The sequence below is a fragment of the Micromonospora sp. BQ11 genome, assembly GCF_052068135.1.
Lineage (GTDB): Bacteria > Actinomycetota > Actinomycetes > Mycobacteriales > Micromonosporaceae > Micromonospora.
The window spans coordinates 1-57116 of sequence record NZ_JBQHDB010000003.1 but is presented as its reverse complement, the minus strand read 5'-3'; the positions used below and the strand labels follow the sequence as shown (position 1 = coordinate 57116).

Below are 57116 nucleotides of genomic sequence, written 5' to 3'. Positions count from 1 at the left end.
CGGAGCAGTTCGTACGCCGCCGTCAGCCCGGCCGGCCCCGCACCGATCACCACGGTGCCTTGTTCGTCAGCCATGTTCGCCCGCTCCCTGCGTCCGGTGTGAGGCGGCGCGCTTACCCGCCATCCGCGCGGTCTCACCCCCACCGCCGGTTTCTTCCGGCCGGGTGACGTGTCGGGCGACGCGAAACGGGGATGTGGCACCGCCGGAAACGGACGGATCGGAGTTGGCGTGGGGGACGGACGGCCGCGCAGCGCGGTGGGGCCGCGGGAACGGCTCGGCGCGCGGGTCGACGCGGCGCGCGGCGCGGTGGGTCGGGCCGTCACCCGGGTGCCGGCGCCGTGGCCGTTCGTGGTGGTGGTCTTCCTCGGCACGAAGATCGTGCTCAGCCTCGTCGGCGTGCTCGCGTTGAGCGCGTTCGACGAGGTGCCGTGGGCGCCGCCGCCGCACGAGGCGATGATGCGCCAGCAGCAGCGCGAAGTCTCGGAGCACCGGTGGCTGTCGCTCTGGTTCGCCTGGGACTCGTTTCTGTACGACCATCTGGTGCAACAGCCGCTGGACGAGCCCTGGCGCGGCTTCGCCTTCCCGCTGCTCTACCCGTTCCTGGCGAAACCGCTGGCCCTGCTGCTGGGTGGGCGGACCGCGCTGGCGCTGCTGCTGGTCGCCAACGTCGCGTTCCTGCTGATGCTCTACTACGCCTACCGGCTGGCCGAGCGGCTGCTCGGCGACGACGCCGGCGCGCGGCGGTTCGTCCGCTACCTGGTGCTGCTTCCGGCCGCGTTCCTGTTCCAGGCGGCGCTGACCGAGTCGCTGTTCCTCTGCCTCGCCCTGGCCACCTTCCACTACGCCGAGGAGCGTCGCTGGCTGCTCGCCGGTGTCGTCGGGTACTTCCTCGGCCTGAGCCGCTCGGTGGGCTTCGTGGTCGTGGTCCCGTTGGCCCTGGTCCTGCTGCGCCAGCACGGTTACCGGTGGCGACCGCGGGACCTGGCGCGGTACGTGCGCGTCGGCTGGCCGCTGGTGCTGGTGCCGGCCGGCTGGCTGACGTTCATGGCGTTCTGCCGCTGGCAGGGCGGGGACTGGTTCGCCTACAAGCACGCCCAGGAGAAGGGCTGGGGGATCTCCGTGCAGAACCCGCTCGGCGTGCTCTGGCACGGCCTGACCGGGACCGGCCCCCGGGACGCCCTGCGGGTGTGGCTCGCCGTCCTGGTGCTGGCCGTCCTGGTCGCGGGCGCCCGCCGCCTGGGGCTGCCCTACCTGGTCTACGGGGTGCTGATGGTCATGGTGCCGTTGTCCATGGGACCGCCGGTGTACAAGAGCCTGCTGCGCTACCTGCTGGCGGTCTTCCCGGTCGCCCTGGTGCTGGCCGGGTGGGCCCGGCGCGCCACTGCCGACGTGTGGCTCTCCGCCGCGCTCGCCCTGCTCCAGGGCGCTCTGTTCGTCGTCTGGCTGGCGTACTGGACGCACTTCATCATCTGACCCGGGGTGGCGACGCCCGGGCCGACCGGCGTCACCGGACCGGGTCGGCCTTGCGCACGCGTCGACCCGACGCCGCCCGGCTCGTCGGCCGTGCCCGCGTCGTGCCCGCGTCCGGGGCCGGGCCGGCGCTGTCCCGCCGGACGACCTCGGCGGCGAGCACCTCGGTCCGGGGTGCCCCGGCACCCGGGTCCAGGGCCAGCGCCATGGCCCGCGCACCCATCTCCACCAGGGGCAGCCGGACGGTGGTCAGCGGCGGAGTCACGTCCCGGGCGATCGGCATGTCGTCGAAGCCGGTGACCGACACCTGCTGCGGCACCGCGACCGACCGGGACCGCAGCAGCGCGAGGGCGCCGATGGCCATCGAGTCGTTCAGGGCGACCACGGCGGTCAGTCCGGATTCGGCGTCGAGCAGGGCGGCGGTGGCGGCGGCGCCACCGTCCCGGTCGAACTCGGCGTACCGGATGCGGTGCTCGGGCAGGCTGCGGCCGTGCTCGGCGAGCGCGGCCCGCAGCCCCGCGAGCCGGTCGGTGGTCGTGGTGAGGACGGCCGGTCCGGAGATCACGCCGATCTCCCGGTGCCCCAGCGCGCACAGCTCGGTGCCGATCAGCCAGCCGCCGGTACGGTTGTCGGGCATGACGGCGTCGCCGGAGTGCTCGTGCCGGCCGATCACCGCCACCCGCCCGCCGGTCGCCTCGTACGCGGCCAGCTTCTCGTTGAGCAGCTTCGTGAACGTCTCGTCGTGGTAGCCCGATCCGGCCATGATGATCGCCGCCACCTGGTGGCCGCGCAGCAGCTCGACGTACTCCAGCTCCCGCTCCGGGTCGCGGTAGCTGTTGCAGATCATCAGCAGCCGCCCCTGGTCACTGGCGACCCGTTGCAGGCCCCGGGTGATCTCGGCGAAGTACGGGTCGGAGACGTCGTGGACGATCACGCCGACGGCCGTACGGTGCGAGCGCGCCAGCAGCTGGGCGTGGGCGTTGGGCACGTACTGGAGCTCGGCGACGGCGCGCAGCACCCGCTCGCGCAGGTCCTCGGTCACCGGCTTGCTGCTGCCGTTGATCACGCGGGACGCGGTGGCAGGCGAGACGCCCGCCCGTCGCGCCACGTCGGACAGGGTCGCCATGGCCGCCCCCTCACTGACTGTTGACGGCTTTTCACCGTGCGGGCTAGCGTCACCGTACCGCAAAGAAAGCCCTTTCCCGCAGGGAGGCCCCCGCATGTCCGACCGCCACGCCATCGTCCAGCTCGACGAACTGCCCCCCAAGCGCTGCTCCTGTGGCACCACCCGGCGCGGCTTCATCGCCGAGAGCGGAGGCCAGGCCAGCGTCCACCTGCTCCAGATCCAGGACGCGCTCACCCACTACCACAAGGTCGCCACCGAGTACTACATCGTGCTGGAGGGCGAGGGGGAGGTCGAGCTGGACGGCGTCCGCTACCCGGCCCGGCCGATGTCGGCCTTCCTCATCAAGCCGGGCTGCCGGCACCGGGCGATCGGCGACCTGAAGGTGCTGCTGGTGGCGCTTCCGGCGGCCGACGACACCGACGAGTACTTCGATGCCTGACGCGCCGGCCCCGCTGCCGGGCGGGGTCGGGCTGTCCCGGCTCTGCGTCTACGACACCCCGGGCCCGGACGGCCTGGTCGGCGGGACGCCGCACGTGCACCTCTGCTGCACCGAGGCGTACGTGGTGACCGGCGGTTCCGGCACGGTGCAGACGCTGACCGTGGACGGTTTCCGGGAGACACCGCTGCGCCCGGGGGCGGTCGTGTGGTTCACGCCGGGCACCGTGCACCGGCTGGTCAACGGCGGTGACCTGCGCATCGTCGTACTCATGCAGAACAGCGGGCTGCCCGAGGCGGGTGACGCGGTGCTCACCCTGCCGGCGGAGTACCTCGCGGATCCCGCCGCCTACGCCGCGGCGACGGCGTTGCCGGACGGGGGAGCGCCGGGCGGCGACGTGGGCGTCGCGCACCGCCGCCGGGACCTCGCGGTGGCCGGCTTCGCGGCGCTGCGGGCCGGCGGACGGCCGGCGTTGGAGCAGTTCTACGCGGCGGCGGTGGCGCTGCGCCGGCCGCTGGTCGACCAGTGGCGGCAGCGCTGGCGGGCCGGCGCGGCGGCGGCCGCCGCGCGCACCGGGCACCAGCTCGATGCGATCGACCGGGGCGACGCCGCGCACCTGGAGGGGGCCCGGTTGTACGCGGCCGGAGAGCCGGCCGAACGGGGCCGTCTCGGCATGTGCGGCCTGCTGGACACCTACCCGGCCGGCGGCTGACCGGCCCGACCGGACACGCTTCACAAACAGATCCAGGAAAGCCCTTGCCTCAGGCAAAACAGAGCCCTACGCTCCCAGGAAAGCGTTTGCCTGACTCGCCGACCCGGCCCGGTCCCACGGGACGTTTCCGGGCTCGAAGGAGGATCCGCGTGACCGAGAACGCCCTGGACACCGCGGGCCACCGGCCCGTCGCCCCGGCGGCCGGAACACCCGGCGACCGGGTCGGTGGGCCGGACCCGGCCGACCGCACCACCACCCCGGCCGGCGCGACGGGGGTGCCGGCCGGGCGCCCGCCCGGTCCCGGCCTCGGCCGGCGGCTCGTCGCCCTCGCCGACGCCCTGTGGCGTCCGGCCCTCGTGCTGGTGGCGGTCTTCGCCGCCTGGTGGTTCGTCGCCGCCCGCGAGTTCGTGCCGAACTACCTCGTCCCCACCCCCGGTCAGGTGTGGACGACGATGACCAGCCAGTGGTCCGAACTGGCCCGCCACACCCTGGTCACCCTCTACGAGACGGTCCTCGGCTTCGTCCTCGCCGCCGTGCTGGGCCTCGCCACCGCCGTCGCCATCGCCTACTCCCGCACCCTGGACAAGGCGCTCTACCCGATCGTCCTCTTCGCGCAGGTCATCCCGAAGATCGCCATCGCGCCGCTGCTGGTGGTGTGGTTCGGGCTCGGTCTGGCGCCGAAGGTCATCCTGGCCGTGCTCATCGCGTTCTTCCCGGTGGTCATCTCCGGGGTGGCCGGCCTGCGCTCCACCGATCCGGAGCTGCTCGACCTGGCGTCCACCATGGGCGCCGGCCCGTGGCGGACCTTCCGGAAGATCCGTTTCCCCAACGCCCTGCCGCACCTGATGGCCGGTCTCAAGGTCGCGGTCACCCTCGCGGTGGTCGGTGCGGTGGTCGGCGAGTTCGTCGGGGCCAGCGAAGGGCTCGGTTACGTCCTGCTGCTGGCCAACGGCAACCTCGACTCTGCGCTGCTCTTCGCCGACCTGATCCTCATGTCCGCCATCGGCATCGTCCTGTTCGTCCTCGTCGAGATCGCCGAGGCGCTGCTCATCCCGTGGCACGCCAGCCGCCGCACCGGAGTGTCGCTCACCACCTCCTGACCGCACCCCGCAGATCCGCGCACCCTCCCGAGTTCCTCACCAGCACGGAGGCACCGATATGAAGCGCACCGCCACCGCCCTGCTCCTCTCCACCGCCCTGCTGTTCGCCGCCACCGGCTGCGGCGGCGACGACTCCTCCGACGCCGGCTCCGACGGCGGGAACAAGAGCGTCACCCTGACCCTCAACTGGGTTCCCTACGGCGAGCACGCACCCTTCTACTACGGCCTGAAGAAGGGCTACTACGCCGCCGAGGGCATCGACCTGAAGATCCAGCCCGGTAACGGCTCCGGCAACACGATCAAGCAGGTCGCCCAGAAGCAGACCGAGTTCGGTTGGGCCGACAGCCCGGCGCTGCTGAAGTCCGTCGCCAGCGGCATGCCGGTCCGCAGCCTGGGTTCGTACCTGGAGAAGGGCCCCGCCTCGGTGGAGTTCTTCGCCGACAAGAACATCAAGACCCCCGCCGACCTCAAGGGCAAGACCGTCGGCGGCACCCCCGGCGACGCCCTCTACGCCACCTTCCCGGCCTGGCTGGAGAAGAACGGCCTAAAGCAGAGCGACGTCAAGGTGGTCAACGTCGACGCGGCCGGCAAGATCGCCGCGCTGGCCGAGGGCAAGGTCGACGCCATCATGGGCTTCTTCCACGACCAGGCCCCGACCATCGAGAACAAGACCGGCAAGAAGGTCGAGGTGCTGCTCTTCGCCGACTACGGGATGAACCTGCTCGGCACCGGCCTGGTGGCCAACACGGAGACCCTCGAGAAGGACCCGGAGCTGGCCCGCAAGTTCGTCCGGGCGACGCAGAAGTCCTGGACCGAGGCCGCGAAGGACGCCCCCGGCGCGGTCTCCGCGATGAGCGAGCTGGCCGAGAACGAGCCGCCCGCGGAGGTACTCACCAAGCAGCTCGCCCTCGCCCTGCCGCTGATCGGCACCGACGCCGCCCCCGGCGTGAACACCGACGCCCAGTGGAGCGAGACCGTCGACCTGATGGCCCGCTACGCCGAGCTGAAGAACCCGGGCGCGCCCACCGCGTACTGGGACGCCTCCTACGCGACGCAGGGCTGACCGGTGACCGCGAGCGCGCCGGTACGGACCGGCACCGCCATCGACATCTCCGGGGTGAGCGTCCGGTTCACCTCCAAGCGGTCGCAGACCACCGCCCTGGACGACGTCTCCCTGCACATCGCCCCGGGCGAGTTCGTCACCATCGTCGGCCCGTCCGGTTGCGGCAAGTCGACCCTGCTGAAGATCGTGGCGGGACTGGTCCGGCCGACCAGCGGCGACATCTCCCTGATGGGCCGTCCGGTCACCGGGCCGCAGAAGGACATCGGCTTCGTCTTCCAGCGGGCCGCCCTGCTGGAGTGGCGCGGAGCGCGGGCCAACATCCTGCTCCAGGCGGAGATGCGGGGCATGGACCGCCGCGCCGCCGCCGAGCGCGCCGACGCCCTGATCGAGATGACCGGGTTGCGGGGCTTCGAGAAGGCCCTGCCGCACGAGCTGTCCGGCGGCATGCAGCAGCGGGTGGCCCTGTGCCGCGCACTGCTGCACGCCCCGCCGGTCCTGCTCATGGACGAGCCGTTCGGCGCCCTCGACGCCCTCACCCGGGAACAGATGAACGCCGAGATGAACCGGATCTGGCGGGAGACCGGCACCACCGTGGTGCTGGTGACCCACTCGATCGCCGAGGCGGTCTTCCTCGGGACCCGGGTGATCCTGATGAGCCCGCGACCGGGGCGCATCCTGCGCACCTTCGACGTCGACCTGCCCCCGCACCGCGACTACGCCCAGGTCATGTCGGACCCCCGCTTCGACCGCCTCGCCACCGACCTGCGCGGATTGCTCGGCAGCGTTGCCGCGAACCACTGAGCAGGCCCCACGTACGACGGAAGGAACACCATGACCCGCAGGTCGATCGGCATCATCGTCAACGGAGTCACCGGCCGGATGGGCTACCGCCAGCACCTGGTGCGCTCCCTTTTGGCCATCCGTGAACAGGGCGGCGTCCCCCTGGCCGACGGGACGACCCTCTGGCCGCACCCGGTGCTGGTCGGGCGGAACGCCACCAAGCTCCGGGAGATCGCCGAGCGGCACGGCCTGGACGACTGGACCACCGACCTGACCGGGGCCCTCGCCCGGGAGGACGTCGAGATCTACTTCGACGCCCAGGTCACCCAGCAGCGGGAGAAGGCGATCCGGGCCGCGCTGGAGGCCGGCAAGCACGTCTACACCGAGAAGCCCCTCGCCGAGGAGACCGGCGGCGCGCTGGACCTGGCCCGTGCGGCCCGCGCCGCCGGTGTCCGGACCGGCGTGGTCCAGGACAAGCTCTTCCTGCCCGGACTGCGCAAGCTCAAGCGCCTCATCGACGGGGGCTTCTTCGGCCGGATCCTGTCGGTGCGCGGCGAGTTCGGCTACTGGGTGTTCGAGGGCGACTGGCAACCCGCCCAGCGTCCCTCCTGGAACTACCGGTCGGAGGACGGCGGCGGCATCGTCGTCGACATGTTCCCGCACTGGCAGTACGTGTTGGAGGAGCTGTTCGGGCGGGTGCGGTCGGTCTCCTGCGTCACCGCCACGCACGTGCCGGAGCGCGTCGACGAGGCGGGCCGCACCTACCGCGCGACCGCCGACGACGCCGCGTACGGGATCTTCGAACTCGACGGTGGGGCGATCGCCCAGCTCAACTCGTCGTGGTGCGTGCGGGTGCACCGCGAGGAACTGGTCGAGTTCCAGGTCGACGGCACCGAGGGCAGCGCGGTGGCCGGTCTGCGTACCTGCCGGACGCAGCACCGCGCGGTCACCCCGAAGCCGGTGTGGAACCCGGACCTGCCGGTCACCGAGGACTTCCGGGCACAGTGGACCGAGGTGCCGGACAACGACGACTTCGACAACGGCTTCAAGGTGCAGTGGGAGGCGTTCCTGCGGCACGTGGCCGACGGGGAGCCGTTCCGCTGGGACTTCCTGGCCGGCGCGCGCGGTGTGCAGCTCGCCGAGCTGGGGCTGCGGTCGGCGCGCGAGGGTCGTCGGCTCGAGGTGCCGGAGCTGGAGCTGTGAGCGCGCACGCCGCCGAGGTGCGGCTGCCCGGCGGAGTCCGGCACCGGCTGCGCGGCGGGGACGGCCACCCGCGCCCGGCCGGGCCGCCGGCCAGCCGGATCGCGTACGCCGCCGCGCACGTCGTCGCCGACCCGGGCGCCGAGAACGTCCCGGGCGCCGCGGCCGTGCTCGACTGGGAGCGCACCCTGGCCTTCCGGCGGCACCTCTGGTCGTACGGCCTGGGGGTCGCCGAGGCGATGGACACCGCGCAGCGGGGCATGGGCCTGGACCACCCGACCACCCGGGAGCTGATCCGGCGCAGCGCCGCCGAGGCCCGCGCGGTGGGCGGACGGATCGTGGCCGGGGTCGCCACCGACCAGCTTCCGGCCGGCCCGGCCACCCTGGCCGAGGTGACCCGGGCCTACCGCGAGCAGCTCGACGAGGTGCAGGAGGCCGGGGCCCGCCCGGTGCTGATGTGCAGCCGGCACCTCGCCGCCGCGGCCCGTGGGCCCGAGGACTACCTGCGGGTGTACGACGAGCTGCTCACCGCCGCCGACGGGCCGGTCGTGCTGCACTGGCTCGGATCGATGTTCGATCCGGCGCTGACCGGCTACTGGGGTGCGACCGACCTGGACCTGGCCGCCGACACGGTCGTCGAGCTGGTCAAGGCGCACGAGTCGCGGGTGGACGGGATCAAGGTCTCGCTGCTCGACGCCGGCCGGGAGGTGGCGCTGCGGCGCCGGCTGCCCGCGGGCGTACGCCTCTACACCGGCGACGACTTCCACTACCCGGAGCTGATCCGGGGCGACGAGGTGGGCCACTCCGACGCCCTGCTCGGGGTGTTCGCGGCGATCGCGCCGGCCGCCGCCGCCGCGCTGGCCGCGCTGGACCGCGACGACCTGACCGCGTACGAGGAGATCTTCGCGCCGACCGTGCCGTTGGCCCGGCACCTGTTCGCGACGCCCACCTGGTTCTACAAGACGGGCATCGTCTTCCTGGCCTGGCTGACCGGCCACCAGGACCACTTCACCATGGTCGGGGGTCTCCAGTCCGGCCGTTCGCCGGCGCACCTGGCGACCCTGCTCACCCTCGCCGACGCCGCCGGTCTGCTGCCGGACGCCGAGCTGGCCGCCGCCCGCGCGCGGGCGTTCTTCGCCACGGCGGGGGTGGACCAGTGAGCGCGAGGAGTGAGCCGGGTCTGCGAGCCCCGCAGTCGCGAACGGAAAGCGGCCTAGTGAGCGCGAGGAGTGAGCCGGGTCTGCGAGCCCCGCAGTCGCGAACGGAAAGCGGCCCAGTGAGCGCGAGGAGTGAGCCGGGTCTGGGGAGGTTCTCCTTCAACCAGGCCACGGCGAAGCACTGGCCGCTGGAGGACGTGGTCGCCGGGTGCGCCGACGCCGGGGTGCCCGGGATCGGCCTGTGGCGGGAGCCGGTGGCCGAGTACGGGCTGACCCGCGCGGCCAAGCTGGTGCGCGACGCCGGCCTGGCCGTGACCTCGCTGTGCCGGGGCGGCTTCTTCACCACCGACGGCTGGCGGGACGAGAACCTGCGGGCGATCGAGGAGGCCGCCACGCTCGGCACGGGGGTGCTGGTGCTCGTCTCCGGCGGCCTGCCCCCGGACAGCCGGGACGTCGACGGCGCCCGGAAGCGGGTCGCCGACGCGATCGCCGACCTGGCCCCGCACGCCGCCGCGGCCGGGGTGACCCTCGCCATCGAGCCGTTGCACCCGATGTTCTGCGCCGACCGGTGCGTCGTCGCCACGCTGGGCCAGGCACTCGACATCGCCGAGATGTTCGACCCGGGTGTGGTGGGCGTCGTCGTCGACGCGTACCACGTGTGGTGGGACGACACGGTGTACGCCCAGATCGCCCGCGCGGGCGCCCGGATCGCCGCGTTCCAGGTCTGCGACTGGGTGACCCCGCTGCCCGAGGGTGTACTGCTCGGCCGGGCGCTGCCCGGCGACGGCTGCATCGAGCTACGCCGCCTGCGGACGGCGGTCGACGCGGCCGGCTACACCGGGCCGGTCGAGGTGGAGGTCTTCTCCGCCGAGGTGTGGGCGCGGCCGGGGCGCGAGGTCCTCGACGCCTCCGTCGCGGGCTACCTGCGCCACGTTGTCTGAGCCGCCTCCGAACGTCGCTCCGGCCGGCCCCACCCTCATGGCCGGTCCGGGGCGGCGGTGGCCGGCGGCGGTCGGTGCCTGGCTCGGCATCGGCACCGCCCCCGCCGCGCTGGTACTGGGAGCGGCGATGGCCGCCCGACACGGCGGTGCGGTGCCGGTGGCCGGCCTGCTGGTCGGGGCGGCCCTCATGACGGCACTGCTCTGGGGGCAGGGCCGCATCGGGCTGCGCCCGCCGCTCGGCGACGGTCGCCCGCTCACCGGTGCTCTGCCCGCGTACGTCGGGAGGGTTGCCCGTACCCTGCTCGCGGCGGTGCTGGCCGTGTCCATGATCGGGTGGAACGGCTTCAACGTCGGCCTCGGCGGCGCGTCGCTCGCCGCGCTCGCGCACCTGCCCGGTTGGGCGGGACCGGTGCTGCTGGAGGCCCTGGTCCTCGCCGTGTCGCTGACCCCCGCCCGGTTCGGCAACCGGGTCGCCGTGGTCACCACCCTCAGCGCGGTGACGCTCGTCGGGTGGTGCCTGGTGACGCTCCCACCGCCGGCCGCCCCGGTCCGCGCCGACGTCGGCGGGTTCGCCGACGCCGCCGCGCTGGTCGGGTACGTGGCCGTGTTCGCCGTCCGCGCACCCGACTTCAGCGTCGGGCTGGCCCGCCGGCGGGACCTCGCCTGGTGCCTGGGGCTGCTCGTCGTACCGACGCTGCTCGGCGTGGTGGCCGGGGCGGGACTGTGGCTGCGTACCGGCTCGGCCGACGTCGTCGCCGTCCTCGCCGGCGCCGGTGGCGCGGCCGGGTGGGGGAACCTCTTCGTCGCGGTCGGCGTCTTCGCCGCCGCGCTCACCACGACCTACTCGGGCGCCCTGGCCGTACGCGACCTCGCGCCCCGGGTGCCGCCCGCCGCCGCGACGGCCACCGTCGCCCTGCTCGGCGGGCTGCTGGCGGTGGCCCGGTTCGACCGGTCGCTGCTGTCCTGGCTGACCCTGCTGGCCGCCGCCCTGCCCGTGCTCGTGGTGCCGATGGCGGCCGAGGCGGCGGCGCGCCGCCGGGGTCGTGCACCGCGCCGGGTGCCGGCGTGGTGCTGGGTGCCGCCGGGGGTCGTCGCGGTGGTCGCCACGGCCGCCGGCGTGACGCTCGCGCCGCTGCTCGGCCTGGCGCTGGCGGCCCTGCTCACCGTGATCCGGCATACGTACCGGCGCGCATGACCCGGTCCGGTGTTCCCGGCTCCTGCGGGTTGCGCGGCGCGGCAGCTACCGATGGGCAGGGTCGTACACCGGCTGTTTCCAGCCGGTGGTCTCGGCGGCGGTCGGCCTCCCGATCAGAAGGGAGGTGCGTCCTCGCCCATCAACGCCAGCACGACGCCTCCCTTCCCGCGCTTGAGGCCCTGGACCACGACCTTGCCGGTGCTGCCGTCGGGCAGCTCCAACGTGAAGGTCTTCCCGACCGCGTTCTTAGGGCCGTTGCCGGCGCTGTTGGCAGGTCGGAAGTCGCCCGCCCACGGCGGGGTTCCACCCTTGCGGGCGGGCTCGGCGAAGAGCGCGGCGGTGCCGGGGGTCCGGGTGCCGTCGGAGGAGAGAAGCACTGAGGCGCTGCGATAGGTAGCCATATGCCCCAAGGCTATCCCGGACCGCGCTCGTTCGCGCCATCCGCAACTGACCCGTGACGCGGACGGCGCGGAGAGCGATCGCCTGCCACCTTTCTGCGGACCGGCCACGCTCGCCCGCCCGGAGCTGTCGTCGACCGGGGGTCGACAGGCTAGTTTGCTCGGATGAGTCTCCTCGAAGACGTCGCGAGGCGTGACAGTTGGCGATGCTGGGTGTGCGACGAGCCGGTCGACGCCGACATGTCGGTGAACGACCCGCGTGGTCCCAGCGTCGACAGCCGCACCGCCGACAGGAAGGCCAAGGTCGTCGAGCGACTCGCGCACCGTGCCTGCAACACCCGCAAGGGCGCGGTCAAGGTGGTCATCGCCTGGCCGGACCGTCTGCACGTGGTGGAGCCCGCACCGCTGATCACCGTCGCCGAGCGACTCGAGCGCAAGGGGGGCCGCGAGCTGGTCGCCCGCTGCCCGAGCAGGAAGGACGCCCAGGAGGCGGCGGACTGGCTGGTCGACCGGTTCTCCCGGCTGGTGCCCGGACTGCCGGTGACCGCAAGCGTCGACGCGGGCGGCGGGCAGTACCTCGTCGCCCTGGCCACCGGCCGCCGCTGACCGCTGGCCCTGATCGGCGGGCCGTCGCCAAGCCGGGGCACCCACGGTTGGCTAGGGTTGCCGGAGACCCGCGCCGCCGACGACGAGGACTGCGATGACCCGGACCGACGACGACGTCGCCCTCGCCTCGGCGGTGGACCCGCTGGTCCTCGCGCTGGACATCGGGTCCACCGCCACCCGCGGTGGCGTGCACGACGCGTCGGGTCGGCGGATCCACGGCCTGCAGTACAAGGTTCCGCACGCCTTCACGGTCGCGCCCGACGGCACCTCGGTGATCGACCCCGATCAGGTGACCGCGGAGGTCGAGCAGGTCCTCGACGCGGTGACCGGGGACCCGCGGCTGGGGACTCGCATCGCCGGCGTGGCGATGGACACCTTCGCCGCCTCGCTGATCGCGGTCGACGCGGCCGGACGCGCGCTCACCCCGTGCCTGACCTACGCCGACTCCCGCAGCGCCGACGCGGTCACGGCGCTGCGGGAGGAGCTCGACGAGCAGGCGGCGCAGCAGCGCACCGGCACCCGCCTGCACACCAGCTATCACGCCCCGCGCCTGCGCTGGCTCGCGGCCGCGCAGCCGCGCGTCGTCGCCCAGGCCGTCCTCTGGTGGTCCCTGGGCGAGTACGTCCTGGCTCGGCTGGTCGGGCACCCGCTCGCCGGAACGTCCACGGTGGCGTGGACCGGCCTGCTCGACCGTCGCACGGGCGAGCTCGACGCCGAGCTGCTCGCTGCCGCGGGCATCGGACCCGGACAGCTCTCCCCGCCGCGGGACATGACCGAGCCGGCACCGTCGGCGGCACCGGCGCGCTGGCCCGCCCTCGCGCGGGCCGTGTGGTTCCCCGTCATCACCGACGGCCTCGCCAGCACCATCGGGGCCGGGGCGACCGACGCCACGGTGCTCACCGCCGCGACAGCCACCAGTGGCGCGCTGCGGGTGCTGCTCGACGCCCCGGCCGACCCCCTACCGTTCGGATTGTGGAACTACCGGGTCGACGCGGGACGCACCCTGCTCGGTGGGGCGATCAACGACGTCGGTCGCGCCGTCAGCTGGGCGCAGAGCACGTTGCGCCTCAGCCCGGCGCTCGCGGTCGCCCTCACCGCGCCGCCGAGCGATGCCACGCCGCTGGTGTTGCCGTACCTCACCGGGGAACGCGCGCCGGGCTGGGTCGGCGGGGCGCGCGCCGTGCTCGACGGGGTGTCGGCGGCCACGGACGCCGACGCCCTGTTCCGCGGGATCGTCGAGGGCGTGGCCCTGACCTACGCGCGTGTCGCCGACGAGCTGCACCCGGCCGCCCCGGGGGTCCTGGAGGTCGCGGCGGCGGGACGGGTCAGCAACGACCACCCTGAATGGCTCCAGATCCTCGCGGACGTGCTCGGGCGGCCCGTCATGCACGTGGCCCGGCGGCGCGCCACGCAGCGTGGCACGGCGCTGCTCGCGCTCGACGTGCTGGCACCGGACGTCCCGCGCGCCCCCCGGAGCACCGGAGCGACGTACGAGCCCCGGCCCGCACACGTCGAGCACTACGCGGGACGGCGCGCCCGGTTCGCCACGGCGTACGACGCGCTCGTGCGCGGCTGAGAGCCGAGGCGGTTCCTCCGCCGGCACGGGAGCGACGTCCACGTGATCATGAGGATGCCGAGGACGGCGAGGTCGAAGGCTTGGCCTTCTGCGGGTAGATCGTCTCGTGCCGGGCCAGCATGGCGACGAACTCGCCAATCTTCCGCTCGCGGGTCTCCGCCCGTTTGACGGCGTTGACGCGGTGGATGAGGGCGAACCGGTTGGTCTTGGTGAGGACGTCGAACATGGCCTGGGCGGCGGGGTCGGCGGCGATGGCGGCGAGGAGGTCGGCCGGCACCTCGGCCTCCGACGGCGGGGCGTAGGCGGCCGCCCAGCGCCCGTCCGCCTTCGCGGCTTCCACCGCGGCGCGGCCCGGGGCCAGCATCCGCCCCTGCGCCTCCAGGCGGGCCACGTGGGTGACGTTGCGTTGCGACCAGGAACTGCGGGGCCTCCGGGGGGTGAACCGGATCCACGAGCTCTCCTGGTCCCGTTTCCGGGCCTGTCCGTCGATCCAGCCGAAACACAGGGCCTCGTCGACCGCCTGCTGCCAGGTCAGCGTCGTGACGGTGCCGCCCTTCCTGGTCAGGGCGAGCCAGACACCGGGGGAGGTGGCGTGGTTGGCCGACAACCACGCGCGCAGCGCCTCGGCGTCCGCGACGATCAACTCATCCAGTTCGGCGCTCGTCATGACGGGAAGGCTATCGCCGCGCCGTCGGCGCGGTGGGCACGGCGAGAATGGACGCGTCACCGCGCCGGCCTCCGGCCTGACGTCGCCCGAGAGCCTGTAGAGTCGCGTGATGAACCGGGAGCAGGTCCGGCAGGCGTACGCGTCCGTCGCGGAGCTCTACATCGAGCTGTTCGGTACACCACAGCGGGTACACGCCGACGACCTCGCCTTCATCGGGCACCATCTGGCGGGCCGACCTGGCACGGTGCTCGATCTGGGCTGTGGGCCGGGCCATATCACCGAACACCTTCGCTCGCTCGGCGTCAGCGCGACGGGAATCGACATGGTTCCCGAGTTCATCGCCCATGCGCGGGCAGCCCACCCGCACGGCGACTATCAGCTCGGGGCGATGGAAGGTCTCGCCGTCGCCGACCACTCCATCGCCGGCATCCTGGCCTGGGGCTCGTTGATCCACCTGCCACCGCCAGATCTCGACGGCGTGCTCGCCGAGTTCCGACGGGTCATGGCCCCGGCCGGAACGTTGGTGGTGGGCTTCTTCGTCGGTGCCGAGGTCGCCGCCTTCGACCACAAGGTCGTGACCGCCTATCGCTGGCCCGCCGACGAGTTCTCCGAGCGACTGGCGCGAGCCGGCTTCACGGAGGTCGAGCGCCTGCAGCGGCCCGGCGACGGCACGCAACGGCCATACGCCGCCATCGCGGCGATCACGACCGGACGGTGAGCCGGGTCGGCGAGCCGCGTCGCGTCCACATCGGCGGACGCGGCCGTTCACGAGACGGGCCACGGCGGGCGGGGAACAGGTCCCCGCCCGCCGTGTCGCAGTGCGCTCGGTCAGCTGACGGTGACCGTCAGGTTGGTCGAGCGGGTCTCACCGGTGCTGTAGGTGACCGTCACCCGGGCGGTGAAGGTCCCCTTGCGGGCGTACGAGTGACTGGTCGAGCTGAGCGTGGCCCCGTGGACGACGGCGCTGTTGTCGCCGAAGTCCCACGAGTAGTCGGTGATGGTCTGGCCCGATCCGGCCGTGGCCGTGGCGGTCAGGTTCACCGACAGCGGTGCGGTACCCGTCGCCGGAGTGGCCGACGCCGACAGTGTTCCGCCGGGCTCCTGCTTGACGCCGGAGCCGTTGAAGCGCATCCAGTCGAAGGCCATCAGGTCCGGGGTGCCGCTGGTCGGCTGTGCCGCGTTGACGAACTTCACGTAGAGCGTGAACGTGGTGGTCGGCTTGTTGGTCAGCGCCACCGTGGGGGAGACCACGTTGTCGAAGCTCCCGGTCGGGCTGATGGTGGCCTTGCCGAGCAGCGTCCCGGTGGGCGAGCCGACCCGGAACTCGACGTCACCGCCGGTGCCGGCGGAGGACGCGCCCACCGTCACCGAGCTGATGTTCTTGAGGTTCACCGGCCCGTACGCGACCCACTCGTTGTGGTCGATGTCGCCGATCCGCTTGCCGGCCTTGGCCGTGGGGCGGTCGAACACCGTCACCCCGGAGGAGGAGCTGAGGTGCTCGGCCTCCTTGCTCTTCGGCTGCAGCTGTGACCGGGTGGACCCGATCAGTGCCGGGGCACCGCCGGAGCCGCCGCCGTCGGTGTACTGGGCGGTCACCACCGTGTAGAGGTTCTGCCCCGGACCGTGGCCGTCACCGGCGTCGGCCTCCGTGTTGAGCACCCCGGTGCAGCCGGTGTAGTTGTCCAGCGGGTGGGCGTGCGAGTCGTGGCCGAGCTGGGTCTGCACGACCACCTTGGTGCAGTCGATGGTGCTGTCCTCCGGGTCGGTGACCGTCACCGTGTACGGGATCTTGTCGCCGAAGTCGAAGAACCCGCCGTCGGGAACGTTGATCGTGACGGTGGGCCGGGTGTTGCCGACCACGATGTCGGTCACCGCCGTGGCGGTCAGCCCGTTGCCGCTGTTGCGGACGGTCAGCCTGGCGGTGAACTTCCCCGCGCTGTTGTACGTGAAGCTCGGGTTGGCCGCCGTGGAGTCGGTCGTGCCGTCGTTGGTGAAGTCCCAGGCGTAGGTGAGCGAGGAGCCGTCCCCGGCGGCCGACCCGGCCGAGGAGAAGGTCACCGCCAGCGGCGCGGGGCCGCTGTCCTTGTTCGCCGCGATCTTCGCCGTCGGCGGGCGGCCGTTGGCGACGTAGTCGATGCGGTAGATGCCGGCGCCGTTGTTGCTGCCGCCCCGGCCGCTGCCGGTGCCCTCACCGAAGTCGATGACGTAGAGCGAGCCGTCCGGCCCGAACTCCGCCTCGAAGGGCTGGATCCAGGACATGCCTCCGAGGACCCCGTTGATGGACTGGAGGTCGCCGACGTTCGTGGCACCGAAGCGGGCGTTGGTGAAGGTCTGGGCGGTCTTGTGCACCGACAGCGTCTTGAACCACTTGCGGGTGAGTTCGTAGACGAACCACTTGCCCTCGTAGTACTCCGGGAACTTGGTGGCCCGGGTGTTGTTCGGGTCGTAGTCGTAGACCGGACCGCTCATCGGGCCGCCACCGCCGGTGCCCACCTCCGGGAACTGGGTGGAGGCGGAGTACGCGTACCAGACCAGCGCCGACTTCGACGCCGGCAGGTTGGTCAGGCCGGTGTTGTTGGGGGAGTTGTTGACCGGCGCCGCGCAGTTGAACTTCGCCCCGGAGGTGCTGGTGGCGAAGTTGTAGTCGTTGAAGGGGATGTTGTTGCCGACGCAGTACGGCCAGCCGTAGTTGCCGGCGGAGGTGATCCGGTTGAACTCGACCGTCCCCTCCGGACCCCGGTTGGCGTCGGCGGAGCGGGCGTCCGGCCCGTAGTCCCCGACCAGCACCGCGCTGGTCAGCGGGTCGACGGTGATCCGGAACGGGTTGCGCATGCCCATGGCGTAGATCTCCGGCCGGGTCTTCGCGGTGCCGACCGGGAACAGGTTGCCGGTGGGGATCGTGTACGTGCCGTCGGCCTGCGGGGTGATCCGGAGGATCTTGCCGCGCAGATCGTTGGTGTTGCCGGCGGTCGCCTGCGCGTCGTAGGCGGCGCGCCCCGCGCGCTCGTCGATCGGGGTGTACCCGCTGGACTGGAACGGGTCGGTGTTGTCACCGATCGCCGCGTACAGCCGGCCGGACGGGTCCATCGCCAGCGAGCCGCCCATGTGCGAGTTGGCCCGGCCCTCACCCCGGAAGGTGGGGATCGTCAGCAGGCGCTTCTCCGACGACATCGCCACCGCGTTGTTCGCCACCGTGAAGCGGGAGAGGTTGAGCTGCTTGAGGGTCTTGTCCGACCAGAGCAGGTAGACCCACCCGTTGGTGGCGAAGTTGCGATCCAGCGTCATGCCGATCAGGCCGTCGGACTGGTCGGTCATGGCGGAGGTGTAGGCGAAGTCGAGCAGCGTGGTGGTCTGGAGCGTGTCCTGGTTGACCACCTTCAGGGCGCCGGTGCGCTGGATGAAGTAGACCTTCCGGTCCGGCGCGACGGCCAGCTCGAACGGGTCGGCGAGGTTCTCGGTGACCAGGCCGACGCGCTCGAAGTTGCTGGTCTCGGTGGCCCCGCAGTCGCCGGCGGCCGCGCCGGCCGCCCACTCGATGCCGTACCGCAGGTGCTCCAGGAACGACGGTTCGCTGAACGAGGAGCTGCTGTGCCCGCCGGCGGTGTACCAGGACCGGCCGCCGTCGTAGCGGTGGCACCAGGAGTACGGGTGGTCGACGCCCTCGTCCAGGCCGTTGATGCCGTCGCGGACCTTGATCTGGGCGAGGGTGTGCACGTTACCGGTGGGATTGGTCTTCCAGTTGTACCACTCCTCGCTGCGCTCCCAGAGCTCCGGCAGGTTCTTCGTGGAGGGGTGCGCCCGGTCCAGGACCTTGATCCGGCCCGGGTACACGCCGCCGGTCGAGGAGAAGTCCGGGTGGTAGTCGAAGATGGTGCCGACCAGGCCCTCGTACCAGGTCCAGTCGCGTTCGCTGGCCGAGGCCGCGTGCAGGCCGACCCAGCCGCCGCCGTCCCGGATGAACTTCTGGAACGCGGCCCGTTGACTGGCGTTGAGCAGGTCGCCCGAGGTGGGCAACGAGTTGGTGTTGTTGAAGACCAGGGCGTCGAACCCCGCGAGGTTGGCGTCGGTGAACGCCGCCGCGTCGTCGGTGACGACCACCTCGAAGTTGTGGTCCGTACCGAGCTTCTGGATGGCGGTCTTCCCGGCGGGGATGGACGAGTGGTAGAAGTTCGTGACCTTGGAGAAGACCAGGACGCGGAAGCGGGGCGCGGCCTGGGCGGGGACGGACGTGGTGGCCAGGACGGTGACCACGGAGAGCAGGGCGAGGCAGAACGCCCGGAGGTGGCGTCGGGTCATGTGGCGCTCCCTGTCGATGGAGTCGATCAGGCGGGGGTGGAAAGCGCTTTCTCGCCGGCCGCACCAAACTAGCGACACGAACTCGCGGTCGTCAATAGCTTCGGGTAAGCGTTTTCCTGAGTGGATGCGGGACGGCACGGGCGGCGCCCCGCCGACGTGCGCGAGGATGGGCCGGTGACCGACCGGCGGGTGAGCGTCGAGGACCTCGGCGCATGGCTGATCAAGGGCAACGCGGACCGCGTCGATCTCGCGGACCGCTTCGCGCGCGATCCGCGGATCGACTCCTGGTGCGTACGGCCCGGCTACCGGTCCCGCCTGATGCGGGCCGGACAGCCGGTCGTGTTCTGGGCCAGTGGCAGCCGGGGCCGGCTGCCGTACGGGGTGTGGGGCATCGGCCGGGTGACCGGGGCGCCCGTCGAGGGGGAGCCGGGTGCCGCGTGGACGGTGCCGCTGGACCTGACCGTCCTCGACGAGCCCCTGCGCGTTCGCCGGGAGCTGCTGCGGGCCGACGCGCGGCTGGCCGGGGCGGAGGTGTTCCGGCAGCCGATGGCGGCCAACCCGTCCTACCTGACCGTCGCCGAGTTCGCCGCCCTGCGCTCCCACCTGCCCGTCGGGGAGGAGCCGGTCACCCGGTGAGGACCCCGTCGACGCGACGCGGCAGCCCGAGCGGGTTGCCCTCGCGCAGGGCCTCGGGCAGCAGCTCGTCGGGTACGTCCTGCCAGGCGACCGGGCGGAGGAACCGGCGGACGGCGGCGACCCCCACGCTGGTGTGCAGCGCGGCGGTGGTCGCCGGCCACGGGCCGCCGTGGTGCATCGCCCAGGTGACCGCGACCCCGGTCGGCCAGCCGTTGAAGACCACCCGTCCGGAGCGTGCGACGGCCAGGTCGAGCACCGCGCGGACCAGTTCGGTGTCCCGGCCCCGCTCGGCGTGCACGCCGGTGGTCAGCGCGCCCGGCACGGTGGCGAGCGCGGCCAGCAGCTCGGTGTCGTCGGCGTACTCGACGATCAGCGAGGCCGGACCGAAGCACTCCCGGGCGGCCTCGGGCGTGACCCGGAACTCCTGTGCGGACATGGTGAGCAGTGCGGGTGCGCCGGTCGCGCCCGAGCCGGGCCGGGGCGGCAGCAGCGCCCGGACACCCGGCAGAGCGACCAGGTCCGCGAGCGCCGCGTCGAAGCCGGCGCGGATCCAGTCACCCAGCAGCGGGCCGGCGGGCACCCGGGTGGCGGCCTCGGTCAGGACGCCTTCCAGGCCGTGCCCGGTGGGCAGGAACAGCAGACCGGGCTTCGTGCAGAACTGCCCGAGCCCGAGGGTGAAGGAGCCCACGTACCCTCGCGCGACGTCCGCGCCCCGGGTGGCCACGGCGGCCGGGGTGACGACCACCGGGTTGACCGAGCCCAGCTCGCCGTAGAAGGGGATGGGGTCCGGCCGGGACGCGGCGAGGTCGAACAGGGCCCGTCCGCCCGCCTCGGAGCCGGTGAAGCCGACCGCGCGCACCGCCGGGTGGCGGACCAGTTCCCGGCCGGCCTCCCGGCCGTGCAGCACGGTGACGGCGCCGGCCGGCAGCACCTCGGCGAGGATCCGGCCGACCAGGTCGGACAGGCGGGGGTGGCCCTCGTGCGCCTTGACCACCACCGGGCAGCCGGCGGCGAGAGCGGAGGCCGTGTCCCCGCCGGCGACGGAGAAGGCCAGGGGGAAGTTGCTCGCCGCGAAGACCGCGACCGGCCCGATCGGCACCATCATCCGGCGTACGTCGGGTCGGGGCACGGGGGTCGCGGCCGGGTCGGCGTGGTCGACGGTGACGTCCAGGAACGATCCCTCGTCGACGGCCTCGGCGAACAGGCGCAACTGCCCGACGGTGCGGGCCAGCTCGCCGGTGAGCCGGGTCGGTCCGAGATGGGTCTCCTCGTCGGCCAGGGCGACGATCTCGGCGCCGGCGGCCTCCAGTGCGCCGGCGGCGGCCCGCAGCAGGTCGGCGCGCGCGGCGGTCGACGCGAGGGCGGGCACGACGGCGACCGCCGCGGACACGGCGACGTCCACCGTGGTCGTACTGGTGGCGGCGGGGGAGGGGGTGGTGATCACGGCTGCTCCTGTTACGCGGGGATGACGGGGCGGTCAGCACGGGATGAAGAAAGTTCGTCGAAGGTCTTGTCGATGACCATCGTGGTATACCACGATACTGCCATGCCGCGATCGCCCCTCAACCCCACAGTGGACGGCGCCGAGCCGCCGACCACCGCCGCGCTCTCCCTGGAGCAGCCGGCCTCGCGCGCCGACCGGGTCCGCGACGCCCTGCGCCGCGCCATCCTGGACGGCACCCTCGCTCCCGGGCGGCCGCTGGTGGAACGGGAGCTCGCCGAGATGCTCGGCGTCTCCAAGACCCCCGTTCGCGAGGCGCTCAAGCAGCTGCACTCCAGCGGCCTCGTCGAGATCAACGCCTACCAGGGCGTCAGCGTGCGGCGCATCGACGCCGGCACGGTGCGGCAGCTCTACACCGCCCGCGCCTCGGTCGAGCCGGCCGCCGTCCGGCTGGCCTCCGCGGGCGCCGGCTCGTTCGCCGCCGCCCGCGCCGCGCTCGCCGACGCCGCGGTGCTGGTCGGCACCGGCGAGACCGCCGGGCTCGGCATCGCCAACCGGCGCTTCCACCGCGAGCTGTACCTGGTCTGCGGCAACCCGTTCCTCTGCGGCTTCCTCGACCAGCTCCAGGACCTCACCGCGTTCGTCGCCACCGCCGGGTGGCGGCTGCGGGCCACCTTCGAGCAGGAGTCCGCCGAGCACGAGGCGATGCTCGACGCGGCCGAGAGCGGCGACGCCGAGCTGGCCGAGCGCCTCACCCGCGCCCACATCGAGAACGCCCTGACCAACCTGATCGCCGCTCTCGACGAACAGGCCGGTCGATGAGGACCGAGATGTACGCCCACCCGGTGTCGTTCCGGACGGATGCGGCCGGGCAGGCCGCCCGGCTGGCCGGGGCGGGCGTCGACCGGGTGCGGCTCGCCTTCGCGTACCACAGTGGTCGCTGGCTGCTCAGCACGAGTGCGCCGGCGTCGGTGGCCGACCTCGACGGCGGCCTGTGGTTCGCCCCCGTGCCCCCGCTGCCCGGCCCGCTCCGGCCGGCCGTCGTGGCGGACCTCGCCGGCGAGACCGCCACCGTGCTACGGGCCGTCGGGATCGAGGTGAGTGCCTGGCTGGTCGGGCTGCACCAGTCGGCGCTGGCCACCGCACACCCCGACCTGGCGCTGCGCAACGCCTTCGACCACCGCTACCGGCACGCTCTCTGCCCCTCCCGACCCGAGGTGGTGGACCACGCCGCCGCCCTGGTGAGCGGGGCCGCCGCCGTGCCCGGCGTGACCGGGCTGGACCTGGAGGCGTTCGGCTACCTGGGCTGGGCCCACCAGGGCGCGCACGAGAAGATCGGCGTCCCCCTGCGCCCGGTGGACCGCTGGCTGCTCTCGCTCTGCCTCTGCCCGGGCTGCGCCACCGTCCTCGCCGCCGACGGCGTCGACCCGGCCGAGCTGCGGGGACGGATCCGTGCCGCGCTGGAGAACCAGCTCGCCGCGCCCCGCCCGGCCGCGCCCATCCTCGCCGAGGACGCCGTCGCCGTACTCGGCCGCGCGCTGCACGACACGGTGCTCGCCGTGCGCTCGGGCGTGGTCCGCCGGCTTGTCGCCGCGGCCGTCCAGGCCGCCGACGGCACACCGGCGTCACTGCGGGTCACCGCCGACCCGTACGCCACCGACGGCAAGGCCGGCGGCGACCTCGCCGCGCTGGGGGCGCTCACCGGCGCGCTGACCGTGTCCGACCTGCACGGCGACGCCGCCGCCCTCGCCGCCGACCTCGAAGCGGCCCGCCCGTGGGCGGCCACCCTCACCGGGGCGTGGAACGGCGCCCACCCACCGGAGGCGGCGTACGCCGCCGCGCGGACGGCCGGCGCCGACGCCCTCGCCCTGTACGCCTATGACCTGATGCCGGCCGACCGCCTCGCCTGGCTGCGTCGCGCCGTGCCCGACCGGGAGGAGGTGCGGGCCGGATGACCGGATACCTGGTCCGCCGCGTCGCCCAGCTCGTGCCCGTGCTGGCCGTGGTGTCCGTGGTGCTGTTCCTGCTGCTGCGCCTGCTGCCCGGCGACCCGACCACCGAGATCCTCGGTCAGGAGGCCAGCGCGGCCGACCGGGCCGCACTCCGTGCCGACCTCGGCCTCGACGCCCCGCTGTGGCGGCAGTTCGTCGACTGGATCGGCGGGGTGCTCACCGGCGACCTGGGCCGCTCCTGGCTGACCGACGAGCCGGTCGCCACGGTGATCGTCGACCGGCTCCCGGCCACCGTGGAACTGGGCCTCATCGCCCTGCTCCTCGCGGTCGCCCTCGGCATCCCGGCCGGTGTCCTCGCGGCCGTGCGCCGGCGTACGGCCACCGACTCGGTGCTCACCGGCCTGGGCGTGCTGGCCCTGTCCACCCCGCACTTCTACCTCGCCGCGCTGCTGATCGGCGTCTTCGCGGTCTGGCTGCGGTGGGTGCCGCCGTCCGGGTACGTGCCGTTCACCGAGGACCCGGCCGGCAACCTGGTCCGGATGGTGCTGCCGGCGGTCGTCGTCGGCTCCACGGTCGTCGCGGTGGTGCTGCGGCAGACCCGGGGGTCACTGCTCGCGGCGCTCGGTGAGGACTACATCCGCACCGCCGAGGCGACCGGCCTGCGCCGGCGTCGCGTCGTCACCGTGTACGCCCTGCGCAACGCCATGGTGCCGGTGGTGACCGTCACCGCGCTCCAGATCGGCGCCCTGATGAGCGCCACCGTCGTCACCGAGACGATCTTCACCCTGCCCGGCATGGGAACGCTGATCGTCAACGGCATCTTCAGCCGCGACCTGCCCGTCGTGCAGGGCGCCGTGCTCGTCGTCGTCACCTTCGTCCTGCTGGTCAACCTCGTCACCGACGTGGTCTACGCCTGGCTCGACCCGCGCATCACGTACTGAGAGGAGTCGTCGTGGCCACCGACACCACCACCCGCGCCGCCCGCCGACCCGTGCTCACCCGGCTCCTGCGCGACCGGCGGGCCCGCTTCGCCCTGCCGGTGCTCGGCGCCGTCGCGCTCGCCGCCGCGGCCAGCCCGCTGCTCGGTACGCGCAGCGCCGCCACCGACACCGACCGGCTGCTCGAAGGGCCGAGCGCCCGCCACCTCCTCGGCACCGACGAGCTGGGCCGCGACGTGCTCGCCCGGATCATCGACGGGGCCGCCGTGACCGTCGCGGTGGCCACCGTCGCGGTCGGCGTCGCGCTCGTCCTCGGCACGCTGCTCGGGTTGATCGCCGGCTACCGGGGCGGCTGGGTGGACGCGGTGCTCATGCGCACCGTCGACGGGCTGCTCGCCTTCCCGCTGCTGGTGCTCGCGCTGACCGTGGTCGCCGCCCTCGGCCCCGGTCTGCGCAACGCGCTGATCGCCATCGCCGCCGTCGCCACCCCCCGCTTCGCCCGGGTCGTCCGGGGCGAGGTGCTGTCCCTGCGTAGCCGCGAATGGGTCTCCGCCGCCCACATCGTCGGCGTTCCCACCGCGGCGCTGCTGCGCCGCCACCTGCTCCCGCACCTGGCCGGCACGCTCGGCGTCTTCGCCGCGCTCCAGGCCTCCACCGCGATCATCGCCGAGGCGTCGCTGAGCTTCCTCGGCCTCGGGGTCCAGCCGCCGCAGCCCAGTTGGGGCGCGATGGTGGCGGCCGGCACCGACCACCTCGACGCCAGCTGGTCGCTGAGCGTCTTCCCCGGCCTCGCCATCCTGCTCACCATCGCGGCGTTCAACCTGCTCGCCGACGCCCTGCGCGACGCGCTGGACGCCCACCGACCCGACCTCACCCCGGGCCGGTAGCACCACCTCACCCCCCCCACCACACCCTCTCCGAAGGGAACCACCATGGACACACCCTCGGTGCACCCTGCCCTGCTCAGCCGGCGCGCGCTCCTCGGCGGCGCGGTCGCCCTCGGCGCGGTCGCCCTCGCCGGCTGCGGCACGGACGACGGCTCCGCCGCCGGCAAGGCCCGCGGCGGCACCCTCACCGTCGGCTTCGACAACGAACCGACCACCCTGGACCCGGCGCTGAGCAGCGCGATCTCCTCCGACCGCAACGTGCTCAACCTCTTCTACGACAGCCTGCTGCGGCAGGAGCGCGACGGCTCGTTCGTGCCGGCCCTGGCGGAGAAGTGGACCGTCGAGGGGCTGACCGTCACGTTCACCCTGCGGTCGGGGGTGACCTTCCACGACGGCACCGCGTTCGACGCCGAAGCGGCGGCGTTCAACCTGCGCCGGGTGCTCGACCCGGCCACGAAGTCCACCAAGGCCGGCGCCCTGCGCAAGGTTTCCGCGGTCGACGTGGCCGACCCCCGGACGCTGCGACTGACCCTCTCCGCGGCCGACCCGCTGCTGCTGGTGCAGCTCGCCCACGAGCCCGGCATGATGGCCTCGCCGACCGCCGTCAAGGCCGGCGACTACGGCCGCAAGCCGGTCGGGACCGGCCCGTTCGCCTTCGACGCGTGGCGCTCCAAGGTCCAGCTCACCGGCAAGCGCAACGCGACGTACTGGCGCAGGGCCGCCGACGGCTCCGCGCTGCCCCGCCTCGACCAGGTGGTCTTCCGGTTCGTCACCGACACCAAGGTGCTGCGCGCCGAACTCTCCACCGGCGGCGTGCAGCTCGTCCGCGCCCTCCCGCCGGAGGAGTACGGGCAGCTCGCCGGCGACCGGCAGATCACCATGACCGACATCGGGGTGCGCCGCTCCTACTACGTCGCGTTGAACACCACCCGCGCGCCGTTCGACGACCCGAAGGTCCGCGAGGCGTTCGCCATGGCGATCGACCGCGACGGCGTGGGCAAGGCCGCCGCGGCCGGCCAGTACGACGTCGCCCCGTCCTTCGCGACCGCCAAGGACTGGTTCTACGACCCGTCGATCACCCCGCCGCCGCTGGACCCGGCGAAGGCGAAGGCGGCCCTCGGCGGCAAGGCCGTGCCGATCACCGTGCTGGCCCGCCGCCGCGCCCCCGACCCGACGATCGCCGAGCTGCTCCAGTCCCAGCTCACCGCCGCCGGCTTCGTACCCAAGGTGGAGGTGCTGGAGAGCCAGACCCAGCTCGACCGGATGCGCAAGCAGGACTTCGACGCCACCCTCCTGGTCATCGACGTCCCCCGGCTGGACCCGTCGCTCTCCTTCGACCCGTACTTCGCCAGCAAGGGCGCCAACAACTGGTCCGGCCTCGCCGACCCGGCCCTGGACGAGCTGCTGGAGAAGGCGGCCGGCTCCGACGACCGGGCCGTCCGCAAGGCCGCGTACGTCGACGTGCAGAAGCGGGTCGTCGGCCAGAACTACTGGATCTTCCTGCACCAGCCGAAGTCGCCGCTGATCCACAGCGCGAAACTCGACGGGGTGGTGCTCAACGTCGACGGCCAGTGGCGCCTCGACGAAGCCACCCTGAAGTCCTGAGCGGAGCACCCCGATGTCCCTGCTCGAGATCGACGGCCTGACCGTCACCTTCACACCCCGGGCCCGGCCGGTGCACGCGGTCGCCGGCGTCGACCTGCGCGTCGACGCCGGGGAGACGCTGGCCGTGGTGGGGGAGTCCGGCTCCGGCAAGACCGTCACCGCGCTCAGCATCCTCGGTCTGACCCCCCGCCCACCGGTCTGCCACACCACCGGGTCGATCCGGCTCGACGGCGTGGAGCTGACCGGGCTGGGGGCCCGCGAGTGGCGGTCGGTGCGCGGCCGGGAGGTGGCCATGGTCTTCCAGGACCCGACCGCCGCCCTCAATCCGCTGCTCACCCTGGGCACGCAGATCGCCGACGCGGTCCGCGCCCACGAGCCGGTCTCCCGGGCCGCCGCCCGGGAGCGGGCGGTGGCCGCCCTGGAACTGGCCCGGTTGCCCGAGCCACGGCGGCGGCTGGAGCAGTACCCGCACCAGCTCTCCGGCGGCATGCGGCAGCGCGCCGCCATCGCACTGGCGCTGGCCGCCGGGCCCAAGCTGCTCATCGCCGACGAGCCCACCACCGCGCTCGACGTCGCCGTGCAGGCCGAGATCCTCGACATGCTGGACAGCCTGCGCCGCGACCTCGGCATGGGACTCGTGCTCATCACGCACGACCTGGGCACGGTGGCCAGCCACGCCGACCGGGTCGCGGTGATGTACGCCGGGCGGGTCGTCGAGACCGGCCCCACCGCCCAGGTTCTCTCCGACCCCCGGATGCCGTACACCCGGGCCCTGCTGGCCGCCACGCCCCGGCTCGACGCACCGGCCCGGCAACGCCTCGTCGCCATCGGCGGGCAGCCGCCGGACCTCGCCGCACCCGTTCCGGGGTGCGCGTTCGCGCCGCGCTGCCCGGTGGTGCTCGACGTGTGCCGGACGGACCGTCCCGCACTCGAACCGCACGCCCCGGACCAGCTCGCCGCCTGCCACCACGCGGACGCCCCGGCGCTGGCCGCCCCACCGGTCGGGGCCGTCGCCGCCGACATCGCGCGGACCGGTCCGCCGGTCGTCGAGTTCGACGACGTGGTCCTGCACTACCCGGTGCGCAAGGGCGCGCTGCGCCGGGTCGTCGACCAGGTCCGCGCCGTCGACGGGGTCAGCCTGCTGCTGCGGCCGGGCCGGACGCTGGCCCTGGTCGGCGAGTCCGGGTCCGGCAAGACCAGCCTCACCCGGACACTGCTGCGCCTGGAACGTCCCACCGGGGGCACGATCCGCTACGACGGCATCGACGTCACGCGGCCGGACCGCGCGCAGCTGCGCCGGTTGCAGCGCGAGGTGCAGGTCGTCTTCCAGAACCCGTACGCCAGCCTGGACCCGCGCATGACCGTCGCGCAGATCCTCGTCGAGCCGCTGCGGGTGCACCGCCTGGACGCGTCCCGGTCGGAGCTGGTGCGCCTGCTCGACCAGGTGGGGCTGGACGCGACGGCGCTGGACCGGTACCCGGCCGCCTTCTCCGGCGGGCAGCGGCAGCGCATCGCCATCGCCCGGGCGCTGGGCCCCCGGCCCCGGCTCATCGTCTGCGACGAGGCGGTCAGCGCCCTGGACGTGTCGATCCAGGCGCAGGTCCTCAACCTCCTGGGCGACCTGCAGCGCGAACACGACCTGGCGTACCTGTTCATCACGCACGACCTGGCGGTGGTCCGGTCGGTGGCGCACGACATCGCGGTGATGCGGCACGGCCGGATCGTCGAGCAGGGCCGCGCCGAGGACATCTACGACCGGCCCACCCACGAGTACACCCGACTGCTGCTGGAGGCGGCCCCCGGCCACCCCGCGCAGGCCCGCACCGGAAGGACCCCCACGTGGTCGCGATAACCCGGGTACGCCTCACCCCGGTCAACACCCCCCGCCACGGCAGCATCACCTGCGGCCACGTGCTGGTGGAACTGCTCACCGACGTCGACGGCCTGGTCGGCGTCGGGGAGATGTCGGACTTCCAGCACCTGCCCCGCTACCACGTGGACGTGCCCGACCTGGAGGGCAGCCTCACCGAACTGCTCGCCGGCCTGGCACCCGGGCAGATCACCGAGGTCGAGCGGCGGCTGGAAAGCAACTTCCCGCAGGCCGGCTACATCTACGACAAGAGCCGCACCATCAAGTGCGGCGTCGACGTCGCCATGTGGGACCTGACCGCCAAGCACCTCGGCGTACGCGTGGTGGACCTGCTCGGCGGCGCGATGCGCGACGAGGTGCCGATCGCGTACCCGGTCTTCCGGCAGCAGCGCGAGTCCGACGTGGAGCGCAACCTCGCGATGGTCGACCGGCGGGTCGCCGAGGGCTTCGACCACTTCCGGGTGTACGTCGGGCGTCGCCTGGACCTGGACGAGCGGTTCCTGCGGGCGGTCCGCGACGCCCACGGCGACGCGATCGTCATCAAGTCGCTGGACTTCTCGAACCTGCTGGACCCCCGGGCGGCCTGCCGCTTCGTCGACCGGGTCGCCGACGTCGGCTTCGACCTGGTGGAGTCGCCCGCGCCGCACCACGACGTGCGGGGCCTGGTGTACGCGCGGGACCGGCTGCCGGTGCCGGTCAGCGAGCACGTCTACGGCTTCCGGTGGGCGCTGGACCTGGTGGCCGCCGACGCGGTGGACGTGTTCAACGTCAGCGTCATCGCCATCGGCGGCATCACCCCCGCCCGCCGGATCTTCGCCATCGCCGAGGCGGCCGGGAAGACCTGCCTGGTCGGCACCACCCAGGAGCTGTCCATCGGCACGGCCGCCGCGGCGCACGTCGCGATGGCGATGCCGTCGGTCACCTGGCCCAGCGACCCGGTCGGGCCCCTGCTCTACACCCGGGACGTGGTCCGCGACCCGGTCCGCTACGTGGGCGGCCGGCTGCGGGTGCCGACCGGCCCGGGTCTGGGCATGACCCTCGACCCGGAGCGGGTCGCCGTCAGCGCCGGCCCGCTGACCTGGGCGCGTACCGACGCCACCGACGTGGTCGACCGCGCGCCGGCCGAGCTGCCCGACGTCGTGGCCGAACCGGCCCGGGCCGCCCGGTGAGCCGCCTCGCCGGGAAGGTCGCCCTGGTCACCGGGGCGGGACGCAACATCGGGCGGGACATCGCCCGCCGGCTCGCCGCCGACGGCGCCACCGTCGCCGTCAACGGTCCGGACCCCGACGAGGCCGCCGCCGCCGCGGCGGACCTGCCGCACGGCGCGTACGCGGTGCCGGCCGACGTCTCCGACGCCGAGGCGGTACGCGCCATGGTGGCCGCCGTGCTGGACCGCTCCGGCCGGCTCGACGTGCTGGTCAACAACGCCGCCGTGCCGATGACCGGACGCGGCGACCTGTTCGACCTGGACCCGGCCGACTGGGACCGCGCCTTCGCCGTCAACGCCCGCGGCGTCTTCCTCTGTGCGGTGGCCGCCGCCCGGGTGATGCGTCCCGGTTCGTCGATCGTCACGATCTCCTCGATCGGGGCCACCCGGGCCCACCGCCGGGCCGTCGCGTACGACGCCACGAAGGGCGCGGTGGAGGCGGCGACCCGGGCCATCGCCCTGGAACTCGCGCCCCGGGGCATCCGGGTGAACGCGGTCGCCCCCGGCGCGATCGCCAACGACCGCTTCGCCGCCCTCGACCCGGCCGCCCAGCGGGCCCGCGCCGCCCCGGTACCCCTGGGCCGGGTCGGCACCGGCGCCGACGTGGCCGCCGCCGTCTCCTTCCTGGCCAGCGCCGACGCCGACTACGTCACCGGCCAGGTGCTCACCGTGGACGGGGGCCTCTCCGTCCAGGCACGACCCCCGGGGACCGACCCGGTCCTCGACACCGCTCCGACCGAAGGCCAGCAGACATGACCGAGCACATCGTCGACCCCCTCGACCCGGCCGACCTCGCCGCCCTGGGCGCGGCCAGCACCGCCACCATCACCACCCAGCTGTTCAAGTTCGGCCTGCGCAACACGTACCTGGCCGGGCTGCGCTGCGTCAGCCCGCACGCCCCGCGGCTGCTCGGTGAGGCGTTCACCCTGCGCTACATCCCGGCCCGGGAGGACATCGACACCCTCGACGTGTTCGCCGACTACGACCACCCGCAGCGGCTCGCCGTCGAGTCCGTGCACCCGGGGCAGGTGCTGGTGATGGACTGCCGGGGGCAGGGGCGCGCCGCGTCGGCCGGGCACATCCTGCTGACCCGGCTGGCCGCGCGCGGCGCCGCCGGTGTCGTCACCGACGGCACCCTGCGCGACATCGAGGGCATCGGGGAGCTGCGGCTGCCGGTCTTCGCCGCCGGGGCCGCGGCGATGACGAACCTCGCCCAGCACCACGCCGTCGACCTCCAGGTGCCGATCGGCTGCGCCGGGGTGCCCGTCTACCCCGGTGACGTGCTGGTCGGCGACGGCGACGGGGTGGTCTGCGTACCGCGTCACCTGGTGCCCGTGATCGCCCAGCCGGCCCGCGAGCAGGAGCGGCTGGAGGCGTACCTGCAGCAGCGGGTCGCCCTCGGTGCCCCGCTGCGCGGCACCTACCCGCCGGACGAGCAGACCCTGCGGGCGTACGACGAGAGCCGCGCCGCCGTGAGCGACGCCCACTGAGCCCCCGGACCGCCGCGGGGGCGGTCCGCCAGCCCGAGCACCACCGCACCCCGTCATCCACCCCGTCCCTGTGGAGGTAGCGCGTGTCCCGCAACACACCCCTGCACCTCGCCGTCATCGCGGCGCTGGTCGGCGCGGCCGTGGCCGTGCCGGCCGGCCCCGCCCTGGCCGCCGACCTGGCCGACACCTTCGACACCGCCACCGTCGGCACCACCCCCACCGGGTGGACCGTCGCCGGTGGTTCCGCCACGGTCGCCGACGTCGCCGGCACCGTCGACCGGAGCCTGCGTCTGACCGACACCTCCACCACGGCGCCGGTCACCGCCACCCGGTCCTTCGGCGACACCTCGGCCACCGTCGTGGCGAACGCGCGCCTGCGCGCGGCCCAGACCACCGCGGTGGTCGGCCTGCACCTGGACAGCGCGGCCGGGCACACCGTCACCGTCGCCCTCGACGCCGCCGGCCGCTGGTACACCTACGACGGCGCCACCCGGGTGGACCTCGGCGGCTACACCGCCAACCGGTGGTACGACGTCCGCGTCGTGGCCCGCCCCGGCACCCGGACCGCCAGCGTCTGGATCGACGGGCAGCGCCGCGCCACCAACCTCGCCTTCCGGGTCGCCTCCTCGACCCTGGCGTCGGTGCAGGTCGGCGTCGCCACCGCCGACACCGGCACCGCCTGGGTGGACGACGTACGGACCAGGACGGAGCCGAATCCGGTGCCGTGGACGCAGATCGGCACCGTCGCCCCGCGCAGTGCCGCCCAGATCGGCACCTCGAACGTCATCATCGGCACCGAGACGCTGGACCGCGACTACACCGACTACCAGTCGTACAAGCCCTACCTCGGGCCACTGGGCGCCACCTCGGCCCGCTTCCAGGCCGGCTGGGCGAAGATCGAGAAGGTCAAGGGCAGCTACGACTGGGCCTGGCTGGACGCCATCGTCGACGACGCCGTGTCCCGCGGCGTCCGGCCCTGGTTGCAGACCTCGTACGGCAACCCGCTCTACGCCGGCGGCGGCGGGGCCGGTCTCGGCGGTCAGATCCCCAGCACGGCCGAGGCGCTGAACGCCTGGGACGCGTGGGTGAGCGCCCTGGCGAACCGGTACGCCGACCGGGTCACCGAGTGGGAGATCTGGAACGAGCCGAACCTCGGCGGTGTCGACCCGGTGGCCTACGCCGACCTGCTGGTCCGCACCGCCACCCGGATCCGGGCGGTCCAGCCGAACGCGGTGATCTGGTGCTGCGCGCTGGCCGGGGTGGAGCGCAGCTACGCCGACACGGTGCTGACGCGTGTGCGCGACCTCGGCAAGCTGGGCCTGGTCGACGGGATCACCTACCACCCGTACAACGCCAACCCGGACGCCTCCTACGAGCAGGTCCGGCTGCTGCGGGTGACCGCCGACTCGTTCGCCACCCGGCTGCGGCTGCGGCAGGGCGAGAACGGCGCGCCGAGCCGACCGGACAGCTTCGGCGCGCTGGGCGAGCTGGACTGGACCGAGCTGAGCCAGGCCAAGTGGATGCTCCGGCGCACCTTCGCCGACCTCGGCCGGGGCCTGAGCACCAGCGTGTTCAGCATCTCCGACCTGCACTACCCGTCGAAGATCAACTCGAAGGGCCTGCTCCGGACGGGTGCGGACAAGAAGATCCGCTACGCCAAACCGTCGTACTACGCCATCCAGTCGACCACCGCGCTCATCGACAGCACCATGACGGCGATCAGCGGGTACGGCTTCACCGACGACACCACCAACGCCGTGTCGGTCGCCGCGTTCCGCAAGGCCGGCACCGGCCGGCAGGCCGTCGCCCTGTGGTTCAGCGGCGCGAAGCCGTCGGAGAGCAACACCCGTACGCCGGTGACGGTCACGTTCACCGCCGGCAGCTTCGCCGACCCGGTCTACGTGGACCCGCGCACCGGCGCGGTGTTCGACGTGCCGGCGGCGAACTGGTCGGTCAGTGGGACCACGTACACCTTCACCGGTGTGCCGCTCTACGATTCGCCGGTGCTGATCGCCGACCGGTCGGTCGTCGGTCTGTAGAACCGCTCACGGCCCCCGCCCGGTCCACCGGGCGGGGGCGCACCGCCTGGGGAGGCAACGCCGTGGCACTGTCGGCAACCCTGCTCGCCGAGCTGCGCGGCATCGTGGGCGCGACCCACGTGCACGACGCCGCCGGCGACCTCGTCGCGTACGCCCGCGACGCGACCCCGCTGTTCCGGCACGAGCCGGACGCGGTGGTCTTCCCGGCCGACACCGCCGAGGTGGCCGCGGTGCTGGCGCTCGCGACCCGGCACCGGGTGCCGGTGGTGCCGCGCGGCGCCGGCTCCAACCTGTGCGCGGCCACCGTGCCGCTGCGCGGCGGGATCGTGCTGGTGCTGACCCGGCTCGACCGCATCCTCGAGGTCGCCCCGGACGAACTGCTCGCGGTGGCGCAGCCGGGGGTGACCAGCGCAGCCCTCGCCGAAGCCGCCGCCGCACGGGGCCTGCTCTGGGCCCCGGACCCGGGCAGCCGCACGGTGGCCACCGTCGGCGGCACCGTCGCCACCTGCGCCGGCGGCCTGCGCGGCCTCAAGTACGGGGTCACCCGCAACTACGTCCTCGGCCTGGAGGCGGTCCTGCCCACCGGCGAGGTGATCCGTACCGGCGGCCGACTGTGGAAGGACGTCGCCGGGTACGACCTGACCCGGCTGCTCACCGGGTCCGAGGGCACCCTCGCGGTGCTCACCGAGGCGACCGTGGCCCTGCTGCCGGCCCCGGCGTCCAGCAACACCGGCGTCGCGTACTTCCCGACCCTCGCCGACGCGGGGCGGGCCGTCGCCGCGGTCATCCGGGCCGGGGTGGTGCCCGCCACCCTGGAGTTCCTCGACCGGGCCTGCATCGCCGCGGTGGAGGACTTTGCCCACCTCGGGCTCCGCGCCGACGCGGGGGCGCTGCTGCTCTTCGGGGACGACGGGTCGCCGGAGGCGGTGGCGACGAACCTGGAGCGCATCGGCTCGGCCTGCGTCGACGCGGGCGCCATGGAGGTCACCATGGCCCGCGAGGTCGCCCAGGCCGAGGCGCTGCTGGCCGCCCGCCGCTGCGCGTTGCCCGCGCTGTCCCGCCGGGGCGGGGTCACCATCCTGGAGGATGCGACGGTGCCCCGGCCCCGGATCGCCGAGATGGTCGACCGGATCGACGTGGCCGCCGCGCGGCACGACGTCGCCATCGCGACCTTCGGCCACGCCGGGGACGGCAACCTGCACCCCACGTGCGTGCTGGACTCCGCCGACGACCACGACGGGGTACGCCGGGCCGAGGCCGCCTTCGCCGACATCTTCGCCGCCGCCCTCGACCTCGGCGGCACCATCACCGGCGAACACGGGGTCGGTGCCGCGAAGCTGCCGTTCCTGACCGACCGCCTCGGCGCCGACCAGATGGCGCTGCTGCGCCGGATCAAGGCCGCCTTCGACCCGGCGGGCATCCTCAACCCCGGAAAGCTGGGATCGTGACCGGCGACGTCTTCCGCCCCGAGCAGCTGTCCCGCTGCATCTCCTGCGGCTTCTGCCTACCGGCCTGCCCGACGTACGCGATGACCGGCGACGAGGCGTCCTCCCCGCGCGGGCGGATCACGCTGATGCGGGCGCTGCAGGACGGCACCCTCCCGCCGGACGACCCCACCCTCGCCGAGCAGTCCTCGTTCTGCCTCGGCTGCCGGGCCTGCGAGCCGGTGTGCCCGGCCGGCGTCGAGTACGGCAGCCTGCTGGAGCAGTGGCGGGACCATCAGTGGCGGGGCCGCCGCCGACCGTTGCTGGCCCGCGCGCTCATGCTCGTCGCCGAACAGCGGTGGCTGCTGCGCCTGCTCGGACTGGTCCGCCGCGCCGCGCGGGGCGGCCCCGCCACTCCGGTGGCTGTCGGCGCCGGGCCGGACGCGCCGCACCACCTCATGCTCGGCTGTTTCGAGCGCGGTCTGTTCCCGGGCGTCAGCCGTGCCGCGCGGACGCTCGACCCGGCCCTGTCCGCCCCGACCCGGCAGGGCTGCTGCGGTGCGCTGCACGCGCACAACGGCGACCTGCACGGCGGTGAGGAGATGGCCCGGCGGCTCGGGGCGGAGCTGCCCGGCACGATCGTCACCACCTCCGGCGGCTGCGCCGCCCACCTGGCGAGCGTGCTCGGCCGCGACCGGGTACGCGAACTGTCGCAGTGGCTGGCCGACCGGGCACCCGACGGCGAGCTGCGGATCGACGGCCGACGGGCCCGGGTGGCCCTGCAGGACTCGTGCCACCTCCGCAACGGGCTCGGCGTGCACGCGCAACCGCGCGCCCTGCTGCGGGCCGTCGCCGACTACGTGGAGCTGCCCTCGGCCGCCACCTGCTGCGGCGCCGCCGGCACGTACGCGCTGCTGCGGCCGAAGGACTCGCGGCGCGTCCTGGACGCCAAGCTCGACGAGATCGAGGCGGCCGGCGTCGACTACGTCGTCGCGGTCAACCCCGGCTGCCTGCGGCAGCTCCAGACCGGCCTGCGGCGGCGGCGCTCCGCCGTCCGGGCCGTGCACCTGGCCGAACTCCTCACCCGGGTGGCACCGCCGCCGGAGTAGGAGATCCTGCGGGTTCCGCTGATCGGTGCCCCCCGGCGCCCCGCGAATGGGGGTCGACGGTCTCCACGGCGACCCGGAACGACGACCAGCCCCGTTCGATGCCGCTGCGCGAAGCGCGCACGCGGTCTCGGCGGCCGCTGCCGGGTCCGGTTCTGGGCGTCGGTGCCCTTGCGGTTATACAATTGGATGAGCGCGCGGTTGGCCGGCCCGCTGGACGTGACACCCCCGCACCTGCCCAGGGCCATGTGCTTCCAGCCCTCAGCCCCATTCACCGCCACGTCGCATTGTTCGAGGTAGTCCGCCCTCTTCGTAAGGAATGCCACTGTGCCCGCTGACAGCCTGTCGACCGCGCGTCCCGGTATGAGTGATTTGACGGAAATGACCCACGAGGCGATGGTGGCGCGCTGGCAGCAGGGCCTTGTCACGCCGATGTCCTCGACGATCGCCACGTTCGCCAAGACCGACGGCAGTTGGTGGACCGCCAGTCAGGGCGCGTGGCAGCGGGTTCCGCAGGCTGACCGCAATGAACGGCTCGACTACCACCACGACCGCTTCGAGTCGACCTGCCAGGCCAAGGGTCCGGTCGGGTCGAACTCACCGTGGGGTGTCGTCGGCCAGAGCGCGTAACCGGGCACGGTTCGGCGGCCGCCCTTCGAACCCTTACCGGCTCGGGTGTCGCCGCCGCACGGCCCGCGGACGGTCCGGCACCACCCTCGGTGCCGGGCGGGCGGCCTGACCCGGCGGCCCGACGGGACGGGGCCCGCCCACGCCTGAGGACGGGGCGGACGGAAACTGTCGTACCCCGGCGGCACCATCCATCCATGGCTGTCCCCGCCCTCACCCCGCACGCCGACCAGCCCCGCTCGGTGCCGCTGCGCGAGGCGCGCACCCGGCTCACCCAGCTCGTGGCGCTGGCCGAGCTGACCGACACGGTCACCGTCGTCACCCGCGACGGCGACACCCGGCCGGTCGCCGCGATCGTCCCGGCCGCCGCCGCGCGCACCACCGCGCAGGCGCGCGCCGACGCCGACCGGCTCGCGACGGTCACCGCCGGTTGGGCCCGCCGCCTGGAGGAGGCGCACCGGCAGAGCGCCCGCCGGCACTCCGCCGAGCTGCGCGCGGTCACCGCCGCCCTGGCCGAGGCATGGGCCGAGCTTGACCGACGCGTCACGCCGGGCAGCGACCCGTCCCTGGCCCGACTGCGCGCGGCCCACGCCGACCTGCTCGCCGGCTGAGATCGCCGGTGCCGGATCAGGTCGCCGGGTAGGCGTGGGTCTCCGCCGCCTTGACCGCCGCCCACACCGCTTGACCGGGCGCCAGGCGCAGCTGCGCGACGGCGGCCGGAGTCACGTCGGCGGCCACCCCGATCGGCCCGTCGAGCTGCACCCGCATGTTGTCACCGTGGCGTTGCACCCCGACGACCGTCGCGGGCCAGGTGTTGCGGGGACTACCGTCGGGGCGGCCCGGATGCAGGGCCACCGCCGCCGGCCGGAAGGCCACGAAGGCGTCCCCGTCGAGCTTCTCGGCGACGGCGAGGACGAGCCCGTCCGCGACCCGGACGGTGTGCCCGTCGGCGTGTCCCCGGTGCAGGTTGAGCCCGACCAGCCGGGCGACGTAGTCGGTCCGCGGCCGGGCGGTGACGGTGGCCGCGTCGCCCTCCTGCACCACCCGGCCGCCCTCGACGATCACCAGCCGGTCGGCGAGCACCAGGGCGTCCAGCGGGTCGTGGGTGACCAGCACGGTGGCGCCGGCGTGGGCGTCGAGGTGCCGTTGCAGCTCCGCGCGGGTGTCCAGCCTGGTCCGGGCGTCGAGGGCGGCGAGGGGTTCGTCGAGCAGCAGCAGCGCCGGGGCGACGGCGAGGGCACGGGCCAGGGCGACCCGCTGTGCCTGCCCGCCGGAGAGCTGCCGGGGCCGCCGGGTGGCGTACGCGGTCAGCCCGACCCGGGTGAGCCACTCGTCGGCGACGCGCCGCGCGGTCCGTCGGTCGGCGCCGTGCCGGCGTGGCCCGAACGCCACGTTGTCCCGCGCGGTCAGGTGCGGAAAGAGCAGGTAGTCCTGGAAGACCACGCCGATCGGCCGACGCTCGGTCGGTGTCCACGACCGCCGGTCCGGCCGGTCCAGGTCGGTGCCGTCGAGGGTGACGTGCCCGGCGCTCAGCGGCTGCAACCCGGCGAGGGCCCGCAGCGCGGTGGTCTTGCCGGCGCCGTTGGGCCCGAGCAGCGCCACGACCTCCCCGGCGGCGACGGTCAGCGGCACGTCGAGCCGGAACGTGCCGCGCTCCACGACGATCCGGGCGTCCAGCAGGGGCGCGCTCACGGGCTGGTGATCCAGCGGTCCCGCAGCGCGGCGAGGATGACGACCGAGACGGTGAGCAGGATCAGGCTGAGCACCACGGCGGCCTCCAGGTCCGTCTCCAGCGCCAGGTAGACGGCGAGCGGCATGGTCTGGGTGCGGCCGGGGTAGTTGCCGGCGAAGGTGATGGTGGCACCGAACTCGCCGAGTGCCCGCGCCCAGCACAGCACCGCGCCGGCGGCCAGCCCCGGCGCGACCAGGGGCAGCGTCACGTGGGTGAAGGTGGTCCACCGGCCGGCGCCGAGGGTCGCCGCGGCCTCCTCGTAGCGCTGGTCGGCGCCGCGCAGCGCGCCCTCCACCGCGATGACGAGGAACGGCATCGCGACGAACGCCTCGGCGAGCACCACCCCGGTGGTGGTGAAGGGCAGGGTCACGCCGAACGTCGCGTCGAGCCAGCCGCCGAGCAGGCCCCGGCGGCCGAAGACCAGCAGCAGCGCCACACCGCCGACCACCGGCGGCAGCACGAGCGGCACGGTGACCAGGGCCCGCACCACGCGCCGGCCGGGAAACCCGACGCGGGCCAGCAGCCAGGCCAGCGGTACACCGAGCAGCAGGCAGAGCAGGGTGGCCAGGGTGGCGGTCAGCAGCGACAGCCGCAGCGCCGTGAGCACCCCCGGCTCGGCCAACCGCTCGGGCAGCGTGGCCCACGGGGTGCGGGCGAGCAGCCCGGCCAGCGGCAGCACGAGGAAGACCAGGCCGAGGGCGGCCGGAACCAGCAGCGCGATCGGCACCCGGCCGGGCCGCCGGCGCGGGCCGCGCGACCTGGCCCGTGCCGTGCCGGTCAGGGTCGGGGTCACGGTGCCTGGAAGCCGGCTTCGGCGAGCACCGCCCGGGCCGGCTCCGAGCGGACGTAGTCGACGAAGGCCCGGGCGCCGGCCGCGTTGGGCGCGTCGGCGAGGACCACGACGGGGTAGTCGTTCACCGCGCCGGCGGACTCGGGGAACTCCACGGCGGTCACCTCGGACCCGGCGGCCCGCGCGTCGGTGCGGTAGACCAGGGCGGCATCCACCTCGCCGAGCGTGACCTTGGACAGCGCGCCCTTGACGTCCTGTTCGAGGGTGACCGGGGTGAGCGTGACCGAGGCGGCGTCCAGGGCGGTCCGCGCCGCCGCGCCGCACGGCACCTGCTCGGCGCAGAGCGCCACCTTCAGGCCGGGACGGGCGAGGTCGGCCAGCCCGCGTACGCCCCGGGGGTTGCCCGGGGCGACGGCGACGACCAGCTGGTTGCGGGCGAAGACCACCGGCTCGCCGTCGGCGTTGCCGGCCTCGGTCACGGTGGCCATGTTCCGGGTCGCGGCAGCCGCGAAGACGTCGGCGGGTGCGCCCTGGTTGATCTGCGTGGCCAGCGCGGAGCTGCCGGCGAAGTTGAACCCGACGGTGGTGCCCGGGTTGGCGGCCTCGAAGTCCTTCCCGATGCGGGTGAACGACTCGGTGAGCGAGGCGGCCGCGAAGACGGTCACCCGGCCGCCGGCCCCGTCCTGCTCCGGGGCGGCACCGCCGCCGGAGCAGGACGCCAGAGCCGCGACGGCGGTGGCCGCGACGAGGGACCGGACGATGCGCCTCAGACGGTTGCTCACGGTGCCTGCCTCCCTCTGCCGACGCCGGGAGCGGCGGCCTTCTCCACCACGACGGTGGTCGACTTGATCACGGCCACGGCCAGCGACCCGACCGTCAGATCCAGCTCGTCGACCGCCTCGCGGCTCATCAGCGACACGATCCGGAAGGGCCCGGCCTGGATGTCGACCTGCGCCATCACGGTGTCCTTGACGACGTTGACGACGATGCCGCGCAGCCGGTTGCGGGCCGACGAGGCGTCCGCCCGCTCGTCCGGGTCGGCGGACCGGTCCCGGGCGAACGCGGCCAGATCCACCCCGGAGATCACGCGGTGCCCGTGCTCGTCGCGGACCGCCGCGAGCCGTCCGCCGTCGACCCAGCGCCGGACGGTGTCGGCGCTGACGCCGAGCAGGTCGGCCGCGTCACCGATCCGGAACATCGCCACCCGGTCACCCTAGACGGCCGCACATGCGAGTGGAAAGGGTCGCCACCGCCGCTCATGCGAGGGCGAACCGTCATGTCCCTCGCACCTGCGCCTTGCATCGGTGCCGACCCGCCGAGCCGTCCCGGGATGTCCCGCCGGCACGGCCATGCAGCACAATGGACGCTCCGCGGGGGCCGCTGACGGGGGAGGTTCGAGTGGGCCAGGCACGGGGAGCCGACGACGTCGTACCGGAGCCGGGTGTGGCCGACGACGGCGGGTCGCGGCGGCGGCAGCTCCGCCTCGCGGCGCTGGTGGTCCTGCTCGTGGTCATCGTGGTGGCCGTCGTCCGGGTCGTCGTCGCCAGCGGTCCGCCCACCCGGGAGGAGCTGCGCGAACAGGCGGGGCTGGCCAACCGGGACAAGCTGCTCATCGGCGTGAAGGACGACCAGCCCGGGGTGTCGCAGCGGCTGGCGAACGGCACCTTCGAGGGCTTCGACATCGAGATCGCGTACATGATCGCGGAGGATCTGGGTTTCGACGCGCCGGAGGTCACGCTGCTGGCGATCGAGAGCGAGGACCGGGCCCGGCGGCAGGCGCGGAACACCGACGGCAGCTACGTCACCGTCGACCTGGTGATCGCCTCCTACAGCATCACCGACCAGCGTCGCCGGGACGGCGTGGTCTTCTCCTTCCCCTACCTGGAGACCGAGCAGTCGGTGGTGACGTTGAAGTCCGACACGCGACCGGTGGCGAGCCTGCGCGACCTCGCCCAGCGCAAGGTCTGCACGTTGGGCACCTCCACCTCGGAGCAGCGCCTGCGGGAGGCGGGCGCCAGCCCGATCGGACGCAACCGGATCAGCGACTGCGTGCAGGCGCTCTACGACGGGGTGGTGGACGCGGTCACCACCGACGCGGCGATCCTCGCCGGCTTCGTCGGACCCCGCCCGCCGGGGGAGCTGCCGCCCGCGGTGACGTTGCAGCGGCGCAAGGACCTCCAGCACTGGGACATCGGCGCGGAGGCCGCGGAGCGGTGGGGCGTCAACACCGGTCCCAACCCGGCCATGCGGGACCTGGTGAACCTCTCGCTCACCGAGTCGGCGTTCGGGCCGGACGGGGACCGGTGGAAGCGGGCGTTCGACCGTTACCTGGGCTCGGAGCAGCAGTACAGCGAGCGCCAGCAGGTGGCGGTCGCCCGCCAGCCGGAACCCGAGACGAAGGTGGAGGTGCGGCAGTGGCCGTGGGAGAGGTGGGCGCTGCCGTCTCCGAACCGGCCGGCGACGGGCGTCCGGACCGCCGCCCGGGCACCCGGTCGGCGCAGCAGGCGCAGCAGTGGCTGCTGACCCTGCTGCCGGCCTTCCCGGTGCTGCTGCTGGTACTGCGGTTGTGGCGGCTCAGCCGGCAGGACATGCCGACGATGCTGCTGCTCGTCCAGTACGTCAGCCCGCTGGGACTGCTGAGTGCCCTGCTGATCGCCCTGGTGTGGGCGTTCCCGCTGGTCGTGCTCGTCCTCGGGCTGCTCGGCCGCCTGCTCCAGGTGAGCGCGCCGGAACGGTTCGACACCGAGCGGTCGCTGCTCGCGTACGGCACCACGCGTACGCCGGGGTGGGTGCTGGTCGCGGCCACCGGCCTGGCGGCACTCACCTGGCAGCTGCGGTTCCTGCCGCTGTTGGCGATGCTCGCGCTCGGGCTGCTGGCGCTGCGCACCCGCCACCGCCACCCGGACCGGCCGCTGCGGCTGCTGGTCACCGGGCTGCTGCTGCCGGTCACCGTGGCCGCCGGGACGTACGCGTGGCTGGGCCCGGCCGCGGTGTCCGCCGTCCGGTCCGGTGAGCCCGCCACGGCCCTGCTGCTGCTCGTGCCGCCGGCCGGCGTGGCGGTGCTCACCGGCCCGCTGCCCCGCCGGGTGGCCCCGGCGCTGACCCGCGCCCTGGCGTACACGGTGGCCGCCGTGGTTCCGGTGGTGATGGGCGTGGTCTTCCTGCGGGTACCGCTGCTGCCCGCGGTGGCGGTCGAGGTGGGGCCCGAGGCGGGGCCGGTCCGGGAGGTGGTCCGCGGTCAGGCGGTCACCGTCACCGACCGGATGACCATCGTCCTGGACCGGCGGGGCGAGGTCCGGTTCCTGCCGAACGACCAGGTGCGGGGTCAGCTGCTCTGCCCCGATCCGGGGCGGATACCGATCAGTCGGGTCGACGTCTACGGCTGGCACGTCGAGGACACCGCGCTGGACTGGATGATGCCTCGGCAGCCGGTCGGCGAGCCGGACCCGCGCTGCGTCGGCCGGGTTCCGGTGGACGGCCCGCCCCCGGCGCCTCCGCCGCTGCCCCGGTGACCGGGGGGTTTGATCATCCCGCGCGGGCCGGCCGGGTCGTCGCGGCGTGACGCGCGCATAATGGGTCCAGCCGGCCCAGGTGTCGGCGACCCGGCCGCCGACCGTGGCCCGGGCAGGGGAGATGGCGAGGGTACGGTGACGCAGGCGATCCCGAACGTGGCCCGGAACACCCGGCAGCGCGCCGAGGTGCTGGCCCTGCTCCGCGAGGTGGAGGGCTTCCACACCGCGCAGCAGCTGCACCGGATGCTCTGCGACCGGGACGCCCGGGTCGGCCTGACGACCGTCTACCGCACCCTGCAGCTGCTGGTCGACGCCGGTGAGATCGACTCGACCCGGCTGCCCGGCGGCGAGCAGCTGTTCCGGCGGTGCAGCCAGAGCCGGCACCACCACCACCTCGTCTGCCGGACCTGCGGCCGCACCGTGGAGGTGGCCGGACCGGCCGTCGAGCGCTGGGCCGAGCAGGTGGCGGCCGAGCACGGCTTCACCGACGTCGGGCACACCCTGGAGATCTTCGGCACCTGCACCACCTGCGCCCGCTGACCGCCGCACGCCGCACGCCCCGCGCCCGCGGGGCCCGCGCCGCCGGGCTCAACCCCGACGCGGGTGGCCCTTGAGGTGGCGCCCCAACTCGCGGGCGATCTCCCGCTGGGCGTCCCGCTCCGCCAGGGTCTGCCGCTTGTCGTAGGACCGCTTGCCCCGGGCCAGGGCCAGCTCCACCTTCGCCCAGCCGCCGGAGAAGTACATCGACAGCGGCACCAGGGTCACCCCGCCCTCGCGCAGCTTCTCCAGGATCCGGGCGATCTCCACGCGGTGCAGCAGGAGCTTGCGGGTGCGGCGCGGGGCGTGGTTGGTCCAGGTGCCGTAGCCGTACTCGGCGATGTGCAGCCCGTAGAGCATCAGCTCCCCGTCGCGCTCCTGCGCGAACGCGTCCACCAGGGACGCCCGCCCCTCGCGGAGCGACTTGACCTCGGTGCCGGCCAGCACGAGGCCCGCCTCGTACGTCTTCAGGACGGTGTAGTCGTGCCGCGCCTTCTTGTTGGAGGCGATCAGCGTGCGGTCGGTCTGCCGGGCGGAGCTCACCCGGTGGAGGATATCCGCCCGACCGGGTACGACCCCCGCCGGCGCGGAGAGCGACAGAAACCCGCGGAGCGGCCCCCGGGCCGGGCTACGCTCGCCCTCGGCGGAGGAGGCGGGACGTGGCGCAACGCGGGACGGCGGTGGTGACCGGAGCCAACCGGGGCATCGGCCTGGAGGTGGTCCGGCAACTGCTCGACCGGGGCTACCGGACGGTGCTCGGCTGCCGGGACACGGCCGCCGGTGAGCAGGCCGCGGCCGGTCTGCGGCCCGATCCCGGCCAGCTGCTCGTCCGGCGGGTCGACGTCACCGACCCGGCGAGCGTCCGGGCCCTCGCCGACGGTCTCGACCGGGTCGACGTGCTGGTCAACAACGCCGGCATCCACTACGACACCTGGCAGGACCCGCTCGACGCCGACCTCGGCACGGTACGCGAGGCGTTCGAGACCAATGCTCTGGGCGCGTTCCGGATGTGCCAGGAGGTGGCGCCGCTGCTGCGCCACGGCGGTGCGGGACGGCGGATCGTCAACATCTCCAGCGGCGCCGGGTCGCTCGCCACGATGGGCGCCGGCACCCCCGCGTACGCCGTCTCGAAGGCGGCCCTCAACGCGGTGACCCGGCTCTTCGCCGCGCAGCTCGCCCGCGACGGCGTCCTGGTCAACGCGGTCTGCCCGGGCTGGGTGGCCACCGACATGGGCGGCGCCGGCGGGCGGCCGGTCGCCGAGGGGGCGGCGAGCGTGCTCTGGGCGGTCGACCTGCCCGACGACGGTCCCACCGGCGGCTTCTTCCGCGACGGTCGTCCCGTCCCCTGGTGACCTGCCGACGCCGACGGCCGGAGCGGGTGGTCAGCCGGCGTGGCGCAGCCGGTCGGCCAGTTCCCGCACCGCCTCGGCGAAGCGCGGGTCGGTCTCTCCCGGCCAGTGCCCCAGGATCGGCGGCGGGACGCTGTCGTGCGGCGGCACGACCACGTCCCACGGATCCCGTAGCCGCCGGTCCACCGAGCCGGCCGGCCCGGCCACCGTCGACGGCTCCCCGACCCGGTGCGGGCAGAAGATCCAACTGCCGATCGGGTCGGTGTCCCGCCACAGGTTCAGCCACCGCCAGCCGATCCGCTCGCCCACCTCGCGCAGCACCTCCTCACCCACGTACGCGGGGAACTGCCGCTGGTAGAGCCGGCGCAGCGGCGAGCCGTACGTCAGCAGAGCCACCCGTTGGCTGACCTCCGGCGGCAGTTGCAGCACCGTCGCGGCGAGCAGCACCGACCCGTGGCTGTGCCCGGCGAGCACCACCCGGTGTCCCTGCCCGACCAGCCAGGTGATCCGGCGGCTCAGCTCCGGCACGGCCCGCTCGGCGTAGCAGGGCGGCGCGAAGGGATGCGTCGCGCGTGGCCAGAACGTGCCCAGGTCCCACAGCACGCCCACGTACCGCCGGAACTCCATCGTGCGGTACGCGAACAGCCCGCCCACCATCAGTGCGATCAGCACCGCCGCGATGAGGTAGCTGCCCACGTGGACGCCGAAGTTCACCAGGGCCGACGGTACGCCGGTCAGGCGCTCGACGACCTCGCCGGGAAACACCCCGAGCAGCCCGACCGTGCTGGTCGCCATGCCCAGGCCGGCGAGCCACGCGTACACCACGCCGAGGGGTTCCAGGCGTTCGGTGAAGCTCGCCCGGGCGACGGCCTTCTGGACCTGTCGCAGCCGGGGCGCGGCATCCGGCGGAGCGTGCGGGAAGTCCCGGGCCACGGAGGCCGCGGCGGAGCGCCGCCGGCCCGGCCGGGACACCAGGACCGTCCCGGCGCCGGCCACGAGCGCGATCATCACCGCCAGGAAGAACCCGAAGATCGCCCACTTGTACGGCAGGGGCGGCGAGGTGGCCAGTCGCTCGGCGGTGGGCGCGTTGCGGTCCAGCAGGTCCGCCACCCGGTACACCAGCTCGGCGGAGAAGGCGATCGCCAGCCCGGTGGCGACGCTGGCGATGACCGGTGCGGCGTACCCGCGCCGGGCTCCACCCTCGGGCTGTCCGACACGCATGAACAGCACCACGGCCCAGAGTGTGGACAGCAGGCCCGTCTGCGTCGCGAAGAGCGCGGCGACCGCCACGGAGTACCCCGGCAGGCTCCGGCTGCTCGGCCAGGGTGCCGGGTCCGCCGCCACCACGACGACCGCCAGCGCGGTGAGTGCGCACGAGCCGTCCCGCAGGCCCCGGGTGACGCGGTCGACGCCCCGACCGGTCCGAACCGAGTCGATATGCGAGTGCGGGCAGACCAGGGCGGCGCAGGTGGCCAGCAGCGCGACGGTCACCACGAGCAGCGCCCGCGCGCCCGCGCCGCCGTTGCCGGCCCGGGCGACCAGCAGGACGAGGCTCAGCGTGCCGAAGGCGACCGCCACATGGATCGACCGCAGTCGCCCGACCACCGGCGTCCTGTCCCACCAGCCGACGACACTCAGCTCCTGCCCGCCCTCGGTGCCCACCGGCGCGCGGAACGAGGCGAAGGCGCTCCCCGGGCGGGCGCCGAGCCACCACACCACCGCCACCGCGGCGATCGGAACCAGCGACAGCACCGCCAGCCGCAGCCCGGCCGGCTGCCCACCCAGCCAGGACAGCCAGGTCCGGCCGGCCACGCAGGTGGGCATGGCCAGGCACTTCCAGGCCACCAGGTCCAGCGCCGCCCCGGCGACCGTCAGCACGTACAGGGCCGTCAGCGTCAACGCCACCAGCCGGCACAGCCCCTTGAACACGAGGGACCCGCCCATCGTGGGACGCATCCAGATCGCGAGGTTGCAGAGCATGAACGGCAGGAGGAAGACCAGGGACAGGGTCCGTACGGCCGTGCCGGAGGGCAGGTCGTTCCACCGGTACGCCTCCAGCACCCCGCCCGACCCGGTGGCGCCCGGGTAACCCGGCCGGACCCGGTAGAACCCGCCGGACCGGTCCCCGGCGACCTGCGACACGTCCGGACGGTCCAGCACCTGTTCGGCACCCGCGCCGGAGACCCCGTGCACCCGCAGCTCGACGACGTCCCCGGACGGGGACGGAGCGTCGGACGGTGCTGGACCTCGCGCCATCGGCCCCCCGGAACGTCCGTGCGACGGCCGTGCGCCGACCACCGCCGCCGCGCCACGCGGCGGGCGTCGTCTACCCGTTCGGTCGCCGGTCAACCACAGTTCTCCGCCGCGGGTGGGCGACGGGCCACCCAGGTGGTTCTATGGTCGCCATGGCGAACCCGGTGATCCTCACCATCGACGACGACCCGGCGGTGTCCCGGGCCGTGGCCCGCGACCTGCGGCGCCACTACGGCGACCGCTACCGGGTGGTACGGGCCGGCTCCGGTCCCGAGGCCCTGGACGCGCTGCGCGAGATCAAGCTCCGCGGCGAGCAGGTCAGCCTGCTGCTCGCCGACCACCGGATGCCCGAGATGACCGGGGTGGAGTTCCTGGAAGCGGCGATGGACCTCTTCCCCGCCGCCCGGCGGGTGCTGCTCACCGCGTACGCCGACACCGACGCCGCGATCGACGCGATCAACGTCGTCGACCTCGACCACTACCTGCTCAAGCCGTGGCACCCGCCGGAGGAGAAGCTCTACCCGGTGGTCGACACCCTGCTCGACGCGTGGGCGGCCACCCCCGACGCCTCCGCCGCCGAGCTGCGCGTGGTGGGGCACCGCTGGTCCGCGCCGTCGTTCGCGGTCCGCGACTTCCTGGCCCGCAACCTCGTCCCGTACCGGTGGCTGCTCGCCGACGACCCGGAGGGCGCCCGGCTGCTCGCCGCCGCCGGAGCCGGCGAGGCCGACGTGCCGTTGGTGGTCACCGCCGAGGGCAAGACCGCGGTCGCTCCGACCGAGACGGAACTGGCCGCACTGGTCGGGCTCACCGTCGCGCCGGCCGAAGACTTCTACGACCTGGTGGTCGTCGGCGGCGGCCCCGCCGGGCTCGGCGCGGCCGTGTACGGCGCCTCGGAGGGCCTGCGGACCGTGCTCGTGGAGCGGCGGGCCACCGGCGGGCAGGCCGGGCAGAGCAGCCGCATTGAGAACTACCTCGGCTTTCCCGAGGGCGTGTCCGGCGCGCAGCTGACCGACCGGGCGCGCCGGCAGGCGCTGAAGTTCGGCGCCGAGCTGCTGACCACCCGGGAGGTGGTGGGGCTGACCGACGCCGGGTCGGCGCGGGTGCTCGACTTCGGCGACGGCAGCCGGATCGCCGCGCACACGGTCGTCCTGGCCACCGGCGTGGCGTACCGGGTGCTCGACGCCCCCGGCCTGGCCGGGCTCACCGGTCGCGGAGTGTTCTACGGCTCGACCGCCACCGAGGCGCCGAGCTGCGTCGACCAGGACGTCTACATCGTCGGCGGGGCCAACTCCGCCGGCCAGGCGGCGGTGCACTTCTCCCGGTACGCCACCCGGGTGCACGTCCTCATCCGGGGCGCCGACCTGACCGCGTCGATGTCCCGGTACCTCATCGACCAGCTGGACCGCATCGACAGCGTGCAGGTGCACCCGCACACCGTGGTGGCCGGCGGCGAGGGCGACGACCACCTGGAACGCCTCACGCTCCGCGACACGCGCACCGGTGAGACCCGCACCGTCGACGCGTCCTGGCTGTTCATCTTCATCGGCGCGGAGCCGCGTACCGACTGGCTGGACGGCACGCTGGTGCGCGACCGGCGGGGCTTCGTCGTCACCGGACCGGACCTGGTGGCGGGCGGGCGGCGACCACCGGGCTGGTCCCTGTCGCGGGACCCGTACCACCTGGAGACCAGCCTGCCCGGTGTGTTCGCCGCCGGGGACGTCCGCGCGGAGTCGGTGAAGCGGGTCGCCTCCGCGGTCGGCGAGGGCGCGATGGCCGTGTCGCTGGTGCACCGTTACCTGGAGGCCCAGTGAGCGCGAGGAGTGAGCCGGTCCTGCGAGCCCCGCAGTCGCGATCGGAGGAGGCGCAGTGACCACCGGAGAGCGGTTGACCGTCGACGAGGTGCGCAGTCTGTTCCTCTTCGAATCCCTGGACGACGTCCAGCTCCGCTGGCTGACCGAGCAGGGCCGGGTCGAGCGGCGGGCGGCCGGCAGCCTCGTCTACGCCGAGGGGGAGCCGGCGACGTGCTTCTTCGTGCTGCTGCGCGGCGCGGTGGCGATGAGCCGGCGGGTCCACGGCGACGACGTGGAGGTCAGCCGCACCGACCAGCGCGGCGTGTACGGCGGGGCCACCCAGGCGTACCTGGACGAGCAGGACCAGGTCTACCGCAACACGCTGCGGGCGGTCGACGAGGCGGACTTCTTCGTGCTGCCGGCGGAGGACTTCGCCCACGCCGTACGCGCCTGGTTCCCGATGGCGATGCACCTGCTGGAGGGCCTCTTCTTCGGCATGCGGGACTCGCAGACCATCATCGGGGAGCGGGAACGCCTGCTGGCCCTCGGCTCGCTGTCGGCGGGCCTCACCCACGAGCTCAACAACCCGGCCGGTGCGGCCGTCCGGGCCACCGCCACGCTACGCGAGCGGGTGGCCGGCATGCGCCACAAGCTCGCGATGATCGCCGACGGGCGGCTCGACGGCCGGGCCCTGCACGGCCTGGTGGCGTTGCAGGAGGAGGCGGTGGCCCGGGTCGCCGACGCGCCGCAGCTGAGCCCGATGGCCGCCGCCGACGCCGAGGACACGCTGTCCGACTGGCTGGAGGAGCGCGGCGTCGGCGGCGGCTGGGACCTGGCGCCGACCCTGGTCGCCGGCGGTGTCGACGTGGACTGGCTGGCCAAGGTCGCCGAGACCGTCGGCCCGGCCGACCTGGAGGCGGCCGTCCGCTGGCTCACCTACACCCTCGACACCGAGCTGCTGATGCGCGAGATCGGCGACGCCGTCACCCGCATCTCCGGTCTGGTCGGCGCGGCCAAGCAGTATTCCCAGCTGGACCGCGCCCCCCACCAGGTCGTCGACGTGCACGATCTGCTCGACGCCACTCTGGCCATGTTCAAGGGCAAGACGCCCGCCGGGATCCGGCTGGTCAGGGAGTACGACCGGTCGCTGCCTCCGATTCCCGCGTACGCGGCGGAGCTGAACCAGGTCTGGACCAACCTGATCGACAACGCGCTCGGCGCGATGGGGGAGAAGGGCACCCTGACCGTGCGTACCGCCCGTGACTCCGACCGGCTGGCGGTCGAGGTGGCCGACACCGGGCCGGGCATCCCGGCGGCGGTGCGCCCCCGCATCTTCGAACCCTTCTTCACCACCAAGCCGGTGGGTGAGGGCACCGGCCTGGGCCTGGACATCTCGTACCGGATCGTGGTGCGCAAGCACCACGGCGACATTCGCGTGGAGTCCGTCCCCGGCGCGACCGTGTTCCGGGTGCTCCTTCCGCTGACCGCGGAGCCGATTACGACCTGACACGCCTCGACTGCGGACAGTACGCTCCTAGACCGTCGCCGTACGCGGAGAAGGAGCGCCCGTGGAGTCGATGGCCCGCCCCCGTCCCCCGTCGGACCCGCCTCGGCCGGAGGGCGAGCCCGCCTCCGACGCCGGCACGGTGCTGCCCGAGCTGGAGGACTCCCAGTGGATGCACCACGCCACCGCGTTCGCCCACACCAGCTTCCGGGCGGTGGCCCGCCGACTGCCCCTCCTGGTGCGGGAGGCCGTGGGGCTGGCCTGGGCGACGAACCGGGGGGACACCGTCGCCTCGATCGGCCTCAACGTCGCCGCCGGGGTGCTGACCACGTTCGGCCTGCTCGCCACGACGAGCGTCCTGCGTGAGCTGTTCGCCGCCGGCCCCACACCCGACCGGGTGCGCGCCGCCCTGCCGGCGCTGCTGGTGGCGGCCGGGGCGGTCTCCGCCCGGGGCGGGCTGACCATCGCCGCCGGGTGGGCGCAGGCCCGGCTGACCCCGCAGATCAACTACCAGGTCGAGCTGCGTCTGTTCGAGACGACCACCGCCGTCGACCTGGCCGCGTTCGACGACGCCGGTTTCGCCGAGGAGATGGACCGGGCCCGCGACCGGGGGATGGCCGAGGCGGCGTACATCGTCGACCACACCGTCAACCTGGTCACCGGCGTGGTCGGCATGGTGGCCACCGCCGTCGCGGTCACCGTGATCCAACCGCTCCTGCTGCCCTGTCTGCTGCTCGCCGCGGTGCCGCAGGCGATCACCGCCGTCCGGATGGCCCGCCGGGAGTACCTGGCGATGCTGGCCCGGATCAACCGGCGACGCCGCGTGTGGATGCTGGCCCACCTGATGGCCAACCGGCACACCGCCGCCGAGGTGCGCTCGTACCAGATGCGCGACTTCCTGCTCGCCGAGTACCGCGGCGTGATGGCCGTCGAGACCCGAGCCCAGCTGCGCCTGGTCCGCTCCCAGACGGGTACCCGGGTCGCCGGTGCCACCGTCGCCGGTCTCGCCACCTTCGGCGTGTACGCCGTCCTCGGTGGCCTGCTGCTCACCGGGATGGTCGCGCTCGCCGCGGCGGCCACCGCGCTATTGGCCCTCCAGTCCGCCCGCACCAGCCTGGGCGTCGCGGTGGTCGCCACCAACTCGCTCTACGAGGACGCCCTCTACTACCAGGACTACCGGGACTTCCTGGCCCGCGCGCAGGCGCGCGTGTCGCAGGGCGACGGTCGGGCCGTGAACGGTTTCGACGTGATCGCGCTGGACGACGTCAGCCTCCGGTACCCGGACACCGACCGTCCGGCCGTCGACGGCGTCAGTCTCGCCGTGCGGCGCGGTCAGGTCGTCGCCCTGGTCGGCGAGAACGGCTCCGGCAAGACCACCCTGGCGAAGCTGATCGCCGGGCTCTACCGGCCGAGCGGCGGTGTCATCCGCTGGGACGGGGTGGACATCCGGGACCTGGATCCGCGCTCGGTCGCGGCGCAGGTCGCCGTGATGACGCAGGAGTGGTGGAAGTTCCCCTTCACCGCCGGGCAGAACATCCGGATCGGGCGGCACGACCGTGAGCCCGACCGGGCGGGGCCCAGCGTCCGGGACGCCGCCCGCGCGGCCGCCGCCGACAAGATGATCGACGCCCTGCCGTACGGCTACGACACCCTGCTCGACCGGGAGTTCCGCGACGGTCACGACCTGTCCGGCGGGCAGTGGCAGCGCCTGGTCGCGGCCCGGGGCCTCTACCGCGACGCCGCCCTGCTCATCTGCGACGAGCCGTCCGCCGCCCTGGACGCGCGGGCCGAGCACGCCCTGTTCCAGCACCTGCGTCGCCGTCCGGACCGGGCGGTCGTGCTGATCACCCACCGGCTGGCCAACGTCCGGCACGCCGACCGGATCTTCGTGATGGACGCCGGGCGGCTCGTCCAGGAGGGCAGCCACGACGAGCTGATGGCCGTCGACGGGCTCTACAGGGACCTGTTCGACCTGCAGGCCAGCGGCTACCTCGCCGGCGCACCGCACGCCGACGGCACGACCATGCCCTGACCGCGCTGCCCGGCCGCACGCGGTAATTCGGTTCGCCGCGGCGCCGCCGGCCGGTGAGAATGCCAGCGTGGATCACCGCGCGATGGTACGGCTCAGCAAACGCATGTCCCTGGCCCTCCGGCACGAGCCGGGTCGCTTCGGACTCTCTCCGGACGGGGCCGGCTGGGTGCCGCTGCCGGCGTTCCTCGCCGCGCTGCGGATCGACCGGGCCGACCTCGACGCGGTCGTCGCGGACAACGACAAGCAGCGGTTCGCCGTCGAGCGCGGGCCGGACGGGGTGGACCGCATCCGCGCCAATCAGGGCCACTCGATCCCGGTCGACCTGGGGCTGGAGTCCGTGTCGCCGCCGGATCGGCTCTACCACGGTACGAGTGCCCCCGCGCTGGACTCGATCCGCGCCACCGGCCTGCACCGGGGCGGCCGGCACCACGTCCACCTGTCTCCGGACGTGGAGACCGCCCGACGGGTGGGTGCCCGGCGTGCGGGGTCGACCGTGGTGCTGACCGTGGACGCCGCCGCGATGGCCCGCGACGGTCACGTCTTCCATCGCAGTGCCAACGGCGTCTGGCTCACCGAGGCGGTACCGCCCCGCTACCTGACCACCTGACGTTCAGGCGCGGTGGTCTTCAGGCGCGCTCGCGGGCGAGGAAGTCGGCCAGGACCCGGGTGTGGGTGGAGAACGCCAGCTCGACCGGCTCGGTGAGCACCAGCCACTCGGTCGCCTCCTCGGTCGGCGCCGACGGGGGCAGGCCCTCCGCCGGCCGCTCCGGCAGCTCGCCGAAGACCATCATGGTCCCGCCGGCCGGCGCGCTGTGCACCGCGAACAGCTCGGCGTCGGCCGCGTCGGCGAGCAGACCCGTCTCCTCCCGCAGCTCCCGGACCAGGGCCTCGTTCCACTCCTCGCCGTACTCGACGAAGCCGCCCGGCAGCGCGAGCAGCCCGCGCGCCGGCTCGATGTCCCGGCGGACGACGACCACGCCCAGGCCGTCGGCCGTGCGGACCGGCAGCACCGCCACCGCGACGGGCAGCGGGTTGCGCCAGACCGTCTGACCGCACGTGGTGCAGACCCGCGGCCACCCGGCGTCCGCCGGGTAGGCCGCGCCGCAGAAGGAACAGTGCGAGTACGCCGAGCCCGTCATGCCGCTGCACGTTACCCGCCGCCCGCCCCCGTAGCCGCGCGACGAGACGCACTGTCAGGCCGCCGGGTCGCCCGTGTAGAAGGCGGTGGTGCGCTCGGCGGCGGCGCGGGCGGCCGCCTCGTCGGTGCCGGCGGCGACGCTCGCCTCGCGCCACGCCTCGCTGCTGCGCGTGACGTAGTCCTTCCCCTCCGGCGAGGCGGCCCAGGCGGCGCTCTGCTCCGGGGTCACCCCGCTGCCGTCGGCGGCCAGGTGCGAGGCCAGGCCGAGCAGCCCCAGGTCCCATCCGACGCCGACCGCGCCCGGGCCGTACAGGTCCCAGAACTCCTGGGCGACGGTGGCGATGTGCTCCAGCTGGAAGCGGGTACGACCGTCGTCGACCGGGACCAGCGTGACCTCGATCCAGCTCACCTCGCCGCCCATCTCCCAGGTGGCGGCGAAGCTCTTCGGCGGGTCGCAGCGCTCGATGGTGCCACCCGCGTTGCCCTCCAGCTGGTACCTGCCGTGCAGCCGCAGGTCGCCGGAGACCGGCAGGAACCAGCGAGGGATGCGGTCGGGGTTGGTGCAGGCGTCCCAGACGTCCTCCAGCGGCGCGTCGTACGTCTGGCTGATGGTCATCACCCGGGCCTCGCCGGCCTCCAGCGTGCGTGTGCCGAGCCGGCGGCTGATGGCGTTGACCTGGCTGGTGGCGTCGATCATGGTTGGTTCCTCTCCTCGGGTGCGGTGGGGGGCGGGTCGCCCCCGCGCCGCTCACGTCGGCCTCGGGCGAGCTCGGTCGCGAGGGCCTGCAACGGGTTGGTCCAGAACTGGCGGAACGGGTGGAGCCATTCGTCCACCTCGCGCAGGGGCCGGGTGTCGACGGCGTAGAGCCGACGGGTACCGGCTGCGCGCACGGTGGCGAAACCGTTGTCCCGCAACACCTTCAGGTGTTGCGAGACGCCGGGTTGGGAGATCCCGAACTCCGCCCGGACGACGTCGGCCAGCGCCCCGGCGGTCATCTCCCCGTCGGCGAGCAGCTCCAGGATCCGGCGCCGCACGGGGTCACCGAGCACATCGAAGGCGTGCACCGCACCTTTATATCAGCGTGGCCTTATTTAAGCCAACGGTGATTCAAGGATCTCCATGGCGGCCCGCTCGCCGGCCTGGATCGCTCCGTCGAGGTAGCCGGCCCACCGCGTGGCGGTCTCCGTGCCGGCCCAGTGCACCCGCCCGCCCGGCCGGCGCAGCTCCGGCCCGTACGCGCGCCACGCGCCGACGGACACCGCGCCGCAGAAGCAGCCTCGGGTCCACTCGTCGGCCGACCAGTCGTACTCGACGACCTCGTCGGGACGCCGCGCATCCGGGCCGACGATCTCCACCAGCGCGTCGAGCAGCACGTCGCGACGGGCGTCGGGTGACATCCGGCGCAGGGCGTTGGCCTCGTCGCCGTAGCTGAACGCGGTCAGCACCCCGCGCGTCGAGTCCGGGGTGCCGTTGTCGACCGTCTCGGTGACCGGACCCTCGGCGCAGGTCGAAACCCCCGAGCGGCCGTCGGCCCGCCAGAACGGCTCCGGGTAGAGCGCGTGCACCTTCACCGCCGATCCCATCGGCATCCGCTGGGTCAGCCCGTCGCGCAGCGCGGGCAGGGGCGGGTCGTACCGGATGCGGCCGGCCAGGGCCGGTGCGAGCGCGACCACGACCGCGTCGGCGGTCAGCGACTCGCCGACCGTGCGGACGCTCACCCCGCCGTGGTCCTGGCTGATCGACTCCACCGGCGCGCCGAGCCGGACGGTGTCCGGGCCGAGCGCCGCCGCGAGGGCGTCCGCGAGCACCCCCGGGCCGCCGACCATCCGGTCCTGCTGCGCCCCGCCGGCCATTCCGAGCATCGCCCCGGTGCCGCCGCCGCTGCGCAGGTAGAACAGCATCTGCAGCAGGGAGACCTCCGCCGGGCCGGCGGCGAGCAGGCCACCGGCGAGCATCCGCCCCAGGTACCGGGCGGCCACCGCGTCGGGCGCGGCTCCCCGCAGCCAGGCGGCGAGGGTCCGCCGGTCCCAGTCGGGAGCCTCGGTCGCCGCCCAGGGAGCGGCCGGATCGACCCGTTCGGCGTACGCGTCGAGCAGCGTGAGCACCTCGTCGGTCGGCGCGGGCGGTTCCGCGTACCGGCGGCCGGCCCACAGCACCGTCGGCGTGCCGTGCGCCGCGGACGGGAAGGTGGCCAGCCCGTACCGGGCGACCAGTGCGGCGACCCGGTCCTGGGTCGGGCCGATCCACTGCGCGCCCAGGTCCAGTTGCGTCCCGTCGGGCAGCCAGCGGGTCAGCGCCCGCCCTCCGACCCGGTCGCGGGCCTCCAGCACGCGGACGCGGGCGCCGGCCCGCTTCAGCGCCAGCGCCGCGGCCAGCCCGGAGAACCCCGCGCCGACCACCACCACGTCGGTACGCACCCGGCGGTCTACCCGACCCGGGTGGAAAAAGTCCCGGCGCGGTGTCGATCCGGGCCGGTGCCGTTCGTGTGGAGGATGAGAGGCCGGCGTACGTGCCGGCCGCGAGCGCCAGGAGGAGCCATGCGGCAGTACCTGCTCAGCATCCACCAGCCCGCCGGCCCGGGGCAGCCGGACCCGGAGTTCCTCGCCGGGGTGATGCGCGAGCTCGGCCAGATCCGGCGGGAGCTGGAGGACACCGGGTGCTGGGTCTTCGGTCAGGGTCTGCACGACCCGTCCACCGCCACGGTCCTGCGCCCCAAGGGCGACGAGGTGCTGGTCACCGACGGGCCGTTCGCGGAGGGCAAGGAGTACCTCGGTGGCATCACCATCCTCCGCGCCCCCGACCTCGACGCCGCCCTGGAATGGGGCCGGCGGTACGCGGTGGCCACCACGCTGCCCATCGAGGTGCGCCCCTTCCAGGGCGGGGCCGAGGACTGAACGTGCCCGACGTGGAGGCGGTGTTCCGCGCGGAGTACGGCCGCGCGGTCGCCGTCCTGGTCCGCCTCCTCGGCGACATCGACCTCGCCGAGGAGGCCGTGCAGGAGGCGTTCGCGGTGGCGGTGGCCCGCTGGCCGGAGACCGGCGTACCACCCAGCCCGGCCGGGTGGATCATCACCACCGCGCGGAACCGGGCGGTCGACCGGCTACGCCGGGAGGCCTCCCGGGGGCGTCGGCACGCCGAGGCGTCCCTGCTGCACGCCCCCGACGAACCGACCGAGGAGGGCCCCGTGCACGACGACCGGCTCCGCCTGATCTTCACCTGCTGTCACCCGGCGCTCGGTCCGGCCGCCCGGGTCGCGCTCACCCTGCGCCTGCTCGGTGGCCTGGGCACCGCCGAGATCGCCCGCGCCTTCCTGGTTCCCGAGGCGACCATGGCGCAGCGGATCGTGCGGGCCAAGGCGAAGATCCGCGACGCCGGCATCCCGTACCGGGTGCCGCGCGACGCCGACCTGCCCGACCGGCTGCACGGCGTGCTCGCCGTCGTGTACCTGATCTTCACCGAGGGGCACACCGCGACCTCGGGGTCCCGGCTGGTCCGGGAGGACCTGTGCGCCGAGGCGGTCCGGCTGGGCCGGTTGCTCGTGGAGCTGATGCCGGACGAGCCGGAAGCGTCGGGTCTGCTCGCGTTGATGCTGCTCACCGAGTCCCGCCGCCCCGCGCGGACCACCACCGACGGACGGCTGGTGCCGTTGGGCGAGCAGGACCGCAGCCGCTGGGACGCCGGCCTCGTGGCCGAGGGGCAGGCCCTGGTGCGCCGCTGCCTGCGGCGCGACCGGCCCGGCCCGTACCAGATCCAGGCGGCAATCGCCGCCGTGCACAGCGCCGCGCCGCGCGCCGCCGACACCGACTGGCGGCAGATCCTGACGCTGTACGACCAGCTCACCGCCGTCGCCCCCGGGCCGGTGGTGGCCCTGCACCGGGCCGTGGCGCTGGCCGAGGTCGCCGGCCCCGCGGCGGCGCTGGCCGTGGTGGACCGTCTGGCGCTGGATTCCTACCACGTGTTCCACGCCGTCCGCGCCGACCTGCTGCGGCGCCTGGGCCGCGTCGACGAGGCCCTGTCGGCGTACCGGGCGGCCGCCGAGGGCACCGACAACGCCGCCGAACGTGACCACCTGGCCGCCCGCGCGAGCGCGCTCCGCCAGGGACTGTCTTCCGGGGACGCTCGCTAGACACCGCTGGCCGGCACCCGGGTGCGGGTGCCGGCCAGCGGCTTGTTTCCCCCTTGGAGGAAGGTCTGTGGTGGTCAGCTGTTCCAGTGCTCGGCGACGAGGTCGGCGGCCTGCTGTTCCCACTGGGCGTAGTGGAAGGGGTAGGCCGAGACCTGGACGGTCTGGGCGGCCTTGGTCAGCGGCATGTCCTGCCAGCCGTCGACCTGCTTGAGGCCCTTCAGGAAGGCGAGGGTCGAGTATTCGGGGTCGGTGATCTGCTCGACGGTGCCCCAACCCGAGCTGGGGCGCTGCTGGAACAGGCCCTGCGAGTCGTGGTCGTTGCGCTCACCGAGGTGACCCAGGTTCTCCAGCTTCGACTCCTGCAGTGCGGTGGCGATGGCGACCACGGCGGCGCGCTGGTCCATGTC

54 protein-coding genes and 1 pseudogene (1 of these 55 running past the window's edge) are annotated in these 57116 nt (G+C 73.9%); 38 read left to right on the top strand and 17 right to left on the bottom strand.

Translation table 11 applies throughout. From position 1 onward, the window contains the following. Positions 1-74 carry the 5' portion of an NAD(P)/FAD-dependent oxidoreductase gene (locus ACTMSW_RS07425; RefSeq protein WP_441179750.1) on the bottom strand. The gene continues 1486 nt to the left of window position 1, outside the view, so the window shows 74 of its 1560 coding nt (coding positions 1-74); the start codon lies at positions 72-74; its stop codon lies beyond the left edge, outside the window. A gap of 154 nt (positions 75-228) precedes the next feature. Between ACTMSW_RS07425 and ACTMSW_RS07420 the strand changes: the two genes are divergently transcribed. Beyond that, on the top strand, positions 229-1473 hold the full coding sequence (locus ACTMSW_RS07420) for a hypothetical protein (RefSeq protein WP_441179748.1): 1245 nt from the start codon (positions 229-231) through the stop codon (positions 1471-1473). A 31-nt stretch (positions 1474-1504) separates the two neighbouring features. Here ACTMSW_RS07420 and ACTMSW_RS07415 read toward each other — a convergent pair whose 3' ends face one another. Then, complete coding sequence (locus tag ACTMSW_RS07415; protein WP_441179747.1) at positions 1505-2596, bottom strand: LacI family DNA-binding transcriptional regulator; 1092 nt, start codon at positions 2594-2596, stop codon at positions 1505-1507. Between the two features lie 94 nt (positions 2597-2690). Between ACTMSW_RS07415 and ACTMSW_RS07410 the strand changes: the two genes are divergently transcribed. The 9 genes from ACTMSW_RS07410 to ACTMSW_RS07370 all read left to right on the top strand — a co-directional run bounded on the left by ACTMSW_RS07410 (position 2691) and on the right by ACTMSW_RS07370 (position 11180). Next, on the top strand, positions 2691-3035 hold the full coding sequence (locus tag ACTMSW_RS07410) for a cupin domain-containing protein (RefSeq protein WP_441179746.1): 345 nt from the start codon (positions 2691-2693) through the stop codon (positions 3033-3035). Then, entirely contained in the window at positions 3028-3744 is a 717-nt protein-coding gene (locus tag ACTMSW_RS07405; protein ID WP_441179745.1) for a cupin domain-containing protein, read from the top strand. Before ACTMSW_RS07410 ends, ACTMSW_RS07405 begins: the two co-directional genes overlap by 8 nt. 149 nt (positions 3745-3893) lie before the next feature. Further along, positions 3894-4844 carry an ABC transporter permease gene (locus ACTMSW_RS07400; RefSeq protein WP_441179744.1) on the top strand — a complete coding sequence of 317 codons (951 nt, stop codon included), beginning with the start codon at positions 3894-3896 and terminating at the stop codon, positions 4842-4844. A 58-nt stretch (positions 4845-4902) separates the two neighbouring features. Beyond that, entirely contained in the window at positions 4903-5907 is a 1005-nt protein-coding gene (locus tag ACTMSW_RS07395; protein ID WP_441179743.1) for an ABC transporter substrate-binding protein, read from the top strand. Positions 5908-5910: 3 nt separating this feature from the next. Next, positions 5911-6708, top strand: a complete 798-nt coding sequence (locus ACTMSW_RS07390; RefSeq protein WP_441179742.1) for an ABC transporter ATP-binding protein — start codon at positions 5911-5913, stop codon at positions 6706-6708. Between the two features lie 30 nt (positions 6709-6738). Beyond that, positions 6739-7890: a Gfo/Idh/MocA family protein gene (locus tag ACTMSW_RS07385; protein ID WP_441179741.1), complete on the top strand. Its 1152-nt coding sequence runs from the start codon at positions 6739-6741 to the stop codon at positions 7888-7890. Beyond that, entirely contained in the window at positions 7887-9047 is a 1161-nt protein-coding gene (locus tag ACTMSW_RS07380; protein ID WP_441179740.1) for a dihydrodipicolinate synthase family protein, read from the top strand. Before ACTMSW_RS07385 ends, ACTMSW_RS07380 begins: the two co-directional genes overlap by 4 nt. Before the next feature lie 116 nt (positions 9048-9163). Further along, positions 9164-9985: a sugar phosphate isomerase/epimerase family protein gene (locus tag ACTMSW_RS07375; protein WP_441179739.1), complete on the top strand. Its 822-nt coding sequence runs from the start codon at positions 9164-9166 to the stop codon at positions 9983-9985. Further along, positions 9978-11180 carry a hypothetical protein gene (locus ACTMSW_RS07370; RefSeq protein ID WP_441179738.1) on the top strand — a complete coding sequence of 401 codons (1203 nt, stop codon included), beginning with the start codon at positions 9978-9980 and terminating at the stop codon, positions 11178-11180. Before ACTMSW_RS07375 ends, ACTMSW_RS07370 begins: the two co-directional genes overlap by 8 nt. 113 nt (positions 11181-11293) lie before the next feature. Here ACTMSW_RS07370 and ACTMSW_RS07365 read toward each other — a convergent pair whose 3' ends face one another. Further along, positions 11294-11581 (bottom strand): hypothetical protein, encoded by a 288-nt coding sequence (locus ACTMSW_RS07365; protein ID WP_441179737.1) that lies wholly within the window; start codon positions 11579-11581, stop codon positions 11294-11296. A gap of 162 nt (positions 11582-11743) precedes the next feature. On the opposite strand from ACTMSW_RS07365, the gene ACTMSW_RS07360 reads away from it, so the two are divergent. Both ACTMSW_RS07360 and ACTMSW_RS07355 read left to right on the top strand, forming a co-directional pair. Further along, entirely contained in the window at positions 11744-12184 is a 441-nt protein-coding gene (locus tag ACTMSW_RS07360) for a hypothetical protein (RefSeq protein ID WP_441179736.1), read from the top strand. Positions 12185-12278: 94 nt separating this feature from the next. After that, positions 12279-13760, top strand: coding sequence for a gluconokinase (locus ACTMSW_RS07355; RefSeq protein WP_441179735.1), 1482 nt, complete (start codon positions 12279-12281; stop codon positions 13758-13760). 46 nt (positions 13761-13806) lie between these two features. Here ACTMSW_RS07355 and ACTMSW_RS07350 read toward each other — a convergent pair whose 3' ends face one another. Then, a complete protein-coding gene (locus ACTMSW_RS07350) occupies positions 13807-14427 on the bottom strand; it encodes a YdeI/OmpD-associated family protein (protein ID WP_441179734.1) in 621 nt (206 codons plus the stop codon). Between the two features lie 109 nt (positions 14428-14536). Between ACTMSW_RS07350 and ACTMSW_RS07345 the strand changes: the two genes are divergently transcribed. Continuing rightward, positions 14537-15145, top strand: coding sequence for a class I SAM-dependent methyltransferase (locus ACTMSW_RS07345; RefSeq protein WP_441179733.1), 609 nt, complete (start codon positions 14537-14539; stop codon positions 15143-15145). A 110-nt stretch (positions 15146-15255) separates the two neighbouring features. On the opposite strand, the gene ACTMSW_RS07340 is transcribed toward ACTMSW_RS07345, so the two are convergent. Continuing rightward, on the bottom strand, positions 15256-18723 hold the full coding sequence (locus ACTMSW_RS07340) for a ThuA domain-containing protein (RefSeq protein WP_441179732.1): 3468 nt from the start codon (positions 18721-18723) through the stop codon (positions 15256-15258). Between the two features lie 174 nt (positions 18724-18897). Between ACTMSW_RS07340 and ACTMSW_RS07335 the strand changes: the two genes are divergently transcribed. Further along, complete coding sequence (locus ACTMSW_RS07335; protein WP_441179731.1) at positions 18898-19359, top strand: hypothetical protein; 462 nt, start codon at positions 18898-18900, stop codon at positions 19357-19359. On the opposite strand, the gene ACTMSW_RS07330 is transcribed toward ACTMSW_RS07335, so the two are convergent. Then, the gene (locus ACTMSW_RS07330; RefSeq protein ID WP_441179730.1) at positions 19349-20803 is read right to left on the bottom strand and encodes an aldehyde dehydrogenase (NADP(+)); all 1455 of its coding nucleotides are present in this window, start codon (positions 20801-20803) and stop codon (positions 19349-19351) included. The genes ACTMSW_RS07335 and ACTMSW_RS07330 overlap by 11 nt on opposite strands. 102 nt (positions 20804-20905) lie before the next feature. Between ACTMSW_RS07330 and ACTMSW_RS07325 the strand changes: the two genes are divergently transcribed. The 14 genes from ACTMSW_RS07325 to ACTMSW_RS07260 all read left to right on the top strand — a co-directional run bounded on the left by ACTMSW_RS07325 (position 20906) and on the right by ACTMSW_RS07260 (position 36556). Continuing rightward, the gene (locus ACTMSW_RS07325) at positions 20906-21622 is read left to right on the top strand and encodes a GntR family transcriptional regulator (RefSeq protein WP_441179729.1); all 717 of its coding nucleotides are present in this window, start codon (positions 20906-20908) and stop codon (positions 21620-21622) included. After that, positions 21619-22755 (top strand): hypothetical protein, encoded by a 1137-nt coding sequence (locus tag ACTMSW_RS07320; RefSeq protein WP_441179728.1) that lies wholly within the window; start codon positions 21619-21621, stop codon positions 22753-22755. Before ACTMSW_RS07325 ends, ACTMSW_RS07320 begins: the two co-directional genes overlap by 4 nt. After that, complete coding sequence (locus ACTMSW_RS07315) at positions 22752-23693, top strand: ABC transporter permease (RefSeq protein WP_441179727.1); 942 nt, start codon at positions 22752-22754, stop codon at positions 23691-23693. Before ACTMSW_RS07320 ends, ACTMSW_RS07315 begins: the two co-directional genes overlap by 4 nt. Before the next feature lie 11 nt (positions 23694-23704). Next, positions 23705-24577 (top strand): ABC transporter permease, encoded by an 873-nt coding sequence (locus ACTMSW_RS07310; protein WP_441179726.1) that lies wholly within the window; start codon positions 23705-23707, stop codon positions 24575-24577. 45 nt (positions 24578-24622) lie between these two features. Next, positions 24623-26182 (top strand): ABC transporter substrate-binding protein, encoded by a 1560-nt coding sequence (locus ACTMSW_RS07305; protein ID WP_441179725.1) that lies wholly within the window; start codon positions 24623-24625, stop codon positions 26180-26182. 13 nt (positions 26183-26195) lie between these two features. Then, positions 26196-28034, top strand: coding sequence for a dipeptide ABC transporter ATP-binding protein (locus ACTMSW_RS07300; RefSeq protein ID WP_441179724.1), 1839 nt, complete (start codon positions 26196-26198; stop codon positions 28032-28034). Then, complete coding sequence (locus tag ACTMSW_RS07295; RefSeq protein WP_441179723.1) at positions 28022-29221, top strand: mandelate racemase/muconate lactonizing enzyme family protein; 1200 nt, start codon at positions 28022-28024, stop codon at positions 29219-29221. The genes ACTMSW_RS07300 and ACTMSW_RS07295 overlap by 13 nt, the downstream gene beginning before the upstream one ends. Then, positions 29218-30015, top strand: a complete 798-nt coding sequence (locus tag ACTMSW_RS07290; RefSeq protein ID WP_441179721.1) for an SDR family NAD(P)-dependent oxidoreductase — start codon at positions 29218-29220, stop codon at positions 30013-30015. The genes ACTMSW_RS07295 and ACTMSW_RS07290 overlap by 4 nt, the downstream gene beginning before the upstream one ends. Beyond that, positions 30012-30749, top strand: a complete 738-nt coding sequence (locus ACTMSW_RS07285; protein ID WP_441179720.1) for a ribonuclease activity regulator RraA — start codon at positions 30012-30014, stop codon at positions 30747-30749. The genes ACTMSW_RS07290 and ACTMSW_RS07285 overlap by 4 nt, the downstream gene beginning before the upstream one ends. A gap of 83 nt (positions 30750-30832) precedes the next feature. Further along, positions 30833-32788, top strand: coding sequence for a hypothetical protein (locus ACTMSW_RS07280; RefSeq protein ID WP_441179719.1), 1956 nt, complete (start codon positions 30833-30835; stop codon positions 32786-32788). Positions 32789-32850: 62 nt separating this feature from the next. After that, positions 32851-34236: an FAD-binding oxidoreductase gene (locus tag ACTMSW_RS07275; RefSeq protein WP_441179718.1), complete on the top strand. Its 1386-nt coding sequence runs from the start codon at positions 32851-32853 to the stop codon at positions 34234-34236. Continuing rightward, a complete protein-coding gene (locus ACTMSW_RS07270; protein WP_441179717.1) occupies positions 34233-35321 on the top strand; it encodes a (Fe-S)-binding protein in 1089 nt (362 codons plus the stop codon). Before ACTMSW_RS07275 ends, ACTMSW_RS07270 begins: the two co-directional genes overlap by 4 nt. A gap of 324 nt (positions 35322-35645) precedes the next feature. Next, a complete protein-coding gene (locus ACTMSW_RS07265; RefSeq protein ID WP_441179716.1) occupies positions 35646-35948 on the top strand; it encodes a hypothetical protein in 303 nt (100 codons plus the stop codon). 194 nt (positions 35949-36142) lie between these two features. Continuing rightward, complete coding sequence (locus ACTMSW_RS07260; RefSeq protein ID WP_441179715.1) at positions 36143-36556, top strand: type II toxin-antitoxin system Phd/YefM family antitoxin; 414 nt, start codon at positions 36143-36145, stop codon at positions 36554-36556. A 16-nt stretch (positions 36557-36572) separates the two neighbouring features. On the opposite strand, the gene ACTMSW_RS07255 is transcribed toward ACTMSW_RS07260, so the two are convergent. Genes ACTMSW_RS07255 through ACTMSW_RS07240 form a run of 4 tightly spaced genes read right to left on the bottom strand, consistent with a single transcriptional unit; the run spans position 36573 to position 39671 of the window. After that, the gene (locus ACTMSW_RS07255; protein ID WP_441179714.1) at positions 36573-37637 is read right to left on the bottom strand and encodes an ABC transporter ATP-binding protein; all 1065 of its coding nucleotides are present in this window, start codon (positions 37635-37637) and stop codon (positions 36573-36575) included. Further along, positions 37634-38470: an ABC transporter permease gene (locus tag ACTMSW_RS07250; RefSeq protein WP_441179713.1), complete on the bottom strand. Its 837-nt coding sequence runs from the start codon at positions 38468-38470 to the stop codon at positions 37634-37636. Before ACTMSW_RS07250 ends, ACTMSW_RS07255 begins: the two co-directional genes overlap by 4 nt. Continuing rightward, positions 38467-39189, bottom strand: coding sequence for a molybdate ABC transporter substrate-binding protein (modA, locus tag ACTMSW_RS07245; protein WP_441180181.1), 723 nt, complete (start codon positions 39187-39189; stop codon positions 38467-38469). Before modA ends, ACTMSW_RS07250 begins: the two co-directional genes overlap by 4 nt. Positions 39190-39245: 56 nt before the next feature. Continuing rightward, positions 39246-39671 (bottom strand): TOBE domain-containing protein, encoded by a 426-nt coding sequence (locus tag ACTMSW_RS07240; RefSeq protein ID WP_441179712.1) that lies wholly within the window; start codon positions 39669-39671, stop codon positions 39246-39248. Positions 39672-39910: 239 nt separating this feature from the next. Between ACTMSW_RS07240 and ACTMSW_RS07235 the strand changes: the two genes are divergently transcribed. The 3 genes from ACTMSW_RS07235 to ACTMSW_RS07225 all read left to right on the top strand — a co-directional run bounded on the left by ACTMSW_RS07235 (position 39911) and on the right by ACTMSW_RS07225 (position 42519). Next, a complete protein-coding gene (locus tag ACTMSW_RS07235; protein WP_441179711.1) occupies positions 39911-40990 on the top strand; it encodes a transporter substrate-binding domain-containing protein in 1080 nt (359 codons plus the stop codon). Beyond that, positions 40882-41979, top strand: a complete 1098-nt coding sequence (locus ACTMSW_RS07230; RefSeq protein ID WP_441179710.1) for a hypothetical protein — start codon at positions 40882-40884, stop codon at positions 41977-41979. Before ACTMSW_RS07235 ends, ACTMSW_RS07230 begins: the two co-directional genes overlap by 109 nt. Before the next feature lie 135 nt (positions 41980-42114). Then, complete coding sequence (locus tag ACTMSW_RS07225) at positions 42115-42519, top strand: Fur family transcriptional regulator (protein WP_441179708.1); 405 nt, start codon at positions 42115-42117, stop codon at positions 42517-42519. Between the two features lie 48 nt (positions 42520-42567). Here ACTMSW_RS07225 and smpB read toward each other — a convergent pair whose 3' ends face one another. Beyond that, positions 42568-43059 carry an SsrA-binding protein SmpB gene (gene smpB / locus ACTMSW_RS07220; RefSeq protein WP_441179707.1) on the bottom strand — a complete coding sequence of 164 codons (492 nt, stop codon included), beginning with the start codon at positions 43057-43059 and terminating at the stop codon, positions 42568-42570. Between the two features lie 116 nt (positions 43060-43175). On the opposite strand from smpB, the gene ACTMSW_RS07215 reads away from it, so the two are divergent. Continuing rightward, positions 43176-43868, top strand: a complete 693-nt coding sequence (locus tag ACTMSW_RS07215) for an SDR family NAD(P)-dependent oxidoreductase (protein ID WP_441179706.1) — start codon at positions 43176-43178, stop codon at positions 43866-43868. Between the two features lie 30 nt (positions 43869-43898). Here the strand turns inward: ACTMSW_RS07215 and ACTMSW_RS07210 are convergent, their stop codons facing one another. Continuing rightward, positions 43899-46121, bottom strand: a complete 2223-nt coding sequence (locus ACTMSW_RS07210) for a hypothetical protein (protein ID WP_441179705.1) — start codon at positions 46119-46121, stop codon at positions 43899-43901. Between the two features lie 140 nt (positions 46122-46261). On the opposite strand from ACTMSW_RS07210, the gene ACTMSW_RS07205 reads away from it, so the two are divergent. The 4 genes from ACTMSW_RS07205 (at position 46262) to ACTMSW_RS07190 (ending at position 52051) form a co-directional block, all read left to right on the top strand. After that, positions 46262-47929: an FAD-dependent oxidoreductase gene (locus ACTMSW_RS07205; protein ID WP_441179704.1), complete on the top strand. Its 1668-nt coding sequence runs from the start codon at positions 46262-46264 to the stop codon at positions 47927-47929. Positions 47930-47984: 55 nt separating this feature from the next. Further along, entirely contained in the window at positions 47985-49415 is a 1431-nt protein-coding gene (locus ACTMSW_RS07200) for an ATP-binding protein (RefSeq protein ID WP_441179702.1), read from the top strand. Between the two features lie 70 nt (positions 49416-49485). Beyond that, positions 49486-51444 carry an ABC transporter ATP-binding protein gene (locus tag ACTMSW_RS07195; RefSeq protein ID WP_441180180.1) on the top strand — a complete coding sequence of 653 codons (1959 nt, stop codon included), beginning with the start codon at positions 49486-49488 and terminating at the stop codon, positions 51442-51444. 67 nt (positions 51445-51511) lie between these two features. Continuing rightward, entirely contained in the window at positions 51512-52051 is a 540-nt protein-coding gene (locus ACTMSW_RS07190; protein ID WP_441179701.1) for an RNA 2'-phosphotransferase, read from the top strand. Between the two features lie 19 nt (positions 52052-52070). Here ACTMSW_RS07190 and ACTMSW_RS07185 read toward each other — a convergent pair whose 3' ends face one another. Genes ACTMSW_RS07185 through ACTMSW_RS07170 form a run of 4 tightly spaced genes read right to left on the bottom strand, consistent with a single transcriptional unit; the run spans position 52071 to position 55000 of the window. Next, positions 52071-52583: an NUDIX domain-containing protein gene (locus ACTMSW_RS07185; protein ID WP_441179700.1), complete on the bottom strand. Its 513-nt coding sequence runs from the start codon at positions 52581-52583 to the stop codon at positions 52071-52073. Positions 52584-52637: 54 nt separating this feature from the next. Further along, positions 52638-53279, bottom strand: coding sequence for an SRPBCC family protein (locus ACTMSW_RS07180; protein ID WP_441179699.1), 642 nt, complete (start codon positions 53277-53279; stop codon positions 52638-52640). Further along, positions 53276-53647 carry an ArsR/SmtB family transcription factor gene (locus ACTMSW_RS07175; RefSeq protein WP_441179698.1) on the bottom strand — a complete coding sequence of 124 codons (372 nt, stop codon included), beginning with the start codon at positions 53645-53647 and terminating at the stop codon, positions 53276-53278. Before ACTMSW_RS07175 ends, ACTMSW_RS07180 begins: the two co-directional genes overlap by 4 nt. A gap of 27 nt (positions 53648-53674) precedes the next feature. Further along, positions 53675-55000, bottom strand: coding sequence for a flavin monoamine oxidase family protein (locus tag ACTMSW_RS07170; protein WP_441179697.1), 1326 nt, complete (start codon positions 54998-55000; stop codon positions 53675-53677). Positions 55001-55120: 120 nt separating this feature from the next. On the opposite strand from ACTMSW_RS07170, the gene ACTMSW_RS07165 reads away from it, so the two are divergent. Both ACTMSW_RS07165 and ACTMSW_RS07160 read left to right on the top strand, forming a co-directional pair. Continuing rightward, complete coding sequence (locus tag ACTMSW_RS07165; RefSeq protein ID WP_441179696.1) at positions 55121-55477, top strand: YciI family protein; 357 nt, start codon at positions 55121-55123, stop codon at positions 55475-55477. Positions 55478-55479: 2 nt separating this feature from the next. After that, positions 55480-56709, top strand: a complete 1230-nt coding sequence (locus tag ACTMSW_RS07160; protein ID WP_441179695.1) for an RNA polymerase sigma factor — start codon at positions 55480-55482, stop codon at positions 56707-56709. 74 nt (positions 56710-56783) lie between these two features. On the opposite strand, the pseudogene ACTMSW_RS07155 reads toward ACTMSW_RS07160, so the two are convergent. After that, a pseudogene (locus tag ACTMSW_RS07155) lies at positions 56784-57116 on the bottom strand (hypothetical protein); the annotation flags it as partial.

Coding starts and splice junctions, on each gene's coding strand:
- ACTMSW_RS07165 (WP_441179696.1), top strand. CDS start 55,121: ATGCGGCAGTACCTGCTCAGCATCCACCAGCCCGCCGGCCCGGGGCAG.
- ACTMSW_RS07180 (WP_441179699.1), bottom strand. CDS start 53,279: ATGATCGACGCCACCAGCCAGGTCAACGCCATCAGCCGCCGGCTCGGC.
- ACTMSW_RS07210 (WP_441179705.1), bottom strand. CDS start 46,121: ATGGCGCGAGGTCCAGCACCGTCCGACGCTCCGTCCCCGTCCGGGGAC.
- ACTMSW_RS07410 (WP_441179746.1), top strand. CDS start 2,691: ATGTCCGACCGCCACGCCATCGTCCAGCTCGACGAACTGCCCCCCAAG.
- ACTMSW_RS07325 (WP_441179729.1), top strand. CDS start 20,906: ATGCCGCGATCGCCCCTCAACCCCACAGTGGACGGCGCCGAGCCGCCG.
- ACTMSW_RS07340 (WP_441179732.1), bottom strand. CDS start 18,723: ATGACCCGACGCCACCTCCGGGCGTTCTGCCTCGCCCTGCTCTCCGTG.
- ACTMSW_RS07300 (WP_441179724.1), top strand. CDS start 26,196: ATGTCCCTGCTCGAGATCGACGGCCTGACCGTCACCTTCACACCCCGG.
- ACTMSW_RS07285 (WP_441179720.1), top strand. CDS start 30,012: ATGACCGAGCACATCGTCGACCCCCTCGACCCGGCCGACCTCGCCGCC.
- ACTMSW_RS07345 (WP_441179733.1), top strand. CDS start 14,537: ATGAACCGGGAGCAGGTCCGGCAGGCGTACGCGTCCGTCGCGGAGCTC.
- ACTMSW_RS07395 (WP_441179743.1), top strand. CDS start 4,903: ATGAAGCGCACCGCCACCGCCCTGCTCCTCTCCACCGCCCTGCTGTTC.
- ACTMSW_RS07355 (WP_441179735.1), top strand. CDS start 12,279: ATGACCCGGACCGACGACGACGTCGCCCTCGCCTCGGCGGTGGACCCG.
- ACTMSW_RS07385 (WP_441179741.1), top strand. CDS start 6,739: ATGACCCGCAGGTCGATCGGCATCATCGTCAACGGAGTCACCGGCCGG.
- ACTMSW_RS07320 (WP_441179728.1), top strand. CDS start 21,619: ATGAGGACCGAGATGTACGCCCACCCGGTGTCGTTCCGGACGGATGCG.
- ACTMSW_RS07350 (WP_441179734.1), bottom strand. CDS start 14,427: ATGACGAGCGCCGAACTGGATGAGTTGATCGTCGCGGACGCCGAGGCG.
- ACTMSW_RS07365 (WP_441179737.1), bottom strand. CDS start 11,581: ATGGCTACCTATCGCAGCGCCTCAGTGCTTCTCTCCTCCGACGGCACC.
- ACTMSW_RS07185 (WP_441179700.1), bottom strand. CDS start 52,583: ATGACGGGCTCGGCGTACTCGCACTGTTCCTTCTGCGGCGCGGCCTAC.
- ACTMSW_RS07195 (WP_441180180.1), top strand. CDS start 49,486: ATGGCCCGCCCCCGTCCCCCGTCGGACCCGCCTCGGCCGGAGGGCGAG.
- ACTMSW_RS07360 (WP_441179736.1), top strand. CDS start 11,744: ATGAGTCTCCTCGAAGACGTCGCGAGGCGTGACAGTTGGCGATGCTGG.
- ACTMSW_RS07260 (WP_441179715.1), top strand. CDS start 36,143: ATGGCTGTCCCCGCCCTCACCCCGCACGCCGACCAGCCCCGCTCGGTG.
- ACTMSW_RS07405 (WP_441179745.1), top strand. CDS start 3,028: ATGCCTGACGCGCCGGCCCCGCTGCCGGGCGGGGTCGGGCTGTCCCGG.
- ACTMSW_RS07315 (WP_441179727.1), top strand. CDS start 22,752: ATGACCGGATACCTGGTCCGCCGCGTCGCCCAGCTCGTGCCCGTGCTG.
- ACTMSW_RS07415 (WP_441179747.1), bottom strand. CDS start 2,596: ATGGCGACCCTGTCCGACGTGGCGCGACGGGCGGGCGTCTCGCCTGCC.
- ACTMSW_RS07205 (WP_441179704.1), top strand. CDS start 46,262: ATGGTCGCCATGGCGAACCCGGTGATCCTCACCATCGACGACGACCCG.
- ACTMSW_RS07305 (WP_441179725.1), top strand. CDS start 24,623: ATGGACACACCCTCGGTGCACCCTGCCCTGCTCAGCCGGCGCGCGCTC.